The organism is Cognatundibacterium aquatile, assembly GCF_014699135.1.
GTDB classification, from domain to species: domain Bacteria; phylum Pseudomonadota; class Gammaproteobacteria; order Burkholderiales; family Burkholderiaceae_D; genus Undibacterium; species Undibacterium aquatile.
In genome coordinates this window covers 173,015-230,685 of record NZ_JACOFT010000003.1, presented here as the reverse complement: position 1 = coordinate 230,685, position 57,671 = coordinate 173,015, and the positions used below count along the sequence as shown (strand labels likewise).

General features: G+C 49.3%; 58 protein-coding genes (2 of these 58 running past the window's edge). 34 read left to right on the top strand and 24 right to left on the bottom strand.

Features of this window, described 5'->3' with window-relative positions; genetic code table 11:
• The 3 genes from H8K26_RS09625 to gloA form a co-directional block, all read left to right on the top strand.
• Positions 1-732, top strand: the 3' portion of a protein-coding gene (locus H8K26_RS09625) for a lysophospholipid acyltransferase family protein (RefSeq protein ID WP_190479134.1). The gene continues 15 nt to the left of window position 1, outside the view; 732 of the gene's 747 nt are visible here — the last part of the coding sequence; the start codon falls outside the window, past its left edge; the stop codon is at positions 730-732.
• 210 nt (positions 733-942) lie between these two features.
• Positions 943-1,863: a M48 family metallopeptidase gene (locus H8K26_RS09620; protein WP_190479132.1), complete on the top strand. Its 921-nt coding sequence runs from the start codon at positions 943-945 to the stop codon at positions 1,861-1,863.
• Positions 1,864-1,965: 102 nt separating this feature from the next.
• Positions 1,966-2,364, top strand: a complete 399-nt coding sequence (gene gloA, locus H8K26_RS09615) for a lactoylglutathione lyase (protein WP_190479130.1) — start codon at positions 1,966-1,968, stop codon at positions 2,362-2,364.
• A 126-nt stretch (positions 2,365-2,490) separates the two neighbouring features.
• Here gloA and H8K26_RS17895 read toward each other — a convergent pair whose 3' ends face one another.
• The 6 genes from H8K26_RS17895 to H8K26_RS09590 form a co-directional block, all read right to left on the bottom strand.
• Positions 2,491-2,616, bottom strand: a complete 126-nt coding sequence (locus tag H8K26_RS17895; protein ID WP_255422771.1) for a hypothetical protein — start codon at positions 2,614-2,616, stop codon at positions 2,491-2,493.
• A 213-nt stretch (positions 2,617-2,829) separates the two neighbouring features.
• The gene (gene pgi, locus H8K26_RS09610; RefSeq protein WP_190479128.1) at positions 2,830-4,476 is read right to left on the bottom strand and encodes a glucose-6-phosphate isomerase; all 1,647 of its coding nucleotides are present in this window, start codon (positions 4,474-4,476) and stop codon (positions 2,830-2,832) included.
• A gap of 56 nt (positions 4,477-4,532) precedes the next feature.
• Complete coding sequence (gene rsmA, locus H8K26_RS09605; protein WP_186882936.1) at positions 4,533-5,309, bottom strand: 16S rRNA (adenine(1518)-N(6)/adenine(1519)-N(6))-dimethyltransferase RsmA; 777 nt, start codon at positions 5,307-5,309, stop codon at positions 4,533-4,535.
• Complete coding sequence (gene pdxA / locus H8K26_RS09600; protein WP_190479125.1) at positions 5,306-6,349, bottom strand: 4-hydroxythreonine-4-phosphate dehydrogenase PdxA; 1,044 nt, start codon at positions 6,347-6,349, stop codon at positions 5,306-5,308. The genes rsmA and pdxA overlap by 4 nt, the downstream gene beginning before the upstream one ends.
• Positions 6,349-7,680, bottom strand: a complete 1,332-nt coding sequence (locus H8K26_RS09595; protein ID WP_223826942.1) for a peptidylprolyl isomerase — start codon at positions 7,678-7,680, stop codon at positions 6,349-6,351. Before H8K26_RS09595 ends, pdxA begins: the two co-directional genes overlap by 1 nt.
• A gap of 179 nt (positions 7,681-7,859) precedes the next feature.
• On the bottom strand, positions 7,860-10,148 hold the full coding sequence (locus H8K26_RS09590; protein WP_223826941.1) for an LPS-assembly protein LptD: 2,289 nt from the start codon (positions 10,146-10,148) through the stop codon (positions 7,860-7,862).
• Positions 10,149-10,246: 98 nt separating this feature from the next.
• Here H8K26_RS09590 and H8K26_RS09585 point away from each other — a divergent pair, with 98 nt between their 5' ends.
• The 5 genes from H8K26_RS09585 (at position 10,247) to H8K26_RS09565 (ending at position 14,923) form a co-directional block, all read left to right on the top strand.
• Positions 10,247-11,314, top strand: a complete 1,068-nt coding sequence (locus H8K26_RS09585) for an aminoglycoside phosphotransferase family protein (protein ID WP_190479122.1) — start codon at positions 10,247-10,249, stop codon at positions 11,312-11,314.
• 10 nt (positions 11,315-11,324) lie between these two features.
• Positions 11,325-12,038 (top strand): N-acetylmuramate alpha-1-phosphate uridylyltransferase MurU, encoded by a 714-nt coding sequence (gene murU, locus H8K26_RS09580; RefSeq protein WP_190479119.1) that lies wholly within the window; start codon positions 11,325-11,327, stop codon positions 12,036-12,038.
• A 5-nt stretch (positions 12,039-12,043) separates the two neighbouring features.
• Positions 12,044-13,396 carry an aminopeptidase P N-terminal domain-containing protein gene (locus H8K26_RS09575; RefSeq protein WP_190479118.1) on the top strand — a complete coding sequence of 451 codons (1,353 nt, stop codon included), beginning with the start codon at positions 12,044-12,046 and terminating at the stop codon, positions 13,394-13,396.
• The gene (locus H8K26_RS09570) at positions 13,397-14,590 is read left to right on the top strand and encodes an FAD-dependent monooxygenase (protein ID WP_223826940.1); all 1,194 of its coding nucleotides are present in this window, start codon (positions 13,397-13,399) and stop codon (positions 14,588-14,590) included.
• A gap of 120 nt (positions 14,591-14,710) precedes the next feature.
• Positions 14,711-14,923 (top strand): hypothetical protein, encoded by a 213-nt coding sequence (locus H8K26_RS09565; protein WP_186882930.1) that lies wholly within the window; start codon positions 14,711-14,713, stop codon positions 14,921-14,923.
• 198 nt (positions 14,924-15,121) lie between these two features.
• Here H8K26_RS09565 and H8K26_RS09560 read toward each other — a convergent pair whose 3' ends face one another.
• Positions 15,122-15,577 carry an Lrp/AsnC family transcriptional regulator gene (locus tag H8K26_RS09560; protein WP_186882924.1) on the bottom strand — a complete coding sequence of 152 codons (456 nt, stop codon included), beginning with the start codon at positions 15,575-15,577 and terminating at the stop codon, positions 15,122-15,124.
• A 299-nt stretch (positions 15,578-15,876) separates the two neighbouring features.
• Between H8K26_RS09560 and H8K26_RS09555 the strand changes: the two genes are divergently transcribed.
• Both H8K26_RS09555 and rocF read left to right on the top strand, forming a co-directional pair.
• Entirely contained in the window at positions 15,877-16,968 is a 1,092-nt protein-coding gene (locus H8K26_RS09555) for an ornithine cyclodeaminase (RefSeq protein ID WP_186882923.1), read from the top strand.
• Between the two features lie 35 nt (positions 16,969-17,003).
• Entirely contained in the window at positions 17,004-17,915 is a 912-nt protein-coding gene (rocF, locus tag H8K26_RS09550; RefSeq protein WP_186882922.1) for an arginase, read from the top strand.
• Positions 17,916-18,045: 130 nt separating this feature from the next.
• Here the strand turns inward: rocF and H8K26_RS09545 are convergent, their stop codons facing one another.
• The 4 genes from H8K26_RS09545 to H8K26_RS09530 form a co-directional block, all read right to left on the bottom strand.
• Positions 18,046-19,491 carry an NAD(P)(+) transhydrogenase (Re/Si-specific) subunit beta gene (locus tag H8K26_RS09545; protein ID WP_190479116.1) on the bottom strand — a complete coding sequence of 482 codons (1,446 nt, stop codon included), beginning with the start codon at positions 19,489-19,491 and terminating at the stop codon, positions 18,046-18,048.
• Entirely contained in the window at positions 19,491-19,817 is a 327-nt protein-coding gene (locus H8K26_RS09540; protein WP_186882920.1) for an NAD(P) transhydrogenase subunit alpha part 2, read from the bottom strand. The genes H8K26_RS09545 and H8K26_RS09540 overlap by 1 nt, the downstream gene beginning before the upstream one ends.
• A gap of 116 nt (positions 19,818-19,933) precedes the next feature.
• A complete protein-coding gene (gene panD / locus H8K26_RS09535; RefSeq protein WP_190479114.1) occupies positions 19,934-20,296 on the bottom strand; it encodes an aspartate 1-decarboxylase in 363 nt (120 codons plus the stop codon).
• A gap of 47 nt (positions 20,297-20,343) precedes the next feature.
• Positions 20,344-21,459 (bottom strand): Re/Si-specific NAD(P)(+) transhydrogenase subunit alpha, encoded by a 1,116-nt coding sequence (locus H8K26_RS09530; RefSeq protein ID WP_190479112.1) that lies wholly within the window; start codon positions 21,457-21,459, stop codon positions 20,344-20,346.
• Between the two features lie 486 nt (positions 21,460-21,945).
• On the opposite strand from H8K26_RS09530, the gene H8K26_RS09525 reads away from it, so the two are divergent.
• The 3 genes from H8K26_RS09525 to H8K26_RS09515 all read left to right on the top strand — a co-directional run bounded on the left by H8K26_RS09525 (position 21,946) and on the right by H8K26_RS09515 (position 24,649).
• Entirely contained in the window at positions 21,946-22,416 is a 471-nt protein-coding gene (locus tag H8K26_RS09525; RefSeq protein WP_186882917.1) for an NUDIX hydrolase, read from the top strand.
• On the top strand, positions 22,413-23,516 hold the full coding sequence (gene mnmA, locus H8K26_RS09520) for a tRNA 2-thiouridine(34) synthase MnmA (protein WP_190479110.1): 1,104 nt from the start codon (positions 22,413-22,415) through the stop codon (positions 23,514-23,516). Before H8K26_RS09525 ends, mnmA begins: the two co-directional genes overlap by 4 nt.
• Positions 23,517-23,707: 191 nt before the next feature.
• Entirely contained in the window at positions 23,708-24,649 is a 942-nt protein-coding gene (locus H8K26_RS09515; protein WP_186882915.1) for a MurR/RpiR family transcriptional regulator, read from the top strand.
• A gap of 91 nt (positions 24,650-24,740) precedes the next feature.
• On the opposite strand, the gene ahpF is transcribed toward H8K26_RS09515, so the two are convergent.
• Positions 24,741-26,288, bottom strand: coding sequence for an alkyl hydroperoxide reductase subunit F (gene ahpF / locus H8K26_RS09510; protein WP_190479108.1), 1,548 nt, complete (start codon positions 26,286-26,288; stop codon positions 24,741-24,743).
• A 70-nt stretch (positions 26,289-26,358) separates the two neighbouring features.
• Positions 26,359-26,922: an alkyl hydroperoxide reductase subunit C gene (gene ahpC / locus H8K26_RS09505; RefSeq protein WP_186882913.1), complete on the bottom strand. Its 564-nt coding sequence runs from the start codon at positions 26,920-26,922 to the stop codon at positions 26,359-26,361.
• A 370-nt stretch (positions 26,923-27,292) separates the two neighbouring features.
• Between ahpC and asd the strand changes: the two genes are divergently transcribed.
• The 6 genes from asd to bfr all read left to right on the top strand — a co-directional run bounded on the left by asd (position 27,293) and on the right by bfr (position 30,449).
• On the top strand, positions 27,293-28,138 hold the full coding sequence (gene asd, locus H8K26_RS09500) for an archaetidylserine decarboxylase (RefSeq protein ID WP_190479106.1): 846 nt from the start codon (positions 27,293-27,295) through the stop codon (positions 28,136-28,138).
• A 183-nt stretch (positions 28,139-28,321) separates the two neighbouring features.
• A complete protein-coding gene (gene hemP / locus H8K26_RS09495) occupies positions 28,322-28,522 on the top strand; it encodes a hemin uptake protein HemP (RefSeq protein ID WP_223826939.1) in 201 nt (66 codons plus the stop codon).
• Between the two features lie 77 nt (positions 28,523-28,599).
• A complete protein-coding gene (locus tag H8K26_RS09490; RefSeq protein WP_223826938.1) occupies positions 28,600-28,914 on the top strand; it encodes a hypothetical protein in 315 nt (104 codons plus the stop codon).
• 42 nt (positions 28,915-28,956) lie between these two features.
• Positions 28,957-29,196, top strand: a complete 240-nt coding sequence (locus tag H8K26_RS09485; RefSeq protein WP_190479104.1) for a (2Fe-2S)-binding protein — start codon at positions 28,957-28,959, stop codon at positions 29,194-29,196.
• Positions 29,193-29,879, top strand: a complete 687-nt coding sequence (locus H8K26_RS09480; RefSeq protein ID WP_190479102.1) for an energy transducer TonB — start codon at positions 29,193-29,195, stop codon at positions 29,877-29,879. The genes H8K26_RS09485 and H8K26_RS09480 overlap by 4 nt, the downstream gene beginning before the upstream one ends.
• 93 nt (positions 29,880-29,972) lie before the next feature.
• Entirely contained in the window at positions 29,973-30,449 is a 477-nt protein-coding gene (gene bfr, locus H8K26_RS09475) for a bacterioferritin (protein ID WP_186883322.1), read from the top strand.
• Positions 30,450-30,504: 55 nt separating this feature from the next.
• Here the strand turns inward: bfr and H8K26_RS09470 are convergent, their stop codons facing one another.
• A complete protein-coding gene (locus tag H8K26_RS09470; protein ID WP_190479099.1) occupies positions 30,505-31,113 on the bottom strand; it encodes a glutathione S-transferase N-terminal domain-containing protein in 609 nt (202 codons plus the stop codon).
• A 267-nt stretch (positions 31,114-31,380) separates the two neighbouring features.
• Between H8K26_RS09470 and purB the strand changes: the two genes are divergently transcribed.
• The 5 genes from purB (at position 31,381) to H8K26_RS09445 (ending at position 35,307) form a co-directional block, all read left to right on the top strand.
• On the top strand, positions 31,381-32,748 hold the full coding sequence (purB, locus tag H8K26_RS09465) for an adenylosuccinate lyase (protein ID WP_190479098.1): 1,368 nt from the start codon (positions 31,381-31,383) through the stop codon (positions 32,746-32,748).
• Between the two features lie 249 nt (positions 32,749-32,997).
• Complete coding sequence (locus tag H8K26_RS09460; RefSeq protein ID WP_190479096.1) at positions 32,998-33,534, top strand: cytochrome b; 537 nt, start codon at positions 32,998-33,000, stop codon at positions 33,532-33,534.
• A 20-nt stretch (positions 33,535-33,554) separates the two neighbouring features.
• The gene (locus H8K26_RS09455; RefSeq protein WP_190479094.1) at positions 33,555-34,121 is read left to right on the top strand and encodes a YceI family protein; all 567 of its coding nucleotides are present in this window, start codon (positions 33,555-33,557) and stop codon (positions 34,119-34,121) included.
• A gap of 76 nt (positions 34,122-34,197) precedes the next feature.
• Positions 34,198-34,767: a YceI family protein gene (locus H8K26_RS09450; protein ID WP_186882906.1), complete on the top strand. Its 570-nt coding sequence runs from the start codon at positions 34,198-34,200 to the stop codon at positions 34,765-34,767.
• A gap of 108 nt (positions 34,768-34,875) precedes the next feature.
• Positions 34,876-35,307 carry a MarR family winged helix-turn-helix transcriptional regulator gene (locus tag H8K26_RS09445; protein WP_190479091.1) on the top strand — a complete coding sequence of 144 codons (432 nt, stop codon included), beginning with the start codon at positions 34,876-34,878 and terminating at the stop codon, positions 35,305-35,307.
• Between the two features lie 100 nt (positions 35,308-35,407).
• Here the strand turns inward: H8K26_RS09445 and H8K26_RS09440 are convergent, their stop codons facing one another.
• The 7 genes from H8K26_RS09440 to queA all read right to left on the bottom strand — a co-directional run bounded on the left by H8K26_RS09440 (position 35,408) and on the right by queA (position 45,726).
• On the bottom strand, positions 35,408-38,494 hold the full coding sequence (locus tag H8K26_RS09440; protein ID WP_190479090.1) for an efflux RND transporter permease subunit: 3,087 nt from the start codon (positions 38,492-38,494) through the stop codon (positions 35,408-35,410).
• On the bottom strand, positions 38,491-39,747 hold the full coding sequence (locus H8K26_RS09435) for an efflux RND transporter periplasmic adaptor subunit (protein ID WP_190479087.1): 1,257 nt from the start codon (positions 39,745-39,747) through the stop codon (positions 38,491-38,493). The genes H8K26_RS09440 and H8K26_RS09435 overlap by 4 nt, the downstream gene beginning before the upstream one ends.
• 302 nt (positions 39,748-40,049) lie before the next feature.
• On the bottom strand, positions 40,050-40,988 hold the full coding sequence (gene secF, locus H8K26_RS09430; RefSeq protein WP_186897002.1) for a protein translocase subunit SecF: 939 nt from the start codon (positions 40,986-40,988) through the stop codon (positions 40,050-40,052).
• Between the two features lie 33 nt (positions 40,989-41,021).
• Positions 41,022-42,902 carry a protein translocase subunit SecD gene (secD, locus tag H8K26_RS09425; RefSeq protein WP_190479086.1) on the bottom strand — a complete coding sequence of 627 codons (1,881 nt, stop codon included), beginning with the start codon at positions 42,900-42,902 and terminating at the stop codon, positions 41,022-41,024.
• 77 nt (positions 42,903-42,979) lie between these two features.
• Positions 42,980-43,246, bottom strand: a complete 267-nt coding sequence (yajC, locus tag H8K26_RS09420) for a preprotein translocase subunit YajC (RefSeq protein ID WP_255422803.1) — start codon at positions 43,244-43,246, stop codon at positions 42,980-42,982.
• Between the two features lie 230 nt (positions 43,247-43,476).
• Positions 43,477-44,610: a tRNA guanosine(34) transglycosylase Tgt gene (tgt, locus tag H8K26_RS09415; RefSeq protein ID WP_190479083.1), complete on the bottom strand. Its 1,134-nt coding sequence runs from the start codon at positions 44,608-44,610 to the stop codon at positions 43,477-43,479.
• Between the two features lie 72 nt (positions 44,611-44,682).
• Positions 44,683-45,726 carry a tRNA preQ1(34) S-adenosylmethionine ribosyltransferase-isomerase QueA gene (queA, locus tag H8K26_RS09410; RefSeq protein ID WP_190479081.1) on the bottom strand — a complete coding sequence of 348 codons (1,044 nt, stop codon included), beginning with the start codon at positions 45,724-45,726 and terminating at the stop codon, positions 44,683-44,685.
• Between the two features lie 122 nt (positions 45,727-45,848).
• Here queA and recG point away from each other — a divergent pair, with 122 nt between their 5' ends.
• The 4 genes from recG to H8K26_RS09390 all read left to right on the top strand — a co-directional run bounded on the left by recG (position 45,849) and on the right by H8K26_RS09390 (position 50,669).
• Entirely contained in the window at positions 45,849-47,972 is a 2,124-nt protein-coding gene (gene recG, locus H8K26_RS09405; RefSeq protein WP_190479079.1) for an ATP-dependent DNA helicase RecG, read from the top strand.
• Between the two features lie 4 nt (positions 47,973-47,976).
• Positions 47,977-48,471 (top strand): GNAT family N-acetyltransferase, encoded by a 495-nt coding sequence (locus tag H8K26_RS09400; RefSeq protein ID WP_190479077.1) that lies wholly within the window; start codon positions 47,977-47,979, stop codon positions 48,469-48,471.
• A 114-nt stretch (positions 48,472-48,585) separates the two neighbouring features.
• Positions 48,586-49,500: an SDR family oxidoreductase gene (locus tag H8K26_RS09395; RefSeq protein ID WP_190479075.1), complete on the top strand. Its 915-nt coding sequence runs from the start codon at positions 48,586-48,588 to the stop codon at positions 49,498-49,500.
• Between the two features lie 224 nt (positions 49,501-49,724).
• Positions 49,725-50,669 (top strand): hydrogen peroxide-inducible genes activator, encoded by a 945-nt coding sequence (locus H8K26_RS09390; protein ID WP_186882894.1) that lies wholly within the window; start codon positions 49,725-49,727, stop codon positions 50,667-50,669.
• A gap of 53 nt (positions 50,670-50,722) precedes the next feature.
• Here H8K26_RS09390 and H8K26_RS09385 read toward each other — a convergent pair whose 3' ends face one another.
• A complete protein-coding gene (locus H8K26_RS09385) occupies positions 50,723-51,508 on the bottom strand; it encodes a helix-turn-helix domain-containing protein (protein WP_223826937.1) in 786 nt (261 codons plus the stop codon).
• A gap of 514 nt (positions 51,509-52,022) precedes the next feature.
• On the opposite strand from H8K26_RS09385, the gene ubiA reads away from it, so the two are divergent.
• The 4 genes from ubiA to H8K26_RS09365 all read left to right on the top strand — a co-directional run bounded on the left by ubiA (position 52,023) and on the right by H8K26_RS09365 (position 54,055).
• A complete protein-coding gene (ubiA, locus tag H8K26_RS09380; protein WP_190479073.1) occupies positions 52,023-52,889 on the top strand; it encodes a 4-hydroxybenzoate octaprenyltransferase in 867 nt (288 codons plus the stop codon).
• A gap of 147 nt (positions 52,890-53,036) precedes the next feature.
• Positions 53,037-53,348 carry an ElaB/YgaM/YqjD family protein gene (locus tag H8K26_RS09375; protein WP_186882892.1) on the top strand — a complete coding sequence of 104 codons (312 nt, stop codon included), beginning with the start codon at positions 53,037-53,039 and terminating at the stop codon, positions 53,346-53,348.
• A 3-nt stretch (positions 53,349-53,351) separates the two neighbouring features.
• Entirely contained in the window at positions 53,352-53,735 is a 384-nt protein-coding gene (locus tag H8K26_RS09370) for a phage holin family protein (RefSeq protein WP_186882891.1), read from the top strand.
• An 8-nt stretch (positions 53,736-53,743) separates the two neighbouring features.
• Positions 53,744-54,055: a YqjK family protein gene (locus tag H8K26_RS09365; protein ID WP_190479071.1), complete on the top strand. Its 312-nt coding sequence runs from the start codon at positions 53,744-53,746 to the stop codon at positions 54,053-54,055.
• Between the two features lies 1 nt (position 54,056).
• Here the strand turns inward: H8K26_RS09365 and proC are convergent, their stop codons facing one another.
• The gene (gene proC / locus H8K26_RS09360; protein ID WP_190479069.1) at positions 54,057-54,884 is read right to left on the bottom strand and encodes a pyrroline-5-carboxylate reductase; all 828 of its coding nucleotides are present in this window, start codon (positions 54,882-54,884) and stop codon (positions 54,057-54,059) included.
• On the bottom strand, positions 54,874-55,578 hold the full coding sequence (locus tag H8K26_RS09355) for a YggS family pyridoxal phosphate-dependent enzyme (RefSeq protein WP_190479067.1): 705 nt from the start codon (positions 55,576-55,578) through the stop codon (positions 54,874-54,876). The genes proC and H8K26_RS09355 overlap by 11 nt, the downstream gene beginning before the upstream one ends.
• A gap of 132 nt (positions 55,579-55,710) precedes the next feature.
• Here H8K26_RS09355 and H8K26_RS09350 point away from each other — a divergent pair, with 132 nt between their 5' ends.
• Positions 55,711-56,754 (top strand): type IV pilus twitching motility protein PilT, encoded by a 1,044-nt coding sequence (locus tag H8K26_RS09350; RefSeq protein ID WP_186882887.1) that lies wholly within the window; start codon positions 55,711-55,713, stop codon positions 56,752-56,754.
• 24 nt (positions 56,755-56,778) lie between these two features.
• On the top strand, positions 56,779-57,671 hold the 5' portion of the coding sequence (locus tag H8K26_RS09345; RefSeq protein WP_190479065.1) for a PilT/PilU family type 4a pilus ATPase. Its footprint extends 244 nt past the window's final position; 893 of the gene's 1,137 nt are visible here — the first part of the coding sequence; it begins with the start codon at positions 56,779-56,781; the stop codon falls past the right edge of the window.

The window sequence follows — 57,671 nt, the reverse complement described above, 5'->3', positions numbered from 1 at the left end:
CTTTTTATCCGCTCTTTTATTTTCATGTTGCTGATGATTGCTATCACGGTGATCTGGTCGCCAATCAGCATGTTGTTCGCATTTCTGCCGTATAACCAGCGTTACTACATTACAGCGCGCTGGAATGTCTTTGTGGTGTGGGCCGCCAGAGTCGTTTGCGGTATCCGCTACGAATTCAAAGGTTATGAAAATTTGCCGGATGCGCCAGCGATTATTTTGTCTAAACATCAGTCGGCATGGGAAACTATTTTTCTGCTGATGGCAACACCGAGACCATTGGTCTTTGTCTTCAAAAAAGAGATTACGTATATCCCGTTTTTTGGCTGGGCCATTTCCATGTTGCGCATGATTCCTATCGACAGAAAAAAAGGTAAAGATGCGTTTGCGCAGGTCGTCAGCACGGGCAAGAAACGTCTGGCAGATGGTCAGTGGATCATTATGTTCCCTGAAGGCACCCGTATTCCAGTCGGTAAAAAAGGCTCGTACAAAGGTGGTGGCGCCCGTCTGGCGGTAGAAACCAATACGCCAGTAGTTCCGATCGCATTGAACTCAGGTGAATGCTGGCCGAAAAATTCGTTTATCAAAAAACCCGGCCTGATCACAGTATCGGTAGGGAAACCGATCTCACCGGATGGCTGCACAGCAGCAGAACTGATGCAAAAAGTCGAAACCTGGATAGAAGCAGAAATGCGCGTGATTTCGCCTGACGTGTATAAAAGCGAACAGAAATAAATACCAGCCTCGCCTGCCGTCAGAATATATCGGCAGGCGCGGTATCACGGGCGACGGTATTCAATATGGCTCGCCACCGGCCGCCACTTCTGGCGACTTCTGCGGACTTTTTCAACTTGGTATACATTGCGCACTGGCTAATCTCTTTTTTGTTGTTCCGGATAAAAGCGTGCAAAACAAGTTCAGTGTACTCAGTGTGTCTCGGTTGAAATGAAATCCCCGCTCCCATCTTTAGGTAAAGCGATACAACGCGCCTTGCAACTGGATTTATTCAGTGACTTTCTGGTGTCGGAACGTCTGCGTTCGCCGACACCACAACCTGGCAGCCAGACAGCACAACCACCTGCGACCTTACAACCGCCACCTCAGCTACCTTCGGCAGAGACCGACATTGAGCGGCGAACAGGTGATCTGCGACGCATACAGTTGCAAGGAACTTGGCTGACATATCAGTTGCAAAGATCGAAGCGACGCAGCATAGGCTTCCTGATTAACGAAGATGGCCTGCGCATCACCGCGCCACGCTGGGTCACACTTGCGGACATTGAAAAAGCCATTCATGAAAAACAAACCTGGATATTGCGCAAACTGGCAGAGCGGCGCGAGCTGACAGCACGTCGCGCCCGACCGGTAATGCAATGGTGTGATGGTGCCAGGCTGCCCTACCTGGGCAATGAGATTACCTTACGCATCACACCGGCCTCTGCCAGCGATACGCATTTCCGGCACGATGCCAGCGAGCTGATAATCAGCCTGCCCCATGACGCGAGCGAGCAGCAATTGAAAGACCGGGTGCAGGCGTGGTTGCAGCAAGAAGCCAGACGCGAATTTAATCAGCGCTTACCCATCTTCGCCGAGAAGTTGAATGTCCGTTATCACAGCATGGCCTTATCGGCAGCAACGACACGCTGGGGATCATGCACATCGCAAGGCAAGATACGGCTGAACTGGCGACTGATCCATTTTTCGCCGCAGATTATTGATTATGTGGTCGCACATGAGCTCGCGCATTTGCGGGAAATGAACCATAGTCCGCGCTTCTGGGCGACGGTACAATCGGTCTTCCCTGACTTCGAAATTGCCCGCCATCAGTTGCGCCAACACGCTAGCGCGGATCTGCCTGATTTTTGAAAAATGGGGGAGTATCCTGAATATTCCCCCTTTTATCCGCATCAACACTAAGACTTTTTGAATAAATTTGATTTACTCCCCCCAGTATATAAAGGAAAACACATGCGCATTCTGCACACCATGTTACGCGTCGGTAACTTACAACGATCTATCGCTTTTTATACCGAAGTTCTTGGTATGAAATTACTCCGCCAGTCGGATAATCCTGAATACAAGTACACGCTGGCGTTTCTCGGTTACGGCAGCAACCCTGAGCATGCGGAACTGGAACTGACTTATAACTACGGTGTTGAGCAGTACGACATGGGTACCGCGTATGGACACATTGCGATTGCTGTCGCTGACGCGTATGCGGCCTGCGAAGCCGTCAAAGCACGCGGCGGCAATGTGACACGTGAAGCTGGCCCGGTGAAAGGTGGCAGTACAGTGATTGCGTTTGTACAAGATCCTGACGGTTATAAAATTGAATTCATCCAGCGCATGTCTGAGGTTAGCCTGTAAGGTTCGCTGCAATAAGCCCTATTGCTGTACGAACCAGATCAAATAAAAAAGCGCAGAGATTCTGCGCTTTTTTTTCAGAGATTCTGCGCTTTTTTTATGCGAGTCAAAAAACAAGCAGCGGTTCCGCTACCTTTGCTCAGGTTCTTTTTCCTGTTCGTCCGGACGACTCACCATCTGATTAATTGCTTTTGCCAGAAACAGCATACTCAGAATAAACAGCAGTAATAAACCGGTAAAAATGGCCGTCCACATGTGCAAAACTCAGACAAAAGAAAGTCTTTCTTTATAGCAACAAAAGACCTGTGAGGTCAATGAAGTTTCCTTGAATCAATTATTCATTGATTAAGTATTTTTCATTATTTAACCTTTAATGCCTGGACGTGATTTATGAACAGTAAGACGATAGCCCGGCATCAGGCACTGAACCAATTCGCTAACAGCAATGTCGCTAATGCACGCCAACAATCAGACGTGCCCGTAGCGGCGGAAATACGCAATCAGGCCGCTGGTCGATGTATCCAACTGTGCATCATTCGACTGATCGCCTAAAATCGCCGGCAACAAGCGGTTCGCCAGTTGTTTACCTAATTCAACCCCCCATTGGTCGAATGAATTAATGCTCCAGATTACGCCCTGCACAAAAACTTTATGCTCATACAGCGCCAGCAGCATCCCAAGCTGGAAAGGATCAAGACCGGGCATCAGTATCGTGGTCGAAGGCTGATTACCGGCAAACACTTTATGCGGTAGCAGTTTCGCAATCTGCACCTCACTCAGCCCTGCCTGCGTCAACTCTTCACGTGCCTGCGCCTCGGTTTTACCAAATGCCAGTGCCGCGCTTTGTGCCAGACAATTCGCCAGCAATGGCGCCTGATGGCCGGGTAAAGGGAAATCACTGGAAGCGGCCACCACAAAATCGCAAGGAATCAACCAACCTCCCTGATGCAATAACTGGAAGAAAGCATGTTGCCCGTTCACACCAATCTCGCCCCAGACGATGGGGTTGGCATGACAAGTTAACGCCTGACCATCACGATCAACCGCTTTGCCATTCGACTCCATTTCCAATTGCTGTAAAAATGCCGGAAGATGGCGCATAGATTCGTTGTACGGCAATATCGCTGTGGTTTCAGCGCCGAGGAAATTGGTATTCCAGATCGAAATCAGCGCCATCAGGACTGGTAGATTTTGTTCCAGCGGCGTCGTTCTGAAATGGGTATCCATCGCTTCCGCCCCCATCAGCAGGCGCTCAAAACCATTCATGCCTATCGCCAGCGCCACCGATAATCCCACGGCCGACCACAAAGAATAACGACCGCCGACCCAATCCCAGATTTCAAGGATATTGCTATCGGGGATGCCGAACTCATGCGCTTTGACCGGGCTGGAAGTGACCGCAATAAAGTGCTTGGCAATCGCCCATTCCTCCATTGCGGCTGCCATCAGCCAGGTACGTGCGGTATGCGCATTAATACTGGTTTCCTGCGTGGTGAACGTTTTGGATGCCACAACAAACAGCGTCGTGCGCGGATCAAGCTCTTCGAGTAAAGGTGCCAGATGCGCACTGTCGAGATTCGACACGTAATAAAATTTCAGATGCGGATGCTGCAATGCTGACAACGCACGGGTTGCCAGCTTGGGGCCCAGATCGGAACCACCGATACCGATATTCACAATATTCTGTATCGCATCGCCTTTAAAGCCACGCCATAAACCGCTGCGCACACGTTCAACAATGTCGCGCATCTGTTTGCGCACTGCACGCACTTGCGGCATCACATCATTGTCGACTGCCGGAAACGCCTTGTAATCCATGTGGCGCAAGGCGGTGTGCAACACAGCGCGGTCTTCGCTGATGTTGATTTTTTCACCGGAAAACATGCGATCTCGCCAGCCTTCGACATCGGCTAAACGCGCCAATGCCATCAGGCTATCGAGCGCAGGCTGATCCAGACGTTGCTTGGAATAATCGACCAGCAAGCCTTCCAGCTCTGATGAAAAACGCTGAAATCGCTGGCTATCCTGTGCAAACAGATCGCGTAAATGCGTCTTCTCCAGGCGCTTTTGATGTTCTAACAGGGATAACCATTCCGGTGTCAGCGTAATATTCATATCGTCAAAACCAATGTGAACAGAAAGTGAAAAATTAATCCGCAGTTACGCAGAAATTATGCAGCAGGCAAAAGGCGGGCCAGATTGACATATTGTTCAAGCGCAATCGTCTCAGGCCGCGCTTGCGGATCGATACCGGCATCAATTAACTGTTGCTCAGTAAACATCCCGGCAACGCAATTCCGCACCACTTTACGTCGCTGCGAAAATGCTTTGGTCACAACGGCTTCCAGGTTCTTTTGCTCGCACGCCAGCATTTCAGCTTTAGGAATCATGCGCACAATCGCCGAATCCACTTTCGGCGGCGGATCAAAAGCCTCTGGCGGCACGATGAATAACAAGTCCATGTGATAACGCCATTGCAACATGACCGACAAACGTCCATACGCTTTGCTACCCGGCGTTGCGACCATGCGCTCAACGACTTCTTTTTGCAACATAAAATGCTGATCCTGAACCAGCGGTGCAATTTCAGCGAGACGGAACAACAAGGGGCTGGAAATGTTGTACGGCAAATTACCGACGACCCGTAATTTCTTTCCTTCCGGTACAGGAATAGAGGAGAAATCAAATTTAAGCGCATCGCCTTCATGCACGATCAGCTTTTCGGGAGAAAAACTTTTCTTCAGACGGGCGACCAGATCGCGATCGAGCTCGACCACATGCATCTGCGGCACACCTTCGAGCAGCAAGCGCGTCATCGCGGCGAGACCTGGGCCGATCTCAACCATCGTATCACCAGCCTGCGGATTGATAGAGCGGATAATCTGGCTCAATACCAATTGATCGGTCAGAAAATTCTGACCGAAACGTTTACGTGGAATATGTTTCATGATGATGTTTTGTTTTTTGCCATAACAGCAGCGGTGCGTATCGCGACCTGCATGCTGCGGATATCGGCGTGTCCCACGCCTTTTGCAGCGAGGTCGAGCGCCGTGCCATGATCGACGGAGGTACGGATCAGCGGCAATCCCAAAGTGATATTGACGCCCAGCCCAAAACTCGCATGCTTGAGAACCGCAAGGCCTTGATCGTGATACATCGCCAGCACGCAATCCGCGTCCGCCAGATACTTTTGCTGAAACAAAGTATCCGCCGGATAAGGGCCGCTGACATTGACGCCCATGCTTTGCGCCTGCTGAATCACGGGGGTGATGACGTTGATCTCTTCAGTTCCGAGATAACCGTTTTCACCGGCATGGGGATTCAAACCAGCGACAAGAATGCGTGGTTGCAACAGACCGAACTTGTCTCGCAAGTCAATATTGATGATCTGTATCGTGCGCAACAAATGTTCTGGCTGTATCGCCTGCGGAACGTCTTTTAATGGTAAATGCGTGGTTGCCAGCGCAACGCGTAAAGCTTGAGGCAAATGAGCGTTGGCTTCGCAGGCGAGCATCATCACAACTTGTGGTGTATGCGTTTTTTCTGCGAAATATTCTGTATGACCACTGAATTTGACACCAGCATCGTTGATCGTGCTTTTCTGCAAAGGGGCAGTAACGACAGCATCACACCAGCCTTGCTCCACCGTTTCGATAGCAACATCCAATGTATGCAATACCGCACGGCCATTACGCGGATCAAGCTGACCGGCAACGACATGCGCACTCAGCGGGCAATCAATGACGCTCATTCGATCTGCGGGGATGGCGGACAAGCCATAATTTCTGACTGCTTCGATCGAGACTGCCATCAGGCGAATGGCCGGATCAATCTCATTTGCCAGCATCGCCAGATAAGCAGCGTCCCCTATCAGTACTGGTCGGACTTCGTGACGCAAAGACCAGGCCGCACGCAACGAGATTTCCGGTCCGATTCCTGCCGGTTCTCCTACCGTCAGGGCAATGACCGGCAATCTTGGTTCAGGCATTATTGATCTTCCCGGTATTCAACATAGGTACGGTCACGCAATTCGCGCAGCCAGTCCTGCAGCGCTTCATCCGATTTACGTTCGCGTAAAGCCTGGCGTGCGGTCATACGCTGGCGGTCTTTAGACTGATCCTCGGTTTTACGTTCCAGCACCTGAATCAGATGAAAACCAAACGGCGACTGCACAGGATCACTGACTTCATTGATGGCGAGCTTATTCATCGCATCTTCAAACTCTTTCACGGTATCACCTGGGTAAATCCAGCCGAGATCACCGCCTTTGGACGCACTGCCATCAGCAGAATTGGTTTTAGCCAACTCTTCAAATGTCGCTGTTTTATTTTCTATCTGCTTTTTCAGGTCCAGTAATTTCTGACGTGCTTCCGCTTCAGTCACGATCTGATTCGCTTTAATCAGGATGTGGCGAACGCGGGTCTGCTGAACCGCCGCAACTGCAGGCTGGCCCTCACTGGCGGCACGCTTCCCGACCAATTTTAAAATATGAAAGCCATTCGGGCTACGGACGATTTCAGAGAATTCGCCAACCTTGATTTTATTGATCGCGTCAATAAACAACTGTGGAATACGATCTTGTTCACGCCAACCGATATCGCCACCTTTCAAGGCTTCAGCGCTGTCAGAATAAGTCACGGCCAGCTTGGCAAAATCACCGCCAGAACGTAATTTCTGCACGACTTCTTCAGCACGATTACGGCGCAAAGCGATTTGCTCGGCAGTAGCATTTTCAGGAATACGAACCAGAATATGCAGTAAGTTGATTTCTTGTTTACCGACTTTGGCACTGGCTTCTGCTGCCAGGAAATTATCAATTTCTGATTCAGTAATCAAAATTTTGCTATCCACTTCACGTTCGCGAATACGTTGCATCATGATGTCGTCGCGGATTTCTTCGCGGAAACGCGCAAATGAAGTGCCTTCACGTTCGATCTGATTGCGGAATTCCTGCAGATTCATTTTATTCTGCTCGGCCATGCGCTGTAAGGTACGATCCAGCATCACATCATCAACCCGCATGCCATTTTCTTTGGCCAGCTGTAACTGGGCACGGTCAACAATCAGACGTTCAATTAATTGCTTCTTTAATTCGGCGCGGTCAGGCAATGCCGTTCCCTGCGCTTTGAGCCGGCGCTCAACGGACACTATGCGCTCATTAACCTCTTGCTGCGTGATCACTTCATCATTCACGACCACGGCAATGCTGTTGATGGCTTGTGGTTTAGCAGGGGCTGAAGCCTGTTGCGCCAGACTGAACTGACTTATCAGCAAACTTGCGGAAACGGCCAAAACAGAAATAAAAGTGCGTTGTTTCATGTGCAATAAATGTCGCATAATGTTCTAAAAATCTGGTTAAGCAAGGCGTCAGAGCAGCGTGTTCTGAGAGCGCAAAAGTTGCAATATACACGTTAGCTCTCATTTCACAAACAACCACATCCTGACATTGCTGCAGAGAAAATCGTCAATGGCTTTTTTCTCGTCTAAACGAACGTCAATTAACGCTCACTAATCGGTTGATAACCGGAGATATTCCTTTTTAACGCCTCGATCGGGTTATTACCGATACCCAATCGCGCTAAACCGTTCAGTTCAAGCTGAATTGAAAAACCTGAATTATTATTAGTACTGTTCACCGCAAAACGCTGCGCGAGGAAGCGTAAAGACCAGCAATCGGCCTTGTATTCGAAACCAACCAGACCATCAACAACGCGCTTATCCATCAAAGAATAATTGCTGCGACCGACGGCATACCAGCGATTCGCAATCGGCCATTGTCCCGAAATATCGAGCTGTTTCAATGTATCCCGTTGCAGGCGGTAAGACAGATTCAAGATTTTTTTTACTTCAGGTTGCCAGCGTATACCATAACTTGCCTGCACCGATTGATGGGTACTCTGATTCAACTGCAAAGCGGCGTCTGCCGACAAAGTCGGTGAGACTTTTCCAGATGCTGCCAGTAATAAGTCTGAACGACTCGGGCTGTTCACGTTATCCAGCGTCACGCGCTGGGTATTGAAATAAAAGCGCTGCCCCAACGCAAGTTTAAGTCTTTCCTCACCATCCATTTCGATATAGCGGGAGACCAATGCGGCGGTAATCTGATTGGCGTCACCGATACGATCCTGGCCGGTAAAACGATTTTCACTAAAAATCTGCGCAAAATTGAAATCAGCTACACCGCTGTCAAAATTAGGGAAAGCAGACTGTTCGCGATACGGTGTACGTACATAGAACAAGCGCGGTTCCAGCGTTTGTGTGACTTCTTTCCCCAACAAAGTGGATTGCCGTTCAAACACCAGACCGCTGTCAACAGAAAAAGTCGGAACGACACGGTGGAAATTCGGGTCCTGACCGGGAACGATATTGGACAACTGATAAGTGGTCGCATGCAAAGAAACTTTCGGCACCACAAAATAGCCAGGTTCAACCATAGGGAATGAGACCTGTGGATTCAGAACCAGCCTGTCACCACGGACTTGCGTGGGATGCCAGAAGCGCGTCAGCATTGCATCTGCGGACCAGTCAAATCCTTTCACATCATGCTGTTCGGCATGAAATTGCAGTTGCGGTAAACGATCATACGGCCGGGCAATAGGTGCTGCATAATCCTGCAGCACCTGATAGTTACTGGCACGTAAATTCAGATTCCAGAACGATCCGGTATACGTGAAATTAATGTCGCGCAATAATAAACGCTGCGAAGTCTTGGTAATCGAATTTGAAAAATCCGACGGATAATTATCGTCTGACGCGTAATTCAGATTCCAGTTCAGCGCCAGCTCTGGCAGCAGTTGTTGCTGATGAACAGACGTCAGCGCATAGCGATTGGTATTCGTGACGCGATCATTATTGAGCCCCTCAAGACTGGTTTCGCCACGATAGGTTTCGCCCAGATAGCGCCCTTCAGCACCAAGCTGCAAGCCACGACGTGAAATCACCTTAGGATATAAAGTCAGATCACGATTCGGTGCAATATTGAAATAATAGGGTAAAGCAAATTCTGCACCGCCCTTGGATGAAGCGCCGAAAACCGGTGGCAGGAAACCTGAATGACGCGCGCCTGACAACGGAAATGTCAGCGAAGGCGTCGCCAGAATTGGCGTTCCCAGAAAGTATAGTACGGATTTGCCTGCGATCCCTTTATCAAGACCGGTATCGAGGTCCAGTGTTTCAGCGCGCAAATACCAATCCGGATCAAGCCCATCACAAGTACTGTAAGTTCCCTGATGAATGAGAGAACGCTCTTCATCAATAAAATCGATTTTTTCCGCTTTGCCCTGCGCGTTGTTACGCAACAGTTTGTACACAGGGTTGATCACATTGCCGGAGCTTGAGTCAAGCTGGATGCGAGCGCTATCCCCTTTGTAACAATCACCATTACGCTGCAAACTGACCTTCCCTTCAGCATCGACCTCATCTTCAAGAAAGCGATAAGTGGCCTTATCTGCGTTCATGGTCGTCGCACCTTTTACCACTTCAACATCATTTTCAAAGTGGATAAATCGCTCTGGCCTTCCCCACAGACGTTCTGACTGCACGGTCGTCGGGGCGTTTTTATCGTCAGCTTTGGTTTGATTATTTTTCTGGCGTAGTACCAGATCTTCCTCAAAGCTCTGAGGAGCTGTTGTTTGCGCCTGCGCCTGCGCAAAGAAGGCCGGTACGAGCACCGACACGACAATCGCGGGGATAGTAGGAAACATCAGCGGTGAGTGAGATAATACGGGTTTCCTGCGCATGTATTCAGAGGTCAGTAAGCGTTTTGCAAGCATGCTGGTCGGTATCATTCAGACAATCCGCCAGAAATCAGTCGCCTATTATAGGTGAAATGCTGAGAAAACCAGCTGAACAGTGCAGACAAACTAACTCTCTTATTATTTTACCCATGTCATCCACCGTTACACCGACGCAAACACCGACACAAAATCCCGCTTTGCCGGATAAAAAAGAAGAACGCCGCCTCGCTCTGCGTGAATGGCTGACAAATCTTCCGGATCAGGAATTGCTGATAGAAACGATGCGTCCGGCGTCAGCTGATGCCAGTTTTCGCCAGTTCTACCGAATTGACACAAAAAGTGGCAACAGCCTGATCGCCGTCGATGCCCCACCCGCCACGGAAAATTCAGCGGCCTATATCAAGGTTGCCGATCTGTTCCGGCAAATGAATTTATCTGTACCGGAAATTTTTGCGCAAGATCTGACTCAGGGCTTTCTGCTGGTCAGTGATATGGGGCAACATACCTATGCCCATGTACTGAATAATGACACCGCTCATAAACTGTATCTGGATGCGATAGACAGCCTGGTCTTGCTGCAAACCCAGAGCCAGCCTGATGTGTTGCCTGAATACGATCGCGCATTTCTGTTGCGTGAACTGAATATTTTTACTGAGTGGTATATCGGCAAACATCTGGGCGTCACCCTCACCGAAGCACAAACCAAAACTCTGGACAAGGTTTTTGATCATCTGCTCGCCAGCGCAATGGCGCAACCACAAGTCTTTGTGCACCGCGATTTTCACTCGCGCAATCTGATGTGGATGGACAAAGGCAATCCCGGCATCGTTGATTTCCAGGATGCCGTATATGGTCCTCTTACTTACGATCTGGTGTCCTTGTTACGTGATGCGTATGTACAATGGGACGAAGAAATGGTGCTCGATTGGGCCATCCGTTACTGGGAAAAGGCCAAACGTGCAGGCTTGCCGGTTCCTACCGACATCGACAATTTTTATCGTGATTTTGAATGGATGGGCTTACAACGTCATCTGAAAATTCTCGGCATTTTTACCCGCTTGTCGCACCGCGATGGCAAAGACACTTATCTCGCAGACATTCCAACTGTCATGGAATATATCCGCAAGACCGCACATCGTTATAAAGAACTGGTGCCGCTGTTGCGATTACTTGATGAATTAGAAAATACCGCGCCACAAGTTGGCTATACATTCTGAGGCGACGATAATGAAAGCCATGTTACTCGCAGCGGGACGCGGTGAACGCATGCGCCCGCTGACCGATGATTGCCCTAAACCCTTACTGAAGGTGCGTGGCAGGCCGCTGATCGTCTGGCACTTACTGAATCTGGCTAAGGCAGGCATCACCGACATCGTCATCAACCATGCGCACCTGGGTCACATGATAGAAGATGCACTGGGTGATGGCTCTCAATTCGGCGTGCATATCCAATATTCAGCGGAAACCAGTGCGCTTGAAACCGCCGGCGGTATCGCCAAAGCGCTGCCGCTGATTGGCGATGATCCGTTTGTCGTTGTGTCGGCCGATATTTACATTCCGCATTTTGATTTCAAAGAATGTCTGAATACCTTGGAAGATAGTGATCCATGGGGCAATCCGCACCCTGCCGATCAGCGCGATATCGCCTGGCTTTACATGGTGAAAAATCCCTCCTTTCATCCCGGTGGCGACTTTTCAATGACGCTGATGGGGCTGTCGAACGAAGGCACACCAAGGCATACCTTTGCCAATGTCGGCGTGTACCGCCCGGAAATGTTTGCCAGCATACGCCCCGGCGATTACGCCAAGCTCGGCCCGCTGCTGCGTGAATATATCGATGCAGGTCGCATCGGCGGCGAATTGTATCGCGGCGAATGGCATAATCTTGGGACTCCGGATCAGTTACATGCACTCAATGCGCCGTTGACGTTCAAGCGGTGAAAGCAATGCAAAAACACAGCCATGCCCATTTCCAGCTCCGCCGCCAGCGACTGATGGCGCTGATGCGGGCGCATGGCGGTGGTGTCGCCATCATTCCAACTGCACAGGAACATATCCGTAACAACGATAATCCGTTTCCATTCCGGCACGACAGCTATTTTTATTATCTGTCCGGCTTTGATGAGCCCGAAGCAGTATTGGTGTTAGTTGCCAATGCAAATGAAGAAAAATCGATATTGTTTTGCCGTGAGAAAAATCCCGAACGGGAAATCTGGGATGGTTTCCGCTTCGGACCAGCTGCAGCTAAAACTGCATTCGGCTTTGATCTCGCTGATGCCATCGACAATATCGACACTGAAATGCCGGATTTTCTGGCCGATGCGCACACCTTGTTTTACAGCACTGCTGCAGAACCGCATCTGGACACGCAGGTACATCAATGGCTACAGGCAGTACGCGCCAGAAGCCGGACAGGGATTCAGGCTCCGGCACGCACATTGGACGTGCGGGTCTTGCTGGATGAAATGCGACTGATCAAAGACGAGACAGAAATCGTACTGATGCAACGCGCCGCCAGCATCTCTGCAACGGCACATACGCGAGCCATGCGCAGCGCCCGTCCGGGTCTGTTTGAATATGAACTCGAAGCCGAATTACTGCATGAGTTTCTTCGTCAGGGAGCACAGTCACCCGCCTATGGCTCCATCGTTGCCAGCGGGGCCAATGCCTGTATTCTTCATTATCAGAGCAACCGGGCGCAGATAAAAGACGGAGATTTGATCCTGATCGATGCGGGCTGCGAATTCAACAGTTACGCTTCCGATATCACGCGTACGTTTCCAGCCAATGGCCGTTTCAGCCCCGCACAGAAAACCTTGTATAACATCGTGCTGGCAGCACAGCAGGCAGCACTGGACTGCGCGCATCCGGGCAGCCGGTATATGGATGGGCATCACGCAGCCTTGCGCGTTTTAACGCAGGGAATGCTGGATACAGGTTTGTTGAATAAAAATAGTGTCGGCAATCTGGACGATGCCTTGGCAAATCAGGCTTACCGGCGTTTTTATATGCATGGCACCGGACACTGGCTGGGGTTAGATGTACATGACGTCGGCAATTACAGAGAAAATGAATATAGCGGCGACGAAAAGCCTTATCGTCTTTTGCAGGCAGGGATGGTCATTACGATAGAGCCGGGCATCTACGTGCAGCCAGCACCCGATGTACCGAAAGAATTCTGGAATATCGGTATCCGCATCGAAGACGATATCCTGATCACTGCTGAGGGCCATCGGAATCTGAGCAGCAACACACCAAAAACGGTGGCAGAAATTGAAGCAGAAATGCGTACTACATAAATGATGAAACCAACAACGCACGCCATTATCAATGATGTCGACATCGCCATTTGCGGCGCTGGCCCTGCCGGTCAGGCGCTTGCCTTGCTGTTGCATAAACAGGGTATCGCGGCAGACCGGATCGCCTTATTTGATGGAAAAACCAGCGCACAGGCAGAGCAGGATGCACGCTCGATTGCGCTGTCTGCCGGCAGTCAGCAAATTTTAGAGATGGCGGGCAGTTGGCCAGTCAAAGCAACGCAGATCAGCGAAATTCATGTCTCACGACGCGGGCATTTCGGACGCAGCCTGATCAAAGCCAATGATTATGCGGTGCCAGCCTTAGGTTATGTTGCCCGTTACGGCGACATCATTGCACCGATGCAAAGAGAGATCGCCCACGCCGGTATCCGGATTCACCGGCCCTTACTGGTCAGCAGTCTGGACGAGGCAGGTGACCATGTCCGCCTGAATCTGCAACATCCTGTCACTGGCGACAACATCAGCATGAGCGCCAACGTGGTTGTGCAAGCCGAAGGTGGAACATTTTCCGATCAGTCTGCACGCACGCACCGCCACGATTATCAGCAAATCGCCATCATCGCCCATGTCACCAGCGATCAGCCTTTGCTGCACCGGGCGTTTGAGCGGTTTACCGAACAAGGGCCGCTCGCCCTATTGCCGCAAGAAGATGGTTATGCGCTGGTCTGGTGTGTGCGTCCAACTGTGGCCGAGCAATTATTAGCAGCCGATGATCTGCACTTTAAACAAGCCTTACAACAGGCGTTCGGTAATCGCATAGGGCAACTGCAAAAGGTATCAGAACGGGTATCTTACCCGCTAGGTCTGAATGCGCAGGCACACGCAACAGCCCGCACCGTCAGCATAGGTAACGCAGCCCAGACTTTGCATCCGGTGGCAGGACAAGGGCTAAATCTGGGATTGCGTGATACGTTCGTGCTGGCACGTTGCCTGAGCCGCCATGCGCATCAACTGGATCAGCCAGCGGCGGCATTGGAACAATTCATCCGGCAAAGACAAGCCGACCGCAACATCACGATACGCCTGACCGATACGCTGGCTCGCATCTTTGCCAGTACGCCAGATGGCTCATTGACGCAATCGCTGCTGGGCTTGGGTCTTAGTGTCGTCGATATATACAAACCAGCACGCGATGTGCTGGCCGGACATATGATGTACGGCTGGCGCGAATAAGACGGATTAGTGCTGATCAGGTCTGATACTCGCATTGATTGCCTTACTGGGTTTTAACGCAGTGCTTTTTTTAAACAGGCTATAATCCGCCCCTGTATTGCCAATATTTAAGGAAACACCATGAAATTACGCACGAAAAGACGCGCACTGAATTACAGCCGTTTATACAACCATCAGCTCGCCACCGTGCTGGAAGCAGCCTACGAAGATTTCCGCGTCAGCTTTGCAAAAGACGGCGAATCCCTTTCTGAATCACTCGATTCCCTGCAAAAACTTGGTGCCAGCTATCGCCATTTCAGGAAATTTGCACTGCGTTTTTCCTTCGCACGCTGAACGGCGTCTGCATCTCATCCGGAAGGGTTGTCGCCCTTCCCCACATCAAAATTACGGTGCTGGAGCGAGGTCGCTGCGCATTGTTTCCATCATATGCAAGGCAATTAGCTGCGTCACTCTTATCTCAACGATAATCACAAGATAATGCGGACAAATCGCCGCAACGTTTGTCAGAGAAAAACTCAGATCACACGACAGTCAGTTTATCGGCAAACCGCTGACCGGTTTAATTTCCTCCATGCAAATCATCGAACGCAGAGAAGCTACGCCAGATACCTGCATCAGTGTATCCGTCAGAAACTGCGACAAACTTTTGAGATCTTTGGCGACAACCTTGAGAATGTAATCGAAGTCGCCTGAAATAGTGTGGCATTCAATGATGTCGGGGAATGCCATCAGTTGACGTTCAACCTCACGCACATTACGAAACTGTTCGCGATCCAGCGACAGGTTCACAAACGCCATGACGCCGAGACCAACGGCCTCAGGTGCAACTTGCGCAACGTAGCCGCGTATCACTTTTTTTTCTTCCAGCGTTCTGACCCGGCGTAAGGTTTGTGGCGCCGATAAATGTATCTGCTCAGCCAGATGCAAATTACTCATACGCCCATCTTCTTGCAAGCAACGCAAAATGCTACGATCATAATTATCCATCTCAACCTCTCATCGATATATTTTATTAAGAATCTTATTTTAGAAATTTAAACATACTAATTATAGATATATGAAATTAAATTTCTTTTTTAATAAATAAATCATCGAATTTAGCAATCTAATTTTTGACGTGACTGACTACAATCTTCTATAGAACACGTCATTCAACAACGCACACAGATGCGTGAGGCTTTTGCGAAATTCAGAAAATTTCGCAGCAGCTTCTGCAGTACCTGCTCGCCAGCAGATCAACTCCAGTGACGATGTTTCTGCTCACCATATCTACTAAGGAGAACATCATGGTCACTTTCATTGGAACACAAGACATGCAACGACATCTGCGCGAGGTCGGACTGGAGAGAGCCATTACCCGCATGGCGGCAATGATTGAGGAAGACTATCTGCGCTGGGAATGCTTCGACAAATCTGCCAGAGTTGCAAATCATTCGGATGTTGGCGTCATAGAACTGATGCCGATTTCTGATGGACGCAACTATTCATTCAAGTATGTCAATGGTCACCCAAAAAACACGGAAGCAGGTTTACTGACTGTCACTGCCTTCGGCGTATTGGCCGATGTTGCTACAGGTTATCCACGTCTGTTATCGGAGTTAACACTGACAACAGCAATACGTACCGCGGCCACATCGGCAATGGCTGCTAAATATCTGGCGCGCAAAAACTGTCGCAGCATGGCGTTAATAGGTAATGGCGCACAGAGTGAATTTCAGGCCATTGCGTTCTATACGATGTTGGGAATCAAGGAATTACGAATTTACGATATTGATCAGAAGGCCAGCGATAAGCTGGTGCGTAATTTACGCGCTTATCCTCAAATACGCGTCATTCGTGCCGACTCTGTCGCTGATGCAGTCAAAGGTGCAGATGTGATCACGACGGTCACCGCAGATAAAACCAATGCGACAATTCTGACGCCGGACATGATAGAACCGGGTATGCACATCAACGCCGTCGGTGGTGACTGCCCAGGAAAAACGGAACTGCACGCGGCAATTCTGCAACGAGCCAACGTCGTTGTCGAATACGAACCACAATCGCGCATTGAAGGGGAGTTGCAGCAAATGCCGGCAGACTTCCAGGTGACTGAATTGTGGACTATCCTGCGCTCAGGCAGCACCTATCGCCAAAGTGCGGAGAATATAACTATCTTTGATTCTGTCGGCTTTGCACTGGAGGATTTCTCTGCGATGCGTTATCTGGAAAAATACGTCATGCAGCAATCTTCGACCGAACTTGATCTGCTGCCTGTAATGCACAATCCTAAAGATCTGTTCGGCTTGGGTGTAAGCAGCACAGAAAATAGCGATACCAACCTGCTTAACAATGAAAAAGAATATGATGGCCTTCCTGAAATACCCACTCCAGCTTAAACTTGCGCCCATCTCACCCACATAATTAAAAAAGAATGAAGACTATTTCTTTAATCGGTGCGCCAACGGATGTTGGTGCGAGCGTCAGAGGTGCTGGCATGGGGCCAGACGCACTGAGAGTTGCAGGACTCAACGAAGCGCTTGCCGCCCGTCAGTTTAATGTTGTTGATCACGGCAATCTGCACGGCCCGGCCAATCCGTGGCAACAACCAGTCAATGGCTTACGACACCTGAAAGAAGCAATCGACTGGAATCAGGCAGTCTACGATGCGGTCAATCAGGCGTTGATGCAAGGTCATATTCCTATGATGCTGGGTGGCGATCATTGCCTCGCCATCGGCTCGATCAGCGCGGTTGCGGCACATTGCCGACGCGCAGGAAAGAAGCTGCGTGTATTGTGGTTTGATGCGCATGCGGACAGTAATTTATCCACCATCAGCCCGACCGGTAATATTCATGGAATGCCAGTTGCGTGCCTGATGGGGCATGGCCCGCAGGAACTCATCAGTTATGCCGGGCATACTCCTGCGATACAGCCTGCAGATATCCGCCTGATAGGCATTCGCAGTGTGGATGCTGGCGAAAAAAAGTTTATCCACGACATGGGAATGCAGGTATTCGACATGCGCTACATTGATGAATATGGCATGCGCAATGTGATGAGCTCGGCGCTGGCAGATCTGGATGCTGACACGCATCTGCACGTCAGCTTTGACATGGATTGCCTCGACCCTGGTATCGCTCCGGGTGTGGGTACTGCGGTATTGGGAGGCCCGACCTACCGTGAAGCACAACTGTGTATGGAAATGATTGCAGATACCGGCTTGTTGGCATCACTTGATCTGGTGGAATTAAATCCAGCGCTGGACATTCGCAACCAGACCGCAATTCTCGCAGTCGATCTGATCGAGAGTTTGTTTGGCAAATCAACATTGGTGAGAATGTAGAACCATGTTGTAGCTCTGCACCGTTACAGAAGAACTCAGTTCAAGCCCGATACTACATTGGCATGCACGGTCAAAATAAAAAATCCCCGCTGAATAACGGGGATTTTTTTTCGTTCATCAACTGCTACGATTACTCTACCGCTTTCACCATATCTTCAATGACCTTTTTAGCGTCACCGAACACCATCATGGTCTTGTCCATGTAGAACAATTCATTGTCCAAACCAGCATAGCCGGACGCCATAGAGCGTTTATTCACGATGATGGTTTTTGCTTTGTAGGCCTCAAGAATTGGCATACCTGCGATCGGCGATTTTGGATCTTTTGCTGCAGGATTGACGACGTCGTTAGCACCGAGTACCAGCACGACGTCTGCCTGACCAAATTCGCTATTGATATCTTCCATCTCAAACACCTGGTCGTATGGTACTTCCGCTTCTGCCAGCAGCACATTCATGTGTCCAGGCATACGCCCTGCTACAGGATGAATTGCATATTTTACGGTAATGCCTTTGTGCGTCAGTTTCTCAGTCAACTCTTTCAGCGCATGCTGAGCGCGTGCCACGGCAAGACCGTAGCCTGGAACAATAATGACTGTTTCCGCATTTCCCAACAAAAACGCAACGTCGTCAGCGGAACCGGATTTCACGTTCCGTTGTGCCTGCCCACCGGCAGCAGCCTCGGCGGGCGCGCCACCAAAACCACCAAGAATCACATTAAAGAAGGAGCGGTTCATTGCCTTACACATGATGTAAGAAAGAATCGCACCAGATGAGCCAACTAATGAACCGGCGATAATCAGCATTGAGTTATTCAGGGAGAAACCGATCCCTGCAGCAGCCCAGCCTGAATAACTATTCAGCATGGAGACCACGACTGGCATGTCGGCACCACCGATAGGAATGATGATCAGCACACCCAATACAAATGCGATCAGCGCCATCAACACAAACGGTATCCATGCCGGTTCTGTACCAGGCGCAAAGCAGAAGATCAGTCCGAGCCCGACCATCGTGATCGCTAGGATCAGATTCAAAAAGTGTTGTCCTGTAAAACTGACAGGTGCGCCCTGAAACAAGCGGAACTTATATTTACCCGACAATTTACCAAACGCAATCACGGAACCTGAGAACGTGATCGCACCAACAAACGTACCGATAAATAACTCAAGACGATTACCGAAAGGAATCGCAACATCACGTGTCGTAATATTGAAAATCCACGGTTCTGCAACGACCGACACTGCAATACACACTGCCGCCAAACCGATTAGTGAATGCATTGCTGCAACCAGCTCTGGCATCTTGGTCATTTCGACCCGTTTTGCCAATGTAGCGCCAATGCCGCCACCGACAATCACCCCCAGTGCGACGAGACCATAACCTAAGCCACCACCTGCTGCTTCGGTTTTCAGCTTAACGATCAAGGCAATGGTCGTAGCGACAGCGACGGCCATTCCCATCATGCCGAAAGCGTTACCACGTCTAGCCGTCGATGGATGCGACAAACCTTTTAACGCTTGAATAAAACAAACAGATGCAATCAGATAGAGCATCGTGACCAGATTCATGCTCATTATTTGCTCTCCTTGCTGGCGTTGGTCGGCGTTGCCTTAGGTTCCTTCTTCTTAAACATTTCCAGCATTCTCTGGGTAACCAGAAATCCGCCGAACACGTTCACAGCAGCCAGCGCCACCGCAACGGTTCCCATCACCTGTGCCAGCAAACCTTCAGTCAGTCCTGCTGCCAGCATGGCGCCAACGATGATGATGGCAGAAATCGCATTAGTCACGGCCATTAATGGCGTGTGCAATGCGGGAGTAACCGTCCACACCACGTGATAACCGACATAAATTGCCAGTACAAAAATGATGAGGTTGGTTAGGGTATGACTTACTTCCATGATGTCCTCTCTGTAGTATGGATTAAGACATGCAAAAGCAGACGATACTGTCGCGAGGAGCAACCAGTCTGAAAATTTTACAGATTCAGTCCAGATGCTGCCTCGCCAATATTGTCTCAATACTCTTTCAGACTGGTGATCTGGTTTTTTGCGTTCACAAATACCACATTCGGTTTGTGATTACGCGCTTCCTCTTCCGTCATCGGCGCGTATGTGCAGATAATCATCAAATCACCCAATTGCACCTTGCGGGCTGCAGCGCCATTCAGGGAGATCTCGCCACTTCCACGTTTACCTTTGATGGCATAAGTGGAAAAGCGCTCACCATTATTGACGTTATACAGCTCAATCTGTTCGTTCTCGATGATATTCGCGGCGTCGAGCAGATCTTCATCAATTCCACATGAACCTTCGTAGTGGAGATCGCACTGGGTCACAGATGCGCGATGAATTTTGGCGCGGAGCATATTTCTTTGCATGGTATTTCTACTTTCTATTGCTTGTTACAAAAAACTTAAAATCTGTTTTATTTCTTCAGTACCTCACCGCCCGCACAAACCAGAGTTGCTGCAACGATTTCATCTTCACGATTAATCGCCAGTCCGGCATCTTTGTCGATAATTAATTTCAGAAAATCCAACACGTTGCGTGCATACAAGGCCGACGCGTCTGCCGCAACCAGGGTCGCCAGATTCGGTTCGCCGATAATGTGCACACCATATTTAGTGACTGTTTTGTTCAATTCAGACAAAGGACAATTACCACCCTGCTCCACCGCCATATCGACAATGACCGATCCTGGTTTCATCGCTTTGACAGTTTCTTCCGAAATCAAAACCGGTGCTTTCCTTCCCGGGATCAGTGCGGTAGTAATGATAATATCTGCCTGTTTGGCTCGTTCATGAACCAGTGCCGCCTGACGCGCCATCCAGGCGGCTGGCATAGGGCGCGCATAACCACCAACGCCCTTGGCAATTTCCCGCTCTTCATCTGTCTCGTACGGTACATCAATGAATTTTGCGCCGAGCGATTCGACCTGCTCTTTAACGGGAGGCCTGACGTCGGATGCTTCAATCACTGCGCCCAGACGTTTCGCCGTCGCAATTGCCTGCAAACCAGCAACACCGACGCCCATGATTAAAACACGAGCCGCTTTTACCGTTCCGGCTGCAGTCATCAGCATAGGCATAAAGCGCTGATAAGTATTTGCAGCCAACATCACTGCTTTATAACCAGCAATGTTTGCCTGAGAAGACAGCACGTCGAGTGACTGCGCACGGGTAATGCGCGGTGCAGCTTCCAGAGCGAATGCATTCAGACCGTGTGCGGCCATCACTGCAATATTTTCAGTATCGAAAGGATTCAGCATGCCCACTAACGTTGTACCGGACTTGATCAAAGTCCGTTCGTCAGCATCCGGGGCACGCACTTTCAGCACCAGTTCAGCGCCAAATGCGTCGGCAGCAGAACCAATTTGAGCTCCTGCTGCTTGATAAGCTTCATCAGTGATACTCGAGGCCACGCCAGCACCAGACTGCACAATCACCTGATGTTTTGCAGCTACGTACTTCTTAATGGTTTCCGGAGTTGCCGCAACACGCGTCTCTCCGGGCCGAGTCTCGGCGGGGATGCCGATTTTCATAGATTTGCTCCCTGACTAAGTAAATAAAATCTTTTTATGCTTATCGCAAACATGCAAGCGATTACATGCTTGCTGTATCTGACTTCGGTCCGTTCAGAACATGAATACCGATCTGATCCAAACAGTGCTATCCGGCGATGGCAGGTACCGGATTCAATCTAACAACAGCCTCAAAACAGCAGCAAGTATCTGATGCAAAAATCAACAATGCTTACCAGATTCTTACATTTAATAATAGGCAACGATATTACACGCAAAATGTTTTTTAGAACAACCGTTCGTTTTTGTGGCTTTCTACTATTTTCCCTTTCACCACAAATATGTTATGCGAGATAAGAGTCGCCAATTTCCCCCGTTTTATCCCGTAAGAGCGGCAGATTATAAAAAAATAGTCAGCTAGAGATGCGTCGGGCAACCCGCAAGTATATCGACAGACGACACAAACGCCCGTGGCAAAGTAAAATGTCGGACTTATTGAGAAAAGCTATGTCAACTATCTGGAAACCATCCGTCACAGTCGCCGCCATCATTGAGCGTAACAAACGCTTTTTAATGGTGGAAGAAGAAACAAACGAAGGCATTCGCATTAACCAGCCTGCCGGCCATCTGGACCCGAATGAATCACTTGAACAAGCGGTGATACGGGAAACCCTGGAAGAAACAGCACACGACTTCACACCCACGGCGCTGATCGGTACTTATCTATCACGCTACACATCTCCTAAAACCGGAGAAGACGTCACTTATTTACGTTTCGCGTTCACGGGAGAAGTCGGGCAGCAACATGATCGCGCTCTGGACACAGGCATTCTGCGATCCATGTGGATGAGTTACAACGAAATACTGAATGCAGAACATCTCCATCGCAGTCCGCTGGTGTTGCAATGTATCGATGACTATTTACGAGGAAAGCGTGCTCCGCTGTCCTTACTGTTTACACACCCGAGCGTATTATGAGTAAAAAACGAGTAGTGATAGGTATGTCTGGTGGCGTTGATTCATCTGTATCTGCATGGCTTCTAAAAGAACAAGGCTATGAAGTCATCGGCCTTTTTATGAAAAACTGGGAAGATGACGATGACTCAGAGTATTGCTCCACCCGCGAAGACTGGATAGATGCAGTCAGCGTCGCTGATGTCGTTGGCGTCGATATAGAAGCAGTCAATTTTGCCAGTGAATATAAAGATCGCGTGTTTGCTGAATTCTTACGCGAATATCAGGCCGGACGCACACCAAACCCGGACGTATTGTGCAATGCTGAAATTAAATTTAAAGCATTTCTGGATCACGCAATGAAGCTGGGCGCGGACTATATCGCAACAGGACACTATGCACGTGTGCGGGAAGTCAATGGCGAATTTCAGTTATTGAAAGCCTTGGATGCCAGCAAAGATCAAAGCTATTTTTTGCACAGGTTAAATCAAAAGCAGCTCGCCAACACTTTATTTCCTTTAGGTGAAATTCATAAAACTGAAGTCCGGAAAATTGCCGAGCAATTGCAATTGCCAAATGCGAAAAAGAAAGATTCGACCGGAATTTGCTTTATCGGCGAACGTCCTTTCCGAGAATTTCTGAATCGTTATCTGTCTTACAAACCGGGAGCGATTAAAACTCCTGAAGGTGAAACAATAGGACAACACGTCGGTTTGAGTTTTTATACCTTAGGACAACGCAAAGGCATAGGCATCGGCGGCATCAAGTCTCATCAGAATGCCGATGGCAGCAGCGACGCGTGGTATGTCGCAAGAAAAGATGTGGCAGAAAATACGCTGTATGCAGTACAAGGTCACGATCATCCCTGGCTGCTGTCTTCTGCACTCGATGCAACGCAGGTAAGCTGGGTCGCAGGCCACGCTCCTGAAGTCGGCCAGTTATCAGCAAAAACACGCTATCGTCAACCCGACGTCAGTTGTGATTTCTCCGGAGATAATGAGCAATTCCATCTGCATTTCGATCAGGCACAATGGGCGGTTACGCCGGGGCAATCTGCCGTTTTGTATGATGGTGACATCTGTCTCGGCGGAGGTATTATTCATTCTGCAAGCGCAGAAAAATGAATTTTGCGGAACTGAAAATTTGCGACAAAAAACAATGAATGACCGGTTCCGGCAAGATTAATCTAAATTTTATTTAAGATTTTCTTCGTTAAATTGAATAATCACGATTATTTGATACGTTTTGTCGCTTTACAATTCAATTTAATGAAATTACATTTACATTTTTCTCACACTGGAAACGCCAGCAAATCATGAATCATCCTGATACGCAAGTCCTGGGCGGCACCGTCAATGCGCGGATAGGCAAGGTATATATGAGCCTGTCTAAAGCACATAAAAAAGCTGCGGATTATGTACTGTCGAATGTATTTCGGTCGGCGACGATGTCAATCGACGAGCTTGCGAATGCGGTTGGTATTTCCGTTGCAACGGCCAACCGGTTTGCCCGCGCACTGGGATTTGACGGATATCCGCAATTCCGTGCTGAACTTGTATGCGGCTTTGAGGCCATGCTCGCCCCTATTGACAACCTGCGTAGTGAAGTCCAACGACCAGCGACAAGCACCGAAATTATTGCGGGTTCTCTCAACGAAGATCTGGCCAATCTGGAAGCCACCCGTCGCGGTCTCGATCCTGCACTGTGTAATCAGGCAGTTAAAATGATTTTAAATGCCGAACGCATTTACATCATTGGTTACGGTGCCAGCGCCTTTCTGGCAGGGCTGATGGCGCACAGTCTTGATCCATTCTGCAATACCGTGCAATCGACCATCGGCACCGGCGGCCCGTCCACAGTAGCCCGGCAATTGTTCAAATACACTTCGCGTGACCTGGTGATCGGCATTTCTTTTCCACGCTATGCAGAAGATGCGGTGACCATTTTGCGGCAACTGAATGAGAAAAAAGTACCGGTACTGGCACTCACTGATGCGCCAAGCTCACCACTGGCTGCACTGGCAAATATCACTCTGTATGCGCAGACCCGACGCCATTTTTCGCCAAACTCTGAAGGTGCCGCACTCTGCCTGATAGAGGCGATATGCAGCGCCGTCGCACATCAGGCAAAAGCACCGGTACATGCCGCGTCAGAAATGACAAAGTTTGTAATGCCATGGCTATACCAAGAGTCAAATACAGGCGTGCGTAAATCGTCGCCAGATCTGACCGTGATCGATGCAGATCGACCGGCATAAATAACGTTTCTGTCCATTCGAGACCTCATAAAAAGACCTCAAAGCAAATTTTGCCTTGAGGTTTTTTTACAGATGGAGATGAAGCTGAAAATCAGGATCGGATAATGTAGTCAAACGCAGCCAGTGAAGCCTTAGCACCTTCGCCAACAGCAATCACAATTTGCTTGTATGGCACCGTGGTCACATCGCCGGCGGCAAAAACGCCAGCTAAAGAAGTTTGCCCACGCGCATCGATTTCAATTTCGCCGTGACGGGATAATGTCAGACTGCCTTTCAACCATTCAGTATTTGGCACCAGACCAATCTGAACGAAAATACCTTCGAGTTCAACATTATTCAACTCGCCACTGACAATATCTTTGTAGCTCAGCGCATTCACCTTCTGCCCATCTCCATGCACTTCCGTTGTTTGCGCCTGAGTAATCACCGTTACATTGGTCAGACTACGCAATTTACGCTGCAATACTTCATCGGCACGTAACTCTGCACCAAATTCCAGCAAAGTGACGTGACTGACGATGCCTGCCAGGTCAATTGCTGCTTCAACTCCGGAATTGCCACCACCGATGACGGCGACACGTTTTCCTTTAAATAAAGGACCGTCGCAGTGCGGACAGTAAGCAACACCATGGTTACGGTATTCACGTTCACCGGGAACATTGATTTCACGCCAACGTGCACCGGTCGCTAAAATGACCGCTTTGGCTTTCAGCGTTGCACCACTGGCCAACTGAATTTCATTGACACCGTCTTTTTGCGTGAGCTTCTCAGCTCGCTGCAAATTCATAATATCGACACCATAAGTCTTCACGTGCTGTTCCAGTGCCGCCGCAAACTTTGGCCCTTCTGTCTCGGTAACAGAAATAAAATTCTCAATCGACATCGTGTCGAGAACCTGACCGCCAAACCGTTCAGCCACCACACCAGTACGAATTCCTTTACGGGCAGCATAGATCGCCGCTGCCGCACCTGCCGGGCCACCGCCGACGATCAGTACGTCATAAGGTGCTTTTGCATCCAATTTTTCAGCAGCACGTTGTACAGACCCGGTATCGAGTTTCGCCAGAATCTCTTCGATGGACATACGTCCCTGACCGAATACCTGACCATTCAGATAGACGGTTGGCACCGCCATAATCTGACGTTGTTCAACTTCAGCCTGAAACAAAGCGCCATCAATCGTGACCGATTGCACTCGTGGGTTCAATACCGCAATCAGATTCAGCGACTGCACAACTTCCGGACAATTCTGGCAAGTCAGAGAAATATAGGTCTCAAAACGAAAATCGCCATCAAGATTTTTGATCTGCTCAATCACATCTGCGTCAACTTTAGGCGGATGACCGCCTGCCTGCAGTAAAGCAAGCACCAGAGATGTGAACTCGTGCCCCATCGGAATACCGGCGAAACGCAAGTTAATGTCATGCCCTGGTGAAGTAATCGCAAATGACGGCTTACGCTCATTATCATCAGTATTTTCAGACAGGCTGATTTTGTCGGACAACTCAGCAATTTCACGCAGCAAGGCTTGCATTTCTTTTGCCTTCTCGCTGTCATCAAGCGAGGCCAGCAACTGAATAGGACGTGTCAGTTTTTCGAGGTATGCTTTTAATTGCGTTTTGAGAGTCGTGTCTAACATGATGCCTTCTTTCTGATACTGTTGAATTCATCTTCCCGGCATCAATCACCGGGAAGATGCGAAATACTACTTAGATCTTGCCAACCAGATCCAGGGATGGAGTCAATGTTTCCGCGCCTGGTGTCCATTTCGCTGGGCAAACTTCACCTGGGTGATTTGCAACGTATTGTGCGGCCTGAACTTTACGCAGCAATTCTTTCGCGTCACGGCCAATACCGTTGTCATGCACTTCCATAACTTTGATTTCGCCCGCTGGGTTCACAACGAATGTACCGCGCAGTGCCAGACCTTCTTCTTCGATCAGCACTTCAAAGTTACGGGAAATCGCCAGTGTTGGATCACCCAGCATTGGGTAAGTGATTTTGCCGATAGTGTCAGAAGTGTCGTGCCACGCTTTGTGGGTGAAATGTGTATCTGTAGAAACGCTGTAGATTTCAACGCCCAGTTTTTTGAATTCTTCGTAGTGATCCGCCAGATCGCCTAATTCCGTTGGACAAACAAAAGTAAAGTCTGCTGGATAAAATACAAAAACAGACCATTTGCCAGCCAGATCTTCGCTGGAAACCGGAACAAATTTGCCATTGTGGTAAGCGGTAGTTTTAAATGGCTTTACAGTAGTATTAATCAGTGACATGGTAATTTCCTTTGTTGTTGAAACAGGTGTTAAGTGATGAGTTCAAATGATAAAACGTTTTTCCATATTTAAATAGCTAATTAATTTTATTAAACTCATTAAGTTTAGCTATCGAAACTAGTATACCGTAATATTCTTAAATAGATATGTCATGCACTCACGTGAGCAGATCACAGAATCAAAACGGTCAACAGAAACGGATGTGTCACCCCAGCTGTCGCCATCACAGTCAACAACGTTGCTCCTTGAGATTCAATGATCAACTCTGTGAGAGCCAAATAATAATTTCTATGTCGAATCTACAAAGCATTCGATTTCTTATTGTGCAACGTTATAATTCCCGACCACCTCATCACAAGGAATATCTATCGTGTCAGACCGACTTGCCGTTCTTCCTCAATACCTTTTACCTAAACGGGCTCTGACCGTATTTGCCGGAAAAATTGCGAATGCCAAGGCAGGCAAGCTGACCACTCACCTGATCGAATGGTTTGTGGACAAATATCAGGTCGACATGAGTGAGGCAGCCAATCCGGATATCGCCAGTTACACCAGCTTTAACGAATTCTTTACGCGACCACTGAAGAGCGGTATCAGACCATTGGCAAACAGCGATTTGATTTGTCCTGTTGATGGTGCAATCAGTCAATTCGGCCCGATTGCCAAAGGGCAAATTTTCCAGGCAAAAGGACATGATTATTCAGCGACGGCATTGCTTGGTGGAGATAGCAAAGCTGCCGCCCAGTTTCACGATGGCAGTTTCGCGACCATTTATCTGAGCCCGCGCGATTATCACCGCATACACATGCCTTGCGATGGAAAGCTGACCCGCATGATTTACGTGCCGGGTGATTTATTCTCCGTCAATCCAACAACTGCCCGCGGTGTTCCAGGCTTATTTGCGCGAAATGAACGCGTTGTCTGCTTTTTTGAATCTGCTACAGGTCCATTTGTATTAACCCTCGTCGGAGCGACGATCGTTGGCAGCATGGCCACAGTCTGGCATGGCATTGTGAATCCGCCGCGCACTAAAAATATCGTCGAATGGGACTACAGCAAAGACAACATCTCCCTCAAAAAAGGAGAAGAAATGGGACGCTTCATGCTGGGATCAACGGTGGTATTACTTTTCCCTCATAACACGCTGGCATTTAATTCCTTGTGGACTGCAGCAAAGCCCGTACGCATGGGAGAAGCCATGGGAAGTCGTTCGTAAGGCTGATGCCCCTCCACTCACCAGACAAAGCCTGCAATTCGATATTGCAGGCTTTTTTTATTGCGCGAACGCAAGCAATTACATTCAGAGACATCTGCATACTAAAAAATTCTTGCCAATCTCATTTATTTGCATAATAATCTAAATAAGAATTGTTCTCACTTAGATTTATAGGAAAGCAAAATGGCTGAATTTAATACGCAACAGATGTTCGTCTCAGACACGTCGGCAAAGGCGCAACTTCAGCCTGTCGCACGCAAAACGGTTCCTCGGTTAAGCAGCAGGGATCTGATGCAGTCTTCCCGAGAACTCGAAATTGATCACGAAGGACGCATTTATCGCCTGCGGATAACACAGTTAAACAAATTGATTCTGACAGCCTAAGCCGTCATTGATTTCACAGGTAGCCAGCCAATCAGGGTTCAGCCAGTCCGATCCGGTTTCTCACTGAGGAAAACACTATGTCGATTCACTATGAAATGCATTCTGAGTTATCAACACCGCCATCAAAAGCATCGACGCCGGAAATATTGGTTTCCGCTGTTCTGCATCTGATGTCGCATTACACCGTGAACTCAATCAATGCAGAAGGCGAAGCTGCCTGCGTCAAATTGGCATCTGTGATTGAAAAACATCTGCAAGCCTTGTCTGAATTACCTGAATTAGCACCGGTGTTGCGGGCAACCTGCCAGCAATTATCGGAACAATGGGCAACATTAGTTGATCGCAATTTATGTCAGCCAAGAAAACCAAAACGCTTTTCCTGGCTGATGTGAAAAGCGTGTAGTTATTAAAGTAAAGAAAAGAGCGAGGGAGCTATGATTGTTTGTGTTTGCAACAATGTCTCTGAAAAAAAGATTCATCACGCAGTCGATACCGGGATGAGCACCATGTCTGATTTACGTACTCATCTGAACGTCGGTACTTGCTGCGGTAAATGTGCTGGCTGCGCGCGACAAGTGCTGCGCGAATGCATCGCCAAGAAAGAATCGAGAGAACATGAAGTGCAGTTATTTTTACATAAACTGGGCTTTCAGAATAACGAGATACCAGCATGAATACACACTTCTACCCTACGTATGGCAATGAAGAAAAAGCGCTGAGCCGCTCACGCATTTTGTCATTTTCGATCATAGTCCTCGCGCATCTGGGTCTGGCATACGCGCTACAACATGGCCTGATTTCTAAAGTGACCCAATTGCTGCCACGTGAAGTTGTCATGACCTTAATACAGCCGGAAACGCCTGTACCGGAACAAACAAAACCGCAAATTGTTCAGAGCAAAAAAATGCTCACTCCGGTTACGACAGAAGTAATGCCGCCTAAAACTCCTATCGTCACTCCGAATAACGTCCCGAATGAACAGGCGATTGTTGCAGCGGCAACTGAATCACCGGTTGCCAGTGCAAAAACGGAAGTAACGACGCAGGCACCGACCGGGACACCTTCCCCGACAGCAATCAAGACTGTCAGCGCTGTTGAATATATACGCGCACCCAAAGCAGAGTATCCGCGTGTATCCAGACGTATGGGCGAAGAAGGTAAAGTAACCTTACGCGTATTAGTCAATGAGAAAGGATATGCTGAAAAGGTCGACATTCAGAAATCATCCGGTTTCCAACGTCTGGACGAAGCGGCGCGTCATGCATTGATGCAAGCCATCTTCAAGCCCTATCTCGAAGATGGAAGGGCTCTGGCGATGATTGCAACCGCGACCATTAATTTTTCTCTGGACGTATAACCAGATTTCACAATCGATTTTTTTATTTCGATTGAGCAGTAAGTTGCTATGATATGAGCACTTCACTCTTCACCACTGTCGAAAGGATTCATGATGAAAGGCGATGCGAAAGTCATCAAGCTGCTCAATGCGCAACTGACCAATGAATTAAGCGCGATTAACCAGTATTTTTTACATGCACGCATGTACAAACACTGGGGACTGGAAAAAATTGCGAAGAAAGAGTACGAAGAGTCTATCGGCGAAATGAAACATGCTGACAAGCTGATCGACCGCATACTGATGCTTGGCGGCTTGCCGAATCTTCAGGCGCTGCATAAGCTGATGATAGGCGAAGACACACCTGAGATGCTGGCGTGCGATCTGAAGCTTGAGCAGGCCGCGCAAAAGACCGTAAAAGAAGGTATTGCCGTATCAGAAACTTGTGCTGATTATGTTTCCCGTGATTTATTTCAAATGATCCTGGAAGACACCGAAGAACATATAGACTGGCTGGAAACGCAGATAGAATTGATCGAAAAAATTGGCGTTCAAAATTATTTGCAGTCGCAACTCAGCAGCGAAGAATAAACAAAAAGGATGATGCTCACCACGTCATCCTTTTTTTTCGTCTTTCTTTTTGAAATTACTGCGGCACCGTGTCTTTAAAAGACTGGCGCTCCGATAATTTATCAAACAATTTTGCGAGGTTAGGATAATCATCGCGCCATGAGATTTCCGGGAAACGGAAACTGAGCCAGCCCAACAGGCAGGCAACACTGATGTCTGCTAAGGTTAAACGACTGCCAGAGCAAAAAGGCATGTCGCCCAGCCCCAAAGAAATCGCTTTTAAACCAGCATTGACCTTATTCATCTGGCGATTGATCCAGTCTTCACTTTGTTGTTCTTGTGGACGCAATGTTTTTTCCAGTCGCACCAGAATTGCGGCGTCCAGAATGCCATCTGCCAAGGCTTCCCAGCATTTCACTTCAGCCCGTTCACGTCCCAGCGAGGGAATCAAGCGGCCAACCGGTGTCAAGGTATCGAGATATTCAACGATGACGCGTGAGTCAAACATCGCACCGCCATCCTCCATTAACAGACAGGGAACTTTGCCTAAAGGGTTAGATTCCTGAATCGTCGTATCTTCTGCCCACACATTTTCTAGTAAAAAGGCGTAATCCAATTTTTTTTCCGCCATCACAACGCGGACTTTTCTTACGTAAGGACTGGTAGTGGAGCCAATGAGTTTCATAGTTTTTGCATGGTTAATTAAGTCGGGATTATAACGGTTAAGCACATTATTTCCACCTGCCCCGACAAGCGATCTGGCTTTACGCAAGGAAGCGATACCCGGTTACAAGCCGCCTCGCAATGGTAAAATCTCGTATTCAGTGCAAAAATCTTCGATAGTCTGTAATTTATCTCAGGTTTCGTTACTCACCGGCAAATTTCACATAATTTGTAAAATCGTTGTTTTTTGCGTAAGCATTTTCTATTGACCTCCACATATATCTCCATCATGCCCCTCTCTTCACTCTCAGCCCTCTCCCCTCTTGATGGCCGCTATGCAGTTAAAGTTGATGCTTTGCGCACAACCCTGTCCGAAGCTGGTTTTATGCATCACCGTGTCAAAGTTGAAGTTTCATGGCTGCAGGCTTTAGCAGAAGCAGGCTTCGATGAAATCAAACCTTTCTCTGACGATGCCAAGGCATTACTGAACAAACTGGTCGCTGAATTTTCAGAAGCCGACGCACAACGCATCAAAGATATTGAAGCGGTCACAAATCACGACGTCAAAGCGGTCGAATACTGGTTGAAAGAAAAAGTGGCCGGATCGGCAGAACTGGTTGCTGCGAGTGAATTCATACACTTTGCCTGCACTTCCGAAGACATCAACAATACGTCGCACGGCATGATGCTGAAAACCGCGCGTGACAGCGTGATGGTGCCGGCACTGCAAAAAGTGATTGCCCGCCTGACAGAACTGGCACACACGAATGCGGACGTGCCTATGTTATCGCGTACACATGGCCAACCTGCCAGCCCGACCACACTCGGCAAAGAAATGGCGAATGTCGTGGCTCGTTTGCAGCGTGCGATCAAACGTATCGAACAAGTTGAAATTCTCGGAAAAATGAATGGCGCAGTCGGTAATTACAATGCGCATTTATCTGCCTACCCTGCGTACGACTGGGAAAGTTTTTCGAAAAACGTGATCGAGCAACGTCTGGGTCTGACTTATAACCCATACACGATACAAATTGAGCCGCATGATTACATGGCTGAAATGTTTGATGCTTTCGCGCGTGCCAATACCATTTTGCTGGATCTGAACCGCGATATCTGGGGTTACATTTCGGTCGGTTATTTCAAACAAAAAACCAAAGCTGGTGAAATCGGTTCTTCCACTATGCCACACAAAGTGAACCCTATTGATTTTGAAAATTCCGAAGGCAATCTGGGTCTGGCAAATGCACTGCTGCGTCATCTGTCTGAAAAATTGCCGGTGTCCCGCTGGCAGCGTGATCTGACCGACTCAACTGTATTGCGCAATATCGGCGTGGCCTTTGGTTACACCTTGCTGGCCTACGATAGTTGCCTGCGCGGGTTAAACAAACTGGAAACTAATCCTGAACGCCTGGCTGCCGATCTGGACGCAACATGGGAAGTGCTGGCAGAACCTGTGCAAACCGTGATGCGCCGTTACGGCATTGAAAATCCATACGAACAGCTCAAAGAGCTGACACGCGGCAAAGGGATTTCCAAAGAAGCGCTGCGTGAATTCGTGTTGACTCTGGCGATTCCTCAGGACGCCAAAGACTTGTTGCTGGCGATGACACCAGCGAACTATATTGGTATCGCAGCAAAATTAGCAAAAGCGATCTAAGCAATTAAATATTTCTGCATTCCGACAAAAACTGGCGTATCAGCTTTGCTCTGATACGCCAGTTTTTTCTTTTCTCAGCGCATCTCTATACCCACTGGAATTTGCACTAGCTGTTTCCGTATCACTTCATAACAGATAACAGTTCCTATATTGCGCTATCCTGTTTTTGATGCGCCTCTGCACACTTTCATTTTTTTTGCTATATTAGTCCTAATGCGAACTAATTTTCAATTTTAAAAGGAATCCCCGATGGCAAACAATGAGCGTTACTCTACAGTTTCGGTGGCACTGCACTGGCTGGTCGCTTTGCTGATCATTGCTGCCTTTTCATTGGGCTGGGTGATGACGGATATGAAAATCAGTCCGACCAAATTGCAATACTACTCTTACCATAAATGGATAGGTGTAACGGTATTGGCCTTAGTTGCGCTGCGCTTACTGAACCGCTTGCTAAGTAAAGCACCAGACTATCCTGCACACATGAGCGTGTTGCAGCAAAAAGCCGCCAGCTACACGCATCTGCTGTTGTATGCACTGATGTTTGCGGTGCCATTGTCGGGTTATTTTTACACTTGTGCTGCGGGTTACCCTGTCGTGTATCTGGGCTTGTTTGAATTACCGAGTGTCATCGCGCCTAATCCGGAGATCAAACACAGCCTGAAAGAGTTGCATGAAATGCTGACCTACGGCATGGCGGTTTTAGTTCTCATGCACATCGCTGCTGCATTAAAGCACCAGTTCATTGATAAAGACGGTCTGCTGCGTCGCATGATGCCAGGCAAATAATTTCTTACAGAAAGTATCTTATGAAACTCTCAAAATTCTCTAACAAACTCATCGTTTCCGCGATCACACTGGCGGTTGCCATTCCTGCGCTGGCCGCCATGGCAAAGCTCGATAATGCGAAGAGCAATGTGGCTATCGTCTTTAAACAAATGAATGTGCCGGTCGATGCGAAATTTAAAAAATTCAGCGCGAACATCGATTACAACGCGGCAAAGCCAGAAACATCGAAAGCGAGTGTTGAGATTGAACTTGCCAGCTTTGATCTGGGCGATCCTGAATACAACAAAGAAGTTTTGAAAAAAGAATGGTTTAACGCCGCACAATTTCCGAAAGCCAGTTTCGTTGCCACCACAATGAAAGCCAGCGGATCGGGCAAGCTCGACGTTAACGGCACGCTCACCATCAAAGGTAAAAGCAGCAACGTCAGTTTTCCACTCAACGTCAAGCAAGATGGTAAAAATCAGATTTTTGACGGCAGCCTGCCGATCAAACGTCTGGCATTTAACATCGGCGAAGGTGAGTGGAAAGATACCGGCATGATCGCTGACGAAGTTGTCATCAAGTTTCATGTAGTCACCACGCAGTAACCCAGCAACTCAGTTTGTAAGCTATACATCAGAAAATCATCGGTCTCACACTTTGACCATTTAATCAGGAGCAATTATGAAATTCAGCAAATTAATCATCGCCGCTTTGGCTATCAGCGCGGCGCCAGCATTCGCACAAACATACAACATCGAACCAAACCACACTTACCCAAGTTTTGAAGCTGATCACATGGGCATTTCCGTATGGCGTGGTAAGTTCAATAAAACCAGCGGTAAAGTAGTGCTTGATCGTGCGGCAAAAACAGGTACTGTCGATATCACTATCGATGCATCCTCTATCGATTTCGGTCATGAAAAAATGAACGAACACGCAAAATCAAAAGACATTTTCAACGTCGCTCAATTCCCGACTGCGACCTACAAAGGTACTTCGATCAAATTTGAAGGCGACACACCAGTGGCAGTTGAAGGTAACTTCACTTTGCTGGGCGTCACTAAGCCGCTGACATTGAAAATCAATAAATTCAAATGTATCCAGCATCCTATGTTCAAGAAAGAAGCATGCGGTGCCGACGCTTCTGCTGAATTCAAACGTACAGACTTTGGTCTGAACTACGGTATGGCGTATGGTTTTGCACCAGAAGTTAAACTGGCAATTCAGGTTGAAGCCATCAAAGCTGACTAAGTGGATTAATTCTCCAGGCACGATGTTTTACATCGTGCTGAGCAGCTGAATGACCAGGCCGATCCTATGATCGGCCTTCTATTTTGAGTGTTAAATCGAGTATTAACTATGGGTAAACGATTTCTCCGCAGCATACGTATGCTGGCCGAATGCATGCAATTATTTGAGCAGATATCCACTGCCAAAGTCCGGCAATTCGGATTGACGCACTCCCAGTTTGACATCATCGCTACCCTGGGAAATACGCAGGGTATGACATGTAAAGAACTCGGTGAAAAAACCCTGATTACCAAAGGCACGCTGACCGGCGTGCTCGACAGGCTGGAGCAGAAAAAACTGATTTCCCGCGAGCGGGGCTGCAATGACCGCCGCCAGTTTTTTGTGAAGCTGACGCCACTGGGTGAAGCCAGCTTTGATGAAGTTTTTCCACATGTGGTCGCAGAAGGCGACAAACATTTTGCTGATTATTCTGAAGCCGATTATCAGGCGTTGGAAGATGCGCTGGGAAAACTCAAACAGCATTTCAGTACCGAAAAATAATATATACATACTCCCCCCAGTATATAAAAAGGCCTAATGTTTCTGCAGACATCAGGCCTTTTTTATTAAAATGATGGGGGAGTATCTGTATTTTCCGGTTTTACAGATGATCTCCGACGATAGGGCCTTTGCCACTGAAGCGATCCAGCGCCAGATAAATCACAGGTGTAATGAACAGCGTAATCGCCTGTGAAAAAATCAAACCACCGACCACCGCAAGCCCCAACGGCTGACGCAGTTCGGCACCAGCACCCAAGCCCAGCGCGATTGGTAAAGCACCGACCAGCGCTGCCAGTGTCGTCATCATAATCGGACGGAAACGCTGAATACAGGCTTCCCGTATAGCCTCTGCCGGCGTCATGTTCTGATGCCTTTGTGCATCCAGCGCGAAGTCGATCATCATGATCGCATTCTTTTTCACGATACCGATCAGCAGCAAAATACCGATAGTCGCAATCAGCGTCAGGTCTTCGCCGAACCATTTCAGTGTCAGCAAAGCACCCACCGCAGCCGATGGCAAGCCAGCGAGAATCGTAATCGGATGGATGAAGCTTTCATACAGTACGCCGAGCAAAACATAAATCACCAGCAGCGCCGCAACGATCAACACCACTTGTCCGGATTGCGAATTTTTAAACACCGCCGCATCACCGCCATAGCTGGTGATGATGGAGGTCGGTAATTTAATCTCTTCCCGGTATTTTTCAATACGATTGGTTGCTTCACCCAATGCGGTATCGGGTGCCAGATTAAACGAGACCGTCACGGCCTGTAACTGACCCACGTGATTAATCGAGGTCGGGCCGACCGTACGTTTGACGGTTGCAACGCTCGACAGCGGCACCAGTGTTCCGGTATTGCTGCGGACATAAATACCGTTGATCGCGCTTTCATCTTTTTTGGCATCCGGTGCGACTTCCATGATGATCTGATAGCTATCAACATTCGTATACATCGTCGATACCTGACGTTCACCAAAAGCACTGTACAAAGCAGAACGTATGCTGTCCATGCCGACACCCAGCGTGTTCGCGCGATCGCGATCGATCTCAAGTGATGCCTGCAAGCCTTTCAGTTGCGAATCCGTGGTCACATCTTTAAAGCCAGGATCAGCGCGCAGTTTTTCCTGTAGTTTATTGGCCCAGCTATTGAGCTCACCCGCCTCCACACTTTGCAAAATATACTGGTACTGACTTTTACTTGGACGACCACCGAGCTGCAAGTTTTGCGTTGGTCGCAGGAAGACATTGATGCCAGGAACCGCCGCCAGCTTTTTACGCAAACCATCGACCACTTCTTTCATGGGTTTGCGCTGATCGCGTGGTTTGAGGTTGATGAACATACGACCCGTATTCTGCGAGCCGCTGCCGCCATTAAACGAGGTTGCAGTCAGTACGCTGGGGTCGTCACGAATAATTTTGGCGACCTGATCCTGCAATGCCACCATTGCCGGGAATGAGGTATCTTCCGCAGCTTCGGTAGAAACGTTGATCTGGCCGATATCCTCTTGCGGGAAAAACCCTTTAGGAATCACGTTAAACAGATACGCCGTCGCCGCGAAAGTCGCCAACGCAATCAACAGCACGATCTTCCGGTGCCGCAACGCCAGATCAAGTCCGTTTGTATAAACACGCAGCGATGCGTTAAAGCCGCGCTCAAACGTATTGAGCATCGCAGCCACCAGTCGCGAAGGCGCTTTCAGTTCATGTTCACTTTTCAGGAAACGACTCGCCAGCATGGGCACCAGTGTCAGAGAAACAAAGGCAGATGCCAGAATCGCCAGGCTGACAATGACCGCAAACTCATGGAACAACTGACCGATGACACCAGGCATGAAGAAGATAGGAATGAAAACCGCCACCAGCGAAGTCGAGATGGAAATAATCGTAAAACCAACTTCGCGTGAGCCTTTTAATGCAGCCTTAAACGGCTCTTCACCGTTTTCAACGTGACGCATGATGTTTTCCAGCATCACGATCGCATCATCCACCACCAGCCCGACTGCTAAGGTCAGACCGAGCAAGGACACGTTATCCAGCGTATAGCCAAAACCCCATAACAGACTGATCGCGCCAACCAGAGAAACCGGCAGCGATAAAGTAGGAATGATGGTCGCGACCATGCGGCGCAGGAACAGGAAAATGACGATCACCACTAAAAATATCGTCAGCAATAAAGTCAGGTTTACATCATGCAAGGCATCGCGGATAGAGATGGAGCGATCATTCACCAGATTCAGTTTGACTGAGGCTGGCAATTGCGCCTGAAAACCCGGTAAAGCGGATTTAATCGAATCAACCACCTTCACCGTATTGGCATCAGACTGACGCTGAATCGCTAAAGTGATGGAACTTTCGCCATTGAAATTGGCAGAAGTTTTCACCTGCTCATAACTATCTTCAACGACTGCAACATCACGCAGACGAACCACTTGTCCACCTTTGTTGCTGACCACCAGATTGGCAAATTCTGCCGCACTCTGCAATTGCTTATTGGCTTGCAGCGTCAACGTCTGCTTATCACCATCCAGCGTACCGACTGGTGTATTGGCATTCGATGTTTTAATACTGCTGGCCAGTTCATCCAGCGTCAGATTACGTGCGGACAAGGCATCCGGCATCACCCGTATGCGCACCGCATAACGTTTGATACCAAAAATATTCACTTGCGCGACGCCTTCCAGCGTCGACAAACTAGGTGAAATCAGATGCTCAGCGTAACTGGTCAGCTCCGCCAGACTCAGCGAAGGCGAAGTCAGGGCAATGAACAATACCGGCGCATCAGCAGGATTAACCTTGCGGTACGATGGCGGCGATGTCATATCGACCGGCAAAGAGCGTTGCGCACGCAGCAAAGCCGCCTGCACATCGACCGCTGCTGCATCGATATTGCGATTCTGATCGAATTCCAGCGTCAGGGAAGTGTTCCCTATCGTATTACTGGAACTAATGATCGATAAACCGGGGATGGTGGCGAACTGCTTTTCGAGTGGCAACGCAACCGAAGTTGCCATCGTTTCAGGGCTCGCGCCAGGAAGGTTCGCATTCACGCTGATGACCGGCGTATCGTAACTCGGCAAAGCGGCAATCGGGATATAGCGGTAGGCCAGAATACCCGCGACGACGATCGACAGATTCAGCAACACCGTCATCACAGGACGGCGGATGAACAACTCAGATAAATTCATGATGCGCTCGCTGCGGAAGCAGATGCTGCTGCCGGTTGCTCAGAGGTTTTCGCAGGTGCAGCTGATTTTTCACCTTTGCCCGACTTATCGCCTTCTTTTGCGTCAGCGCCGCGCTCTTTGACGACCGCACCCGGGCGTAAATTCTGTTTACCTTCCAGCACTACTTTAGCGCCAGCCTCAATCCCAGACACGACCGCATCGGTACCGAAACTTTGCGTCACAACGACAGGCTTCAACTCGGCTTTTGATTCGGCATTCACAACATAGACAGACTTACCACGCGCCCCAACAACAACCGCATCCTGCGGCACGACCACCGCATCTTTCAGCGTCTGCACACTCATTTCCAGATTCACATACGCGCCCGGCCACAGTTTCATTTCCTTGTTATCAAACACGGCTTTCACTTTGACAGTACCGGATGACGCATCCACGACATTATCGACGAACTGCAACTTGCCTTTAAATTTACTGACCCCGTCCGGCAGACTCGCCGTGACATAACTATCCTGACCATGCATACTTTGCAGCGCGTCCGGCAAATTACGTTGCGGCAGCGGGAAGGTGACTGCAATCGGATTCATCTGCGTAATCGTCACCATTGCTGTCGCTGTTGCGCTGGGCTGAACCAAAGATCCCGGAAAAACGCTGATGATACCGGTGCGTCCTGCCGATGGAGCAACAATACGGTTATAGCTCAGCGCGACGCGGGCAGCAGCAACAGCAGCCTTATCAGAAGCGACGACGGCGTGTTGCGCATCAACCAGGGTCTGACTCGAATCGAGCGCACTCTGTGCCACGAATTTTTTCGCCAGTAATTCTTTACTACGAGCCAATTGCCGCTGATTGTCGGCCAGCGTCGCCAGATCCTTATCGAGTTGCGCCTGTGCTTTCGCCAGATTCACTTCATCCGTGCGGCTGTCGAGTGTGAAAAGCAAATCACCCGCGCGCACAAACTGCCCCTCTTTGATATGCACCTTCGCCACGGTACTGGTGACCTGTGGCCGGATATCCACTGTATTCAATGCTGACACCACACCGTTCGCCGCGATACGCACCGGGTAATCCCGCTTTTGGGCAACGATGGTAGAGACACTCACAGGACGGCTCTGCGCATCATTTTTGGCTCCGCTTGTTTTACCCGCAGCTAAAGGATCGGCTTTATTTTTTTGAGACGGCGCAACAAAATAATAGGTGCCGCCCGCGAGTGCGGCAATCACCGCAACGATAGTAAAATTTTTCAATTGGCTCATGTTATTTTTATCCTTTGCAGACGCAGTAAGACTGATGCGCAACAAGAAAGTTCTACGTAATTATTTAAAAATAGGCTGAGCTGACGTCAGATCATTCAATTTAATGGCAATAACAGGTTTCAGCTAATTATCTTGCAATACCATTTCGCCGCATGGAAAACAGATCAAAACAACGACAACACTAAGTGTTTTTTACAAAATACCTGCCTGCGGCAAATCCTAACAAAAAAAAAGCCAGCTAGAGTGCTGGCTTTGATTTTAGATACCTATCGTTACATCATAACGACGAATATAAGCGTTTTTTAAACAACGGCGCCGTCGGTATCGTCTTTTTCCTTGACTGGTTTCACCAGATCTTCACGTTTGACACCCAACCACATCGCGATGGCAGCAGCAACGAAGACAGAAGAATAAATACCGAAACAGATACCGATCGTCAGCGCCACCGCAAAATAATGCAAGGTCGGGCCGCCAATCAACAACATCGATAACACCATCATTTGCGTACATCCATGAGTGATGATGGTACGCGAGATGGTGCTGGTGATCGCATGATTGATCACCTCTGTCACTGACATTTTTCGCTGAGTACGGAAATTTTCACGAATACGATCGAAAATAATCACGGACTCATTCACCGAGTAACCCAGCACCGCCAATACCGCCGCCAGCACGGAGAGGTTGAATTCCCACTGAAAGAACGCAAAGAAGCCGAGAATAATCACCACGTCATGCAAGTTAGCAAGAATCGCCGCGACCGCAAATTTCCATTCAAAGCGTATCGCCAGATAAGCAACCACCCCCAGCACCACGAATAACAGCGCCATCAGACCATCATGCGCCAGTTCGTCGCCGACCTGCGCACCGACCTGCTCTACGCGTTGTTGTTTCACTTCAGGGTCTTTTGCCTGCAGTGCTTTCATGACCTTCTCAGCCTGATCTGCCGCTGTCACACCTTTTGCCAATGGCAAACGGATCACGACATCCTGTGCCTTACCAAAGGTCTGCACCGGTGCATCAACATAACCGAGGCTTTCAACAGTACGGCGTATGCCATCAACGTCAGCGGCTTTTGGATACGTGACCTCCATCACTGTACCGCCAGTAAATTCGACAGAGAAATGCAAGCCTTTGTGCAGCAGGAAAAATACGGCGGCAACAAAAGTCAGTGCAGAGATGACATTGAAAATCAGCGCATGGCGCATGAAAGGAATGTCTTTTTTAATGCGGAATAATTCCATAATGAATTCCTGAATTCTTATCTGGGCAATCGGTTATTTGGCTGCATCATCGGTTGGCTTCCAGATCTGACCGATAGAAAGCGAAGTCAGTTTTTTCTGACGACCATACCAGAGATTCACCACGCCACGCGACACAAAAACGGAAGAGAAAATCGACGTCAGAATACCGAGGCAATGAACCACCGCAAAACCACGGATCGCACCTGAACCGAAGATCAACAAGGCCAGACCCACAATCAGCGTCGTCACGTTGGAATCGAGAATCGTTGCCCAGGCGTGGCCGAAGCCTTCTTCAATCGCCTTTTGTGGTGACCTGCCAGCGCGCAACTCTTCGCGGATACGTTCATTAATCAGCACATTCGAGTCAATCGCCATACCGAGTGCCAGCGCAATCGCAGCGATACCAGGCAAAGTCAGTGTCGCTTGCAGCAAGGACAACAAGGCGACCAGTAACAACAGGTTGACGGACAATGCCAGCACACTGAAGAAACCGAACAGCATGTAGTAGATGACCATAAAGATCGAGATCGCAGCAAAACCGTATAAGGTTGAATTGCGACCCTGCTTAATGTTTTCCACACCAAGTTGCGGGCCTATCGTGCGTTCTTCGATAATTTCCATCGGTGCTGCCAGCGAACCAGCGCGCAGCAACAAGGCCAGATCTGCAGAGGCAGCAGCAGTGCCCATGCCAGTAATCTGGAAGCGTGAACCCAGCTCATCGTTAATGGTTGGTGCGATCAGAACTTCGCCTTTGCCTTTTTCAAACAAGACAATCGCCATACGCTTACCGATGCGGCTACGGGTTGCCTCGCGCATCTTACGGCCACCATCGCCGTTCAGGTCAACACCTACGGCTGGCTGCTGGTTGTGATCAAAACTAGCGGTCGCACCAGTAATGTAATCACCAGTCACCACCGGGTCTTTGGTCAGAATCAGCAACTCGCCACCACGATTGCCTTTGAACATTTCAGAACCATACGGCACTGGCGTATTCGCATCGACCGGGCCAATCACGCTATCGTCCAGCAAGCGCACTTCCAGCGTTGCTGTACGTCCGATGATTTCTTTCGCACGCGCCACGTCCTGTACACCAGGCAACTGCACGACGATGCGATCAGGGCCTTGTTGTTGAATAATCGGCTCAGCAACACCGAGTTCATTCACACGTTTCGACAAAGCGGTAATGTTTTGTTTCACGCCTTCGGTCACTACGGCTTGCAAGGCTTCAGGCTTCAGGCTGATAGTGACATTGAATTCTGTATTGTCTGCACTGGCAACGTCAGTCAGATTCACATCTGTCATTTGGGATGCCAATACCGCTTTCGCTGCGGAGCGGGTTTCAGCATCACGGAACTTCACCGAAATGTTGTCGCCATCGCGGCTGATGCCAGCATGACGGATATCTTTTTCACGCAATACTGAACGTACACTTGATTGCAGCCCCTGTACCCGCTTCGTCAAGACCGCTTTAGTATCCACCTGCATCAGGAAATGCACGCCACCGCGCAAATCAAGGCCAAGGTACATCGGCAACGCATTCAGACTTTGCAGCCACTTCGGTGTGTTCGGCAACAGATTGAAAGCAACTGTATACGTCGGATCTGTTGCGTCAGGATTCAGTGTTTTTTCGAGTATGTCTTTCGCTTTAAATTGCGTATCGGTATCAGCGAAGCGTGCGCGCACAGATCCTTGCATACCATTAAAGTCATAGAAAACGCCGTTATCTTTCAGGCCGGATTGCTGCAAGGCTTTTTCGACACGCGCCTTCATGCTTTCGTCAATTTTGACGGTCGATTTCGCGCTGCTGATTTGTACCGCCGGAGACTCACCAAAAAAATTTGGCGCGGTGTACAGCACACCGAATACCAGCGCAATCACAATCAACAGATACTTCCAGAGTGGGTAGCGATTCATAATAAAAATAGAAATGGAAGCTGAAAAGCACAACGCAGCCCGGATATGGATCGGACTGCGTTGCCGGTATTTACTGATTAAATCGCTTTGATGGTGCCTTTAGGCAACAACATAGTGACAGCTACTTTTTGCACAACGATCTCTGTGCCTTCGGCGACTTCTATCGTCACATAGCTCTCATTGACCTTGGTCACTTTGCCAAGTATGCCGCCGGAAGTCACTACTTCATCATTCTTCGCCAGCGCTTCCATCATGTTTTTTTGCTCTTTCTGGCGCTTCATTTGTGGTCGTATCATGAGGAAATATAAGACCACAAACATTAATACCAGAGGCAGGAAACTCATCAGGCCACCATCAGCACCAGCACCCGCAGATTGCGCATAAGCGTTAGAAATAAACACGTTCAGACTCCGTTAATTGTATAAATATTATCCAGCCAGTGTTGAGCAAGATAATGATAAATAGTGACGATAAACTACTTTTCAAGCAGTAAAGCGCCACATTCTAGCACTGCTCTCGCTCAGAACTGGCGAAAAAAGCCAGATGCAGACTAAGATGCAGACTAAGATGCAGACTAGATGCCGCGCGCGCGGTCAGCATGAAACTGCTGCACAAACTCAGGAAAACGTTCGTCATCCAGCGCCTGACGGATGTTTTTCATCAGATCCAGGTAGTAATGCAGGTTGTGTATCGTATTCAGACGTGCGCCCAAAATCTCGCCAGTGCGGTGCAGATGATGCAAATACGCCCGCGAGAAATTTTTGCAGGTATAACATTCACAGGTCGCGTCCAGTGGTTCTTTGTCTTCCTTGTAGCGGGCATTTTTGATTTTCACATCGCCGAAGCGGGTGAATATCCAGCCATTGCGCGCATTCCGTGTGGGCATCACGCAGTCAAACATGTCGATACCGTTCGCCACGCCTGCCACCAGATCTTCCGGTGTACCGACGCCCATCAGATAATGCGGTTTGTTTTCCGGCAGTTTGGGGCCGGTGTGCGCGAGGATGCGCATCATGTCTTCTTTTGGTTCACCGACCGACAAGCCACCTATCGCAATCCCATCAAAACCCAGCTCATTCAGCCCCGCCAGAGACTCGTCGCGCAAGTGTTCAAACATACCGCCCTGAACGATGCCAAACAGCGCATTCGGATTTTCACCCTGTCTGAATTCGTCAATAGAGCGCTTGGCCCAACGCAACGACATGCGCATCGATTTACCAGCCTCTTCAGTCGTCGCCGGTCTGCCGTCAATTTCGTAAGGCGTACATTCGTCGAACTGCATCACGATATCGGAATTCAGTGCGCGTTGAATCTGCATGGAAATTTCCGGCGACAAGAACAGCCGCTCACCACTGATAGGAGAAGAAAATTTCACGCCCTCTTCCGTGATCTTGCGCATCGCTCCGAGTGAAAACACCTGAAAGCCGCCTGAATCCGTAAGGATAGGCTTATCCCATCCCATAAAGTCATGCAAGCCGCCGAATTTATTCAGCACGCTCAGGCCTGGACGCAGCCACAAATGAAAAGTATTGCCAAGAATAATCTGTGCGTCGATTTCTTTAAGTTCCAGCGGTGACATCGCTTTGACTGAGCCATAAGTACCGACTGGCATGAAAATCGGTGTTTCGATTTCGCCGTGATTCACTTTCACACGCCCCCGGCGGGCTGCAGTCGTTTTATCTTTTTTAATCAGAGTAAATTCAAGCATGATTCTTCCTTGTACGCTCCGCGGAGCACACGGTAATGAGTCGTTCTATGTCTTTTATGTGTCCTGCCTGAATCAGGCTTTCCCGGATGTATTGGTCAGCAACATCGCATCGCCATAGCTAAAAAATCGATAGCGCTGTGCAATCGCATGCGCATAAGCTGATTTGATTTTATCGTAACCGGCAAACGCCGATACCAGCATCATCAGCGTCGATTTTGGCAAATGGAAATTCGTGATTAAACGGTCAACGGTTTTAAATACATAACCCGGCGTAATGAATAATTGCGTATCGTCACTGCCAGCTTCGAGCTGACCACTTTGCGATGCAGATTCCAGCGCGCGCATACTGGTGGTGCCGACTGCGATGACTTTGCCCCCCGCCGCTTTTGTCTTACGTACCGCAGCTACCGTTTCTTGCGGTACGGTGTACCACTCACTGTGCATCACATGCTCGTTCAGATCTTCAACCCGCACCGGCTGAAATGTCCCCGCGCCAACATGCAGAGTCACATACGCCAAACCAACGCCTTTTTCCTGGCAGTGTTGCAATAATGCCTGATCAAAATGCAGCCCCGCCGTCGGCGCAGCGACTGCACCGGGAACACGGTTATAGACCGTTTGATAGCGCTGTTCATCAAAGTCATCGGCATCGTGTTCGATATACGGCGGCAAAGGCAGGCGACCATAGGTTTCGAGCAAAGTAAAAATATCGCTTGGAAAAAACAAAGTGAAAAATTCGCCCTGCCGTTCACCCACCACCACATCGAACGCATCTGCCAGCCGGATTTTACTTCCCGGCAGCGGTGATTTTGAGGCACGCATCTGCACCAGCACGCTGCGGTTGTCATCCGTATTCGATAGCACTCGCTCAACCAGCAATTGCACTTTGCCGCCGGTTTCCTTGACACCGAAAAAACGCGCTTTGAGCACACGGGTATCATTGAACACCAGCAAATCACCGGCGGCCAGCTGGTCGATCACATCAGAAAAATGGCGGTCCACCAGTTGTTCACCATCGACATGCAATAAGCGCGAAGCGGTTCTGTCCGGCAGCGGCATTTGCGCGATTAATGCATCGGGCAGATCAAAATCAAAATCACTCAGAGAATATTTCATGCGTGGGAAACAAAAAGAGATAGAACAAAATGCTGCATACTGTATAAAAACTCAGTAAAATAAGCTGCAACAGGATTTTCCTGTACAACCGAGCCAACAGCAAAACCCACCATTTTACACCCATGGCAGCTGAAGACCCAAGCGCAAGCACAGAGACGCACGCGTCACCGATCAAAGCAGCCCGCCAGTCAGGAAAAAAAACGTCGTCCAAAGCGGCAGGTAGCGCCAGCAAAACCAGCGAAAAACTCGCGCGACTGGGCTTGCGCAAAGACATGGATTTCGTCCTGCATCTGCCCATGCGTTATGAGGATGAAACGGCCATTATTCCCATGCATGATGCGGCCTTACGCGGTGGCAGCACCGTACAGGTGGAAGGCGTCGTGACCGCATCGGATGTGCAATATCGCCCGCGCCGCCAACTTGTTGTCACCATCAGCGACGATAGCGGGCAAGTCGTTTTACGCTTTCTGAATTTTTACGGCAGCCAGCTTAAACAATTAGCGATGGGCGTGCGCGTCAGGGCCCGTGGCGAATTGCGGCATGGTTTTTTGGGGGCGGAAATGGTGCACCCCGGCTACAAAATCGTCAACGAAGGCGCGCCATTACCAACCGCGCTGACCCCGGTTTACCATTCCGGCGAAGGCGTGCCACAAGCGCTGCTACGCAAGGCCATTGCGAACGCCATGACCAGGGTCAACTGGCGCGATACCTTGTCGCCGGCACGTTTAGCGGCCTTAGGTTTACAAGGATTCGAGGCCAGCGTACGCACTTTGCACAATCCACCGCCCGATGTCGATCAGTACAGCCTGATGGAGCACGAACATCCGGCGTGGGAGCGCATGAAATTCGATGAGCTGCTGGCACAACAACTCTCGTTAAAACGGGCGCAGATCACACGCCGTAGCAAAGGCGCAAACGCGCTGCCTGTCACCGGCGAACTCAGTAACGCGTTTTTATTGAATCTGCCTTTTTCACTGACAGGCGCGCAAGAAAAGGTGCTGGCAGAAATCCGCGCCGATTTACGCGAAACCTTCCCCATGCAACGTCTGTTACAAGGCGACGTCGGCAGCGGTAAAACCATCGTCGCTGCCCTGGCTGCAACACAAGCCATAGACAATGGCTTTCAGGCGGCCTTAATGGCGCCGACAGAAATTTTGGCAGAACAGCATTTCAGAAAAATCGCTGCCTGGCTGGAACCGCTGGGCGTGAAAACGGCATGGCTGACCGGCAGCCTCAGGAAAAAAGAAAAAGAAGCGGCCAATCTGTTGATTGCCTCCGGCGAAGCGCAGCTGGTGATAGGAACTCACGCACTGATACAAGATAACGTACTGTTCAAAAAACTGGGCTTAGTCATCGTCGATGAACAACATCGTTTCGGCGTCAGCCAACGCCTGAATCTGGCGAATAAAGCCGAGGCTGGAAAAGTCCCGCATCAATTGATGATGTCGGCAACACCGATCCCGCGCACACTGGCGATGACCTACTTCGCCGATCTGGAAGTGTCGGTGATCGATGAATTGCCACCGGGACGCACGCCTGTCGTTACTCGCGTGATTGATCAGAACCGGCGCGATGAAGTGATCTCGCGGGTACATGCGGCAGCACAGGAAGGCAAGCAAGTGTACTGGGTTTGCCCGCTGATAGAAGAATCCGAAACACTGCAACTGCAAACCGCGACCGACACCCATGCCATGCTGGCAGCGGCTTTACCCGGCATACAAGTCGGACTGGTACACGGACGACTCAAGCCTGCGGAAAAACAGGCTGTCATGGACGACTTTATTCACAACCGTACTCAGGTGCTGGTTGCCACGACGGTGATTGAAGTCGGGGTCGATGTGCCGAATGCGAGCCTGATGGTGATCGAACATGCAGAACGTTTTGGACTCTCACAACTCCACCAACTGCGTGGTCGCGTTGGTCGCGGTGCGGCCGCCAGTGTTTGCCTGTTGCTGTATCAGGGGCCGTTGGGGGGCACCGCCAAACAAAGGCTGGCGACCATGCGCGAAAGCAATGACGGCTTTGAGATCGCCCGTAAAGATTTAGAGTTACGCGGCCCCGGCGAATTTCTCGGAGCACGTCAGTCCGGCGAAGCCATGCTACGCTTTGCCAATCTGGAGACAGATCAATGGCTGGTCGAAAAAGCCAGAAATCTGGCGGCTGATTTATTAAAAAATGACCCGCTCACCGTCGCCGCGCACTTAGAGCGCTGGCTGGGCAACAAAGAAGAATTTTTGAGAGTGTAAATCTATGCTGAATATCGTTAATGTCGACTTCAATAAGCCACAACATGCAAAAGACTTGGTCGACATGCTCAATATGTATGCGCTAGACCCTATGGGCGGCGGTGAAACCCTGTCTGATTATGCACAGGCCAATCTTATTGGCGAACTCAAAAAACGCAATACCGTGCGCGCCATTCTCGCTTATGTGAATGATCAAGCTGCGGGTTTTGCAATTTGTATAGAAGGTTTCTCCACCTTTGCCTGCAAGTCTCTGCTGAACATCCACGACTTTGCAGTGCACCCCGATTTTCGTGGTCAGGGCATAGGCAATAAAATGATGCAGCACCTGACTTCTCTGTCCGAACAACTGGGTTATTGCAAAATGACTCTGGAAGTACTGGAGGGGAATACACGCGCACAAAATCTCTATCGCACAGAAGGTTTCGCACCGTATGAACTGAACCCGGAATTTGGTGGGGCGATCATCATGCAAAAGAAAATTGGCACAAAACCTGTTTAGTCGCCAAGCTCTAAAAAACGGAACGGCCTGCTGCTACATGTCGAAAGAAATAGCATACACTCGACATGTCAGGGCTGAGTCTGCCAACGACTTCAAATTACAACAGGAGAAAAAATGACAATAGATTTCAAAGGCCGTGTCGCCATCGTAACTGGTGCAGGTGGGGGTTTGGGGCGCGAACACGCGCTGGCATTGGCTGCTCGTGGCGCCAAAGTGGTCGTTAACGATCTGGGTGGCGCACGTGATGGCTCCGGTGGCTCTTCGGCCGCCGCGTTAGCAGTCGTCGAGGAAATCCGCGCAGCGGGCGGCGAAGCCATTGCGAATGGTGCCTCCGTCACAGATTTTGCCGCCGTGCAGGCGATGGTCGAAGACACGCTCAAACAATGGGGTCGCATTGATATTCTGGTCAATAACGCAGGAATTTTGCGGGATAAAAGTTTTGCGAAAATGGAGTTGGATGACTTCCGGCTCGTGATGGATGTGCATCTGATGGGCGCAGTTCATTGCTGTAAAGCGGTGTGGCCACTTATGACCGAACAAAAATACGGTCGCATCGTTATGACGACCTCATCTTCCGGTTTATATGGCAATTTCGGTCAGTCCAATTACGGCGCGGCCAAAATGGCATTGGTCGGCCTGATGCAAACGCTGGCACTGGAAGGCGCAAAATACAATATTCATGTCAACAGCCTGGCACCGACAGCCGCCACCCGTATGACCGAAAGCCTGTTCCCGCCAGAGTTTTTAGATGCATTAAAACCGGCCGACGTCGTACCGGCAATGTTGGTACTCGCCGCGGAAAGCGCACCATCCAGAACCATACTGTGTGCCGGTGCAGGTAGTTTTGAAGCCGCGAATATCACGATGACGCAAGGCATCTGGGTAGGACGTGAAGGCGATGCGCCAGAACAACTGGCAGCACGGCTCAACGAGGTTCGCCAGCGCGACGGTGAAATCGTTCCTGAAAGTGGTGCAGCACAAGGACATCTGGAACTGACCAAAGCGATGAGTCACGCGCAGAAAAAATAAATGCGGCACCGGTAAATCAGAAATCCGTCTTCATCCAGAGCACCTTCGTGACACTGGATGAAGATCATACTCCCGGGGAGTATGATAAATTTTCATGTCTATCCCCCAATAGATACAAGGGCATTAAAATATACTCCCCCCCATATATTTATCCTTGTGCATTCTTCTGAAAATAAATAAATCAGATTGCTGACGCCAGCAAGACTCTGTGCCAAACTAAGCTCATGACACTCACAGAATTAAAATACATCGTCGCGGTCGCGCGCGAGAAACATTTCGGCCATGCAGCAGAAGCTTGTTTTGTTGCCCAGCCGACGCTGTCGGTTGCGATCAAAAAACTGGAAGACGAACTGGGAGTCACGATATTTGAACGTGGTGGCACAGAAGTTTCAACAACGCCGCTGGGCGCGCAGATCGTTGCACAGGCAGAGCGTGTGTTGGAACAGACCGCCGCCATCAAAGAAATCGCCAAGCAGAACAAAGACCCTCTGGCCGGTTCTTTCCGTCTCGGTGTGATCTATACCATTGGCCCTTACCTGTTGCCGACGCTGGTCAAAACGATGATCAGACAAGTGCCGCAAATGCCGCTGGTATTGCAGGAAAATTTCACGGTCAAACTGATGGAACTGCTGCGTCAGGGCGAACTGGATGCAGCCATCATGGCGTTGCCGTTGCCGGATCAGGGACTGATGACGCAACCCTTGTATGACGAACCTTTTGTCGTCGCGATGCCAAGTGATCATGCCTGGGCTGAGCGCAAGGAAGTCTCCGCAGAAGAATTAAAATCTGAAACCATGCTGTTGCTCGGAAACGGTCATTGTTTCCGCGATCAGGTGTTGGAGGTTTGCCCTGAAATGGCAAGATTCTCGACGACTGGCGATGGTATCGCCCGTACCTTTGAAGGCTCCTCTCTCGAAACCATACGCCACATGGTGGCCTCAGGCATAGGCCTGACTGTGCTGCCAATCGCCTCGGTGCCGGATATGAATGCCAAGGATGGCATGCTGCGCTACGTGCCATTCGCCGCCCCCGTGCCGGATCGTCGTGTCGTGATTGCCTGGCGCAAAAGTTTTACCCGCCAGGCGGCCATCGAAGCAATTCATCAGGCAGTGCTGGCCTGCGATTTACCTGGCGTGACCATGTTGGACTTACCGCCCGCAGCACAATAGCCAGACCATCGCCGACAAATACCGACGCTCGCCGCTCTGAGCATCAATCCGGCTTATTTCTTCGTTGCAATCTGATGAGTAATGCTGCTCATCACAGGCTTAGATTCAGGACGGCGTAAAGCGGTAAACGCAGAAAATTCCCATGAACGGAAACCGACCAGCAAAGTAAAGCCATCGATTTCTTCTGGCCTGAGTTTACGGTCCTCCTGATGCAGGCGCGCCAGTTCTGCCACCAATTGCTGAATTTTTTGTACGATTTCCTGCGCACTGCGACTCGAAACCCGCGCCGGCACGCATAGCAAGGTTTCGCCCACATGATCAAAGCGCCCGTTGAAATAATCGCTGACGACGTAGTCCCGGAAAAACTGTTGTACAGGGCCATCCGGCAACCAATGAAATGCCGGTGAAACATTCAACCGGTAACGGTTATTCGGCCGCAATTCAATCAATTCCAGTTTATCCAGTGCGACCAGATGCAATATTGTTTCCGCCGGACTGATCTCGTAAGTGTCCACAATCTGCTCTAAGGTCCAGTGACCAAGGCAACAGATTGCCACTAACAATAATTTAGGTTCAGCAATCAGGGACTTCTCCTGCGCCAGCGTCAGATTATCCGAGTGTGGAGCGACGTCCGCCGCCTGACGCAAGACATCCTCCATCGCGATACCTGACGCCTTACATATCTGCGCCAGACGCGACAGACTCATATCTTTCTGTCCAAACATGCGCTTAACGCTGGACTCACTCATGCCTATACGTTCGGCCAGAATTTTATAAGTAACACCAGCAGCACGCAGCTCTGTCCGTAACACATTCAGCAGTAATTCAGGTGAACTCAATTGCGCCTCCATCGAATAAGCAGTTCGCGAATAGTATCGTCTTTCAATACCAAGCATCTTGAAAATTTATTCTTTGAACATTTTAATAGTACGAAGTTCACAGTATTGAGAAACTCTTTTTTACTTATCGTCGTCCCTGAATGCCACTCCGGTCATCCAATTCCATCAGGGCCACTTCTCATCTGACATTGAAAGTAAGAAATGAAATCAATCATCCGATATCTCGCTTGTATCTGCGTTACCCTGGCCGTTTTTGCCTCGGGCTACGTGATAGGAAGAACAAGCGACAAACCATTCAAGCCCGCTTGCTCTGCGGCCACAGAAGCCGAATGCCCAGTGAATTACCGCTCGGATACTGATTGGCGACGCGCACCTGCCAACAGAAGCCAATCGTCATTGCTCACCTGAGACATTTGCAGGACTGTGCTCAGCCAGGAGGTGCGCTGGAACAAGCGCAAATACAAGCGCAAATCGCACTTATAATGGCGGGGCTAAAATCACTCCGCTTTAAGACATGAACGCTTTACTCTCGCGATTGCAATGGTATTTAAAACTAGTACGGCTCGATAAACCTATCGGCATCGTATTACTGTTGTGGCCAACCCTGATCGCCCTGTGGCTGGCGACAGACGGCGCACCCGATGGCAAACTGGTTGCGATCTTTTGCCTTGGTACTGCACTGATGCGTTCTGCAGGCTGCGCGGTGAATGACTACGCAGACAGAGAGTTCGACAAGCACGTCAAACGTACTGCAGATCGCCCTCTGACCAGCGGCAAAGTATCCGGCAAAGAAGCTCTGCTGATTGCGTTGGTATTATCGTTACTCGCCTTTTCACTCATTCTTCCGCTGAATGCGTTAACGAAACAATTGTCCATTCTTGCGGTCGTGATTGCCGCGACCTATCCGTATTTCAAGCGCTTTTTCGGCATCCCTCAGGCTTATCTTGGCATCGCTTATGGTTTCGGCATTCCGATGGCATTTGCGGCTGTACAAAACACGGTTCCGTGGACTGCATGGATGCTGCTGGTCGCCAATGTATTCTGGACTGTTGCGTATGACACCGAATATGCGATGGTGGACAGAGATGATGATCTTAAAATCGGGATCAAAACCTCCGCGATTACCTTTGGTCAGTTTGACGTTAAGGCGATTATGCTCTGTTACGTCGTCAGCCTCGCGATGATCACTTTGATCGGTTACTCTTATGGTCTGCGTAGCTGGTTTTTCGCTGGCATCGCCGTCGCGGCCGCCTGCGCGATCTATCATTACAACCTGATCAAAGACCGCGACCGGATGCGCTGCTTCGCCGCGTTCAGGCACAATAACTGGCTGGGGGCGGCAATCTTTGCTGGTGTTGCGGTTGACTATGTATTACATTAAATGCGACGATCAAAGTAATGAACGCCAGCGCCATAAGCCAGCGTAACAAATAAGTGCCACTCTGTTTGATCTGTCGCAAAAGCTGTTATGTTGTACTACCTAGACTATCAACAGATACTCTTTATCAACACTTTTAAAGGAAATACGATGAGCTCAATAGAACAGCACAAAGATCAATTGATGCACGATCTGAATCAGGTCATACGCGATGCCGAAGAAATGTTGAAAAATACAGAGCAGCAGACAGGCGAAGGCTTCAAATCGGCGAAAGCGCGTTTTGAGCAGACACTGAAAAATGCGAAGGCTGAAGTTCAGCGTGTTGAAGATCTGGTCATTACCAGAACAAAAGATGCAGCGAAAGCAACCGATGTCTACGTGAAAGAAAATCCATGGCAATCTGCCGGTATTGCCGCAGGTGTTGGCTTGCTGCTCGGTTTGCTGATCGGACGTAGTAAGTAACTCATGGCTATTCTCGACTCTGTGGGGAAACTCATCGCGACCTTTTCAGGCATCGTCCACACACGCCTGGAGCTGGTTGCGGTCGAAATAGAGGAAGAGCTCAGCCGCTTTTCCTCTATTCTTCTATGGTCATTGACAGCGCTGTTTTGTGCCTGTTGTGCCGTTGTCCTGATTGTGGTTCTGTTGATCGCTGTATTTTGGGACACCCACAGAATTGAGTTAATTTCAGGTCTGATTGCCGTGTTTGCAGTTGCGGCTGCGGGCATTACCTGGTGGATACACCAACAGTTGCAAGCAAAGCCAAGACTGCTCTCACTGACCTTGTCAGAGTTAGAAAAAGATGGGCAGGCACTGCGCGATAAATTTCCTCACTCCACTCCGAATTGAGGAAAATAATGTCGGCTTACAAAGAAAAACTTGCTTTCCGCCGCGAAGCACTAGTACTGAAAGTACATGCGCAAAGACAGCTATTGTCTTTGCAGACGCAAGAGCTTCAGCAGTCAATCGAGTTTGCTGAATTCAGCCTGAATTGCGCGGCGAAAGTTGTGGTCGCAGTCAGAAAAAAACCAATATTAGGCGTGGTGCTTGCAGCGGCAATTTATGTGGTAAAGCCTGCCCGCGCCTTGTCCTTCGTAACGACCTCGTTACGAGCCTGGCAAACATGGCGCAAACTTGCGCCATTGCTCAAACAAGCTGGAAATCAATAGTTTATTCTTGCTGACCAAATTCATCACCCAGCTCTGCACCTCTGACTGCGGCGGCTTGAATGGCACGGATGATCGCTTGTTTCACTTCGCTATTTTCCATGCTTGTCAAAGCGGCATAAGTGGTCCCGCCCTTAGAAGTCACCCGCTCCCGTAATACCGCAACGGGTTCATTCGAGTGCATCGCCAGTTGTGCTGCGCCCTCAAAAGTCTCGATGGCAAATTGCGTTCCCTGTTCTGCACTCAGTCCGAGCGCAACTGCAGCCTCCTGCATCGCTTCAATAAAATAAAAGACATAAGCTGGGCCACTGCCGGAAACAGCAGTCACAGCATCAATCAGATGCTCTTCGCTTAACCAGGAAGTCAGCCCGACCGAGCGCAGAATGTCATCTGCGACTTTTTTCTGTTGCTCGCTGACGCCCGGCATCGCATATAAACCAGTAATACCTTTTCCAATCAATGCAGGCGTGTTCGGCATTGCACGGACAATGGTCGGATATGAATTCAGCCAGCGGGAAATATCTGTCGTGCGTATGCCTGCGGCAATCGTAAGCAACAACTGGTGTTGAATAAATGGCGCCAATGCGCCGATGACATCGCGCAATTGCTGCGGCTTAACAGCCAGAACAATCACGTCCATGGTCTGCAAACGCTCATCAATACTTAACGCAGTGGTCACCCCGAATTCTGTTTCCAGCCTGTTTAAAGACGTTTGATTCACGTCGATAACATGAATATATTCTGGCTCCGTAAAATCCGGCAGCAATCCACCAATCAGTGCGGACGCCATATTGCCGCCACCGATAAAAGCAATCTTTAATTTATTTTGCATAATTTCTACTCCCAAAAATTCCGGTTCCTATCCTGACCATCGTACTGCCCTCGGCGATTGCGGCATGCAAGTCGCTGCTCATCCCCATCGATAAAGTATCCTGCGGAATACCCTGCGCCGATATTTTTTCGCCTAACTCTCTTAAATGACGGAATGCCTGACGCTGCTGTGCGACGTCCGAGGTTGGTTCGGGCACCGCCATCAATCCCCGCAAACGGATACGAGGTAATGTGGCGATTCTTAACGCCAGCGCTACCACGTCTTCCGGAGCGACGCCGCTTTTACTCTCTTCGCCACTGATGTTAACTTGCAGGCAGATATTTAAATCGGCCATGGTTGCTGGTCGTTGCTCCGACAAGCGAACTGCGATTTTTTCTCTGTCCACCGAATGCACCCAGTCAAAATGCTCGGCGATCGGTTTTGTCTTGTTACTCTGTATCGGCCCGATAAAATGCCATTCGAGGTGTAGCTCAGGCGAGTTGCTCTGTATCAGAGTCATTTTTTCTAACGCTTCCTGAAGGTAGTTCTCGCCAAAAGCAGTTTGCCCATGCTGCGCAGCCTCCAGAATCGCTTCCGCACCGAAAGTTTTAGAAACAGCTAACAGTCTGACCGACTTCGACGGACGATCAAACCTCAGTTCTGTTGCCCGGATGTCATCAAGTACGGCTTGCAAGTTGTCAGAAATTAAGGACATAATCAGAAAATTTTGTAGGGAACTTCATCAATTTTTTGCTTGCTCTTCTTTATTAGAGCAAAATGCACTACGCTTTGTCGCCGCTTTATCGCGATTGTCATAAAAGACGTACACCAACTACCGGAATTATAAATGGACATTTCTGAACTGCTTGCGTTCTCCGTCAAGAATAACGCCTCCGATCTTCACTTATCATCGGGTCTGCCACCAATGATACGGGTACATGGCGACGTACGTCGAATTAATTTGCCGCCACTGGAGCATAAAGATGTACATGAGTTGATCTATGACATCATGAATGATTCGCAGCGCAAAATTTACGAAGAAACTCTGGAGTGTGACTTCTCTTTTGCGATTCCGGGACTGGCACGTTTCCGTGTGAATGCGTTTAATCAGGAACGTGGTCCGGCGGCCGTTATGCGTACGATTCCATCAAAAATTTTAACGCTGGAACAATTAAATGCGCCGCGTATTTTTGCTGACCTTGCTTTAAAACCTCGCGGTCTGGTTCTGGTTACCGGACCAACCGGCTCAGGAAAATCAACCACACTGGCCGGGATGGTGAATCACCTGAATGAGAATGAATATGGACATATCCTGACCGTCGAAGATCCGATTGAGTTTGTGCATGAATCAAAAAAATGCCTGATCAACCAACGTGAAGTCGGCCCACATACCATGTCGTTTAATAACGCTTTGCGTTCAGCTTTGCGTGAAGATCCGGATGCGATTCTGGTCGGCGAGTTGCGTGATCTTGAAACAATTCGCCTGGCATTGACCGCCGCTGAAACAGGCCACTTAGTTTTCGGCACCTTGCATACGTCTTCCGCTGCTAAAACGATAGATCGTATCGTTGACGTTTTCCCTGCTGAAGAAAAAGAAATGGTCAGATCGATGTTGTCAGAGTCTTTGCAGGCCGTGATTTCGCAAACGCTGCTGAAAGTCAAAGATGGCTCGGGACGTGTTGCTGCCCATGAAATTATGATCGGTACACCCGCGATTCGTAATCTGATTCGCGAAGCAAAAATTGCTCAGATGTATTCTGCGATACAAACCGGTAACAACATGGGTATGCAGACTTTGGATCAGAACCTGACTGATCTGGTAAAGCGCAACGTGATTTCGGTGGGCACAGCACGTGCAGCAGCGAAAATTCCGGAAAATTTCCCAGGTTAATTGAGCAGATAGAAAGAGACGAACATGGAACGCGATCAGGCAACCAAATTCATGCATGACCTGCTCAGACTGATGCTGAGTAAAAATGGTTCTGACTTATTCATCACCGCTGACTTCCCTCCTGCATTTAAAATCGACGGCAGAGTGACACCAGTATCAAACCAGCCGCTGACACCGGCACATACGGTTGATCTGGCTCGCGCTATCATGAACGATAAGCAGGCGGCTGAATTCGAATCGACCAAAGAATGTAACTTCGCGATCAATCCTGCAGGCATGGGACGTTTCCGCGTCTCCGCCTTTATGCAGCAAGGTCGTGTCGGCCTGGTATTGCGGACAATCACCACAGCCATTCCTAAATTAGAAGACCTGGGTTTGCCAGAAAACCTCAAAGAGGTTGTGATGACCAAGCGTGGTCTGGTGATCATGGTTGGTGCAACTGGCTCAGGCAAGTCAACCACACTGGCGGCGATGGTGGGCCACCGCAATCATTCCAGTTACGGTCATATTATTACGATTGAAGACCCTATCGAATATGTGCATCCGCATGCGAATTGCATCGTGACGCAACGAGAAGTCGGTATCGATACGGAAGACTGGGGAGCCGCGCTGAAAAACTCGCTGCGTCAGGCACCTGATGTCATTCAGATTGGTGAGATCCGTGATCGTGAAACTATGGACTTTGCGATTGCATTTGCAGAAACCGGCCATTTATGCCTCGCGACTTTGCATGCAAACAGTTCAAATCAGGCACTGGACCGTATCATCAACTTCTTCCCCGAGGAGCGTCGGGCACAATTATTGATGGATTTGTCACTGAATCTGAAAGCTGTGATTTCGCAACGGCTGATACCGTTAAAAGGGCGTAAAGGTCGTGTTGCCGCAGTTGAAATCATGCTGAACTCACCACTGATTTC

Bases quoted from the DNA above. Each gene is read 5' to 3' on its own strand.
- H8K26_RS09395 (WP_190479075.1), top strand. From the start codon at position 48,586: ATGACAATAGATTTCAAAGGCCGTGTCGCCATCGTAACTGGTGCAGGT.
- tgt (WP_190479083.1), bottom strand. From the start codon at position 44,610: ATGCTTGAATTTACTCTGATTAAAAAAGATAAAACGACTGCAGCCCGC.
- ubiA (WP_190479073.1), top strand. From the start codon at position 52,023: ATGAACGCTTTACTCTCGCGATTGCAATGGTATTTAAAACTAGTACGG.
- hemP (WP_223826939.1), top strand. From the start codon at position 28,322: ATGGCTGAATTTAATACGCAACAGATGTTCGTCTCAGACACGTCGGCA.
- purB (WP_190479098.1), top strand. From the start codon at position 31,381: ATGCCCCTCTCTTCACTCTCAGCCCTCTCCCCTCTTGATGGCCGCTAT.
- H8K26_RS09595 (WP_223826942.1), bottom strand. From the start codon at position 7,680: ATGAAACAACGCACTTTTATTTCTGTTTTGGCCGTTTCCGCAAGTTTG.
- queA (WP_190479081.1), bottom strand. From the start codon at position 45,726: ATGAAATATTCTCTGAGTGATTTTGATTTTGATCTGCCCGATGCATTA.
- H8K26_RS09440 (WP_190479090.1), bottom strand. From the start codon at position 38,494: ATGAATTTATCTGAGTTGTTCATCCGCCGTCCTGTGATGACGGTGTTG.
- pgi (WP_190479128.1), bottom strand. From the start codon at position 4,476: ATGAATATTACGCTGACACCGGAATGGTTATCCCTGTTAGAACATCAA.
- H8K26_RS09530 (WP_190479112.1), bottom strand. From the start codon at position 21,459: ATGAAAATCGGCATCCCCGCCGAGACTCGGCCCGGAGAGACGCGTGTT.
- panD (WP_190479114.1), bottom strand. From the start codon at position 20,296: ATGCAAAGAAATATGCTCCGCGCCAAAATTCATCGCGCATCTGTGACC.
- H8K26_RS09370 (WP_186882891.1), top strand. From the start codon at position 53,352: ATGGCTATTCTCGACTCTGTGGGGAAACTCATCGCGACCTTTTCAGGC.
- H8K26_RS09525 (WP_186882917.1), top strand. From the start codon at position 21,946: ATGTCAACTATCTGGAAACCATCCGTCACAGTCGCCGCCATCATTGAG.
- H8K26_RS09515 (WP_186882915.1), top strand. From the start codon at position 23,708: ATGAATCATCCTGATACGCAAGTCCTGGGCGGCACCGTCAATGCGCGG.
- H8K26_RS09570 (WP_223826940.1), top strand. From the start codon at position 13,397: ATGATGAAACCAACAACGCACGCCATTATCAATGATGTCGACATCGCC.
- H8K26_RS09490 (WP_223826938.1), top strand. From the start codon at position 28,600: ATGTCGATTCACTATGAAATGCATTCTGAGTTATCAACACCGCCATCA.
- yajC (WP_255422803.1), bottom strand. From the start codon at position 43,246: ATGAGTTTCCTGCCTCTGGTATTAATGTTTGTGGTCTTATATTTCCTC.
- ahpF (WP_190479108.1), bottom strand. From the start codon at position 26,288: ATGTTAGACACGACTCTCAAAACGCAATTAAAAGCATACCTCGAAAAA.
- rsmA (WP_186882936.1), bottom strand. From the start codon at position 5,309: ATGAAACATATTCCACGTAAACGTTTCGGTCAGAATTTTCTGACCGAT.
- H8K26_RS09350 (WP_186882887.1), top strand. From the start codon at position 55,711: ATGGACATTTCTGAACTGCTTGCGTTCTCCGTCAAGAATAACGCCTCC.
- H8K26_RS09445 (WP_190479091.1), top strand. From the start codon at position 34,876: ATGGGTAAACGATTTCTCCGCAGCATACGTATGCTGGCCGAATGCATG.
- H8K26_RS09480 (WP_190479102.1), top strand. From the start codon at position 29,193: ATGAATACACACTTCTACCCTACGTATGGCAATGAAGAAAAAGCGCTG.
- rocF (WP_186882922.1), top strand. From the start codon at position 17,004: ATGAAGACTATTTCTTTAATCGGTGCGCCAACGGATGTTGGTGCGAGC.
- ahpC (WP_186882913.1), bottom strand. From the start codon at position 26,922: ATGTCACTGATTAATACTACTGTAAAGCCATTTAAAACTACCGCTTAC.
- secD (WP_190479086.1), bottom strand. From the start codon at position 42,902: ATGAATCGCTACCCACTCTGGAAGTATCTGTTGATTGTGATTGCGCTG.
- H8K26_RS17895 (WP_255422771.1), bottom strand. From the start codon at position 2,616: ATGTGGACGGCCATTTTTACCGGTTTATTACTGCTGTTTATTCTGAGT.
- H8K26_RS09565 (WP_186882930.1), top strand. From the start codon at position 14,711: ATGAAATTACGCACGAAAAGACGCGCACTGAATTACAGCCGTTTATAC.
- H8K26_RS09560 (WP_186882924.1), bottom strand. From the start codon at position 15,577: ATGGATAATTATGATCGTAGCATTTTGCGTTGCTTGCAAGAAGATGGG.
- proC (WP_190479069.1), bottom strand. From the start codon at position 54,884: ATGCAAAATAAATTAAAGATTGCTTTTATCGGTGGCGGCAATATGGCG.
- H8K26_RS09365 (WP_190479071.1), top strand. From the start codon at position 53,744: ATGTCGGCTTACAAAGAAAAACTTGCTTTCCGCCGCGAAGCACTAGTA.
- H8K26_RS09400 (WP_190479077.1), top strand. From the start codon at position 47,977: ATGCTGAATATCGTTAATGTCGACTTCAATAAGCCACAACATGCAAAA.
- secF (WP_186897002.1), bottom strand. From the start codon at position 40,988: ATGGAATTATTCCGCATTAAAAAAGACATTCCTTTCATGCGCCATGCG.
- H8K26_RS09485 (WP_190479104.1), top strand. From the start codon at position 28,957: ATGATTGTTTGTGTTTGCAACAATGTCTCTGAAAAAAAGATTCATCAC.
- H8K26_RS09585 (WP_190479122.1), top strand. From the start codon at position 10,247: ATGTCATCCACCGTTACACCGACGCAAACACCGACACAAAATCCCGCT.
- mnmA (WP_190479110.1), top strand. From the start codon at position 22,413: ATGAGTAAAAAACGAGTAGTGATAGGTATGTCTGGTGGCGTTGATTCA.
- H8K26_RS09375 (WP_186882892.1), top strand. From the start codon at position 53,037: ATGAGCTCAATAGAACAGCACAAAGATCAATTGATGCACGATCTGAAT.
- H8K26_RS09470 (WP_190479099.1), bottom strand. From the start codon at position 31,113: ATGAAACTCATTGGCTCCACTACCAGTCCTTACGTAAGAAAAGTCCGC.
- H8K26_RS09575 (WP_190479118.1), top strand. From the start codon at position 12,044: ATGCAAAAACACAGCCATGCCCATTTCCAGCTCCGCCGCCAGCGACTG.
- recG (WP_190479079.1), top strand. From the start codon at position 45,849: ATGGCAGCTGAAGACCCAAGCGCAAGCACAGAGACGCACGCGTCACCG.
- pdxA (WP_190479125.1), bottom strand. From the start codon at position 6,349: ATGCCTGAACCAAGATTGCCGGTCATTGCCCTGACGGTAGGAGAACCG.
- murU (WP_190479119.1), top strand. From the start codon at position 11,325: ATGAAAGCCATGTTACTCGCAGCGGGACGCGGTGAACGCATGCGCCCG.
- bfr (WP_186883322.1), top strand. From the start codon at position 29,973: ATGAAAGGCGATGCGAAAGTCATCAAGCTGCTCAATGCGCAACTGACC.
- H8K26_RS09540 (WP_186882920.1), bottom strand. From the start codon at position 19,817: ATGGAAGTAAGTCATACCCTAACCAACCTCATCATTTTTGTACTGGCA.
- H8K26_RS09455 (WP_190479094.1), top strand. From the start codon at position 33,555: ATGAAACTCTCAAAATTCTCTAACAAACTCATCGTTTCCGCGATCACA.
- H8K26_RS09545 (WP_190479116.1), bottom strand. From the start codon at position 19,491: ATGAGCATGAATCTGGTCACGATGCTCTATCTGATTGCATCTGTTTGT.
- H8K26_RS09390 (WP_186882894.1), top strand. From the start codon at position 49,725: ATGACACTCACAGAATTAAAATACATCGTCGCGGTCGCGCGCGAGAAA.
- H8K26_RS09590 (WP_223826941.1), bottom strand. From the start codon at position 10,148: ATGATACCGACCAGCATGCTTGCAAAACGCTTACTGACCTCTGAATAC.
- H8K26_RS09620 (WP_190479132.1), top strand. From the start codon at position 943: ATGAAATCCCCGCTCCCATCTTTAGGTAAAGCGATACAACGCGCCTTG.
- gloA (WP_190479130.1), top strand. From the start codon at position 1,966: ATGCGCATTCTGCACACCATGTTACGCGTCGGTAACTTACAACGATCT.
- H8K26_RS09435 (WP_190479087.1), bottom strand. From the start codon at position 39,747: ATGAGCCAATTGAAAAATTTTACTATCGTTGCGGTGATTGCCGCACTC.
- H8K26_RS09460 (WP_190479096.1), top strand. From the start codon at position 32,998: ATGGCAAACAATGAGCGTTACTCTACAGTTTCGGTGGCACTGCACTGG.
- H8K26_RS09555 (WP_186882923.1), top strand. From the start codon at position 15,877: ATGGTCACTTTCATTGGAACACAAGACATGCAACGACATCTGCGCGAG.
- H8K26_RS09355 (WP_190479067.1), bottom strand. From the start codon at position 55,578: ATGTCCTTAATTTCTGACAACTTGCAAGCCGTACTTGATGACATCCGG.
- H8K26_RS09450 (WP_186882906.1), top strand. From the start codon at position 34,198: ATGAAATTCAGCAAATTAATCATCGCCGCTTTGGCTATCAGCGCGGCG.